The 57,671-nt window shown below is 71.0% G+C and carries 47 protein-coding genes and 1 pseudogene (1 of these 48 running past the window's edge); 31 read left to right on the top strand and 17 right to left on the bottom strand.

Annotated features, from left to right (window positions below):
- The 8 genes and pseudogenes from ACFYY6_RS31650 to ACFYY6_RS31615 form a co-directional block, all read left to right on the top strand.
- Positions 1–902: the 3' portion of a VgrG-related protein gene (locus ACFYY6_RS31650; protein WP_351520015.1), read on the top strand. 865 nt of this gene lie to the left of the window's left edge; only the last 902 of its 1,767 coding nucleotides appear in the window; the start codon falls outside the window, past its left edge; the stop codon is at positions 900–902.
- Positions 903–962: 60 nt separating this feature from the next.
- A complete protein-coding gene (locus ACFYY6_RS31645; RefSeq protein ID WP_073784144.1) occupies positions 963–1,280 on the top strand; it encodes a PAAR domain-containing protein in 318 nt (105 codons plus the stop codon).
- On the top strand, positions 1,277–1,699 hold the full coding sequence (locus tag ACFYY6_RS31640; RefSeq protein ID WP_073784142.1) for a GPW/gp25 family protein: 423 nt from the start codon (positions 1,277–1,279) through the stop codon (positions 1,697–1,699). The genes ACFYY6_RS31645 and ACFYY6_RS31640 overlap by 4 nt, the downstream gene beginning before the upstream one ends.
- Complete coding sequence (locus ACFYY6_RS31635; protein WP_389196837.1) at positions 1,699–3,660, top strand: putative baseplate assembly protein; 1,962 nt, start codon at positions 1,699–1,701, stop codon at positions 3,658–3,660. Before ACFYY6_RS31640 ends, ACFYY6_RS31635 begins: the two co-directional genes overlap by 1 nt.
- A complete protein-coding gene (locus tag ACFYY6_RS31630; RefSeq protein ID WP_389196835.1) occupies positions 3,657–4,220 on the top strand; it encodes a phage tail protein in 564 nt (187 codons plus the stop codon). Before ACFYY6_RS31635 ends, ACFYY6_RS31630 begins: the two co-directional genes overlap by 4 nt.
- Before the next feature lie 3 nt (positions 4,221–4,223).
- Positions 4,224–4,289, top strand: a pseudogene (locus ACFYY6_RS31625) (zinc ribbon domain-containing protein); the annotation flags it as partial.
- 327 nt (positions 4,290–4,616) lie between these two features.
- Complete coding sequence (locus ACFYY6_RS31620) at positions 4,617–5,390, top strand: NADase-type glycan-binding domain-containing protein (RefSeq protein WP_351520072.1); 774 nt, start codon at positions 4,617–4,619, stop codon at positions 5,388–5,390.
- Between the two features lie 351 nt (positions 5,391–5,741).
- A complete protein-coding gene (locus ACFYY6_RS31615; protein ID WP_351520020.1) occupies positions 5,742–5,903 on the top strand; it encodes a hypothetical protein in 162 nt (53 codons plus the stop codon).
- A gap of 74 nt (positions 5,904–5,977) precedes the next feature.
- Here the strand turns inward: ACFYY6_RS31615 and ACFYY6_RS31610 are convergent, their stop codons facing one another.
- On the bottom strand, positions 5,978–7,108 hold the full coding sequence (locus ACFYY6_RS31610; protein WP_351520022.1) for a CapA family protein: 1,131 nt from the start codon (positions 7,106–7,108) through the stop codon (positions 5,978–5,980).
- Positions 7,109–7,566: 458 nt separating this feature from the next.
- Here ACFYY6_RS31610 and ACFYY6_RS31605 point away from each other — a divergent pair, with 458 nt between their 5' ends.
- Genes ACFYY6_RS31605 through ACFYY6_RS31570 form a run of 8 tightly spaced genes read left to right on the top strand, consistent with a single transcriptional unit; the run spans position 7,567 to position 14,221 of the window.
- Positions 7,567–8,466 (top strand): LysR substrate-binding domain-containing protein, encoded by a 900-nt coding sequence (locus tag ACFYY6_RS31605; RefSeq protein ID WP_389196833.1) that lies wholly within the window; start codon positions 7,567–7,569, stop codon positions 8,464–8,466.
- Positions 8,463–9,566 (top strand): enolase C-terminal domain-like protein, encoded by a 1,104-nt coding sequence (locus ACFYY6_RS31600; RefSeq protein WP_351520025.1) that lies wholly within the window; start codon positions 8,463–8,465, stop codon positions 9,564–9,566. The genes ACFYY6_RS31605 and ACFYY6_RS31600 overlap by 4 nt, the downstream gene beginning before the upstream one ends.
- A 25-nt stretch (positions 9,567–9,591) precedes the next feature.
- The gene (gene catA, locus ACFYY6_RS31595) at positions 9,592–10,446 is read left to right on the top strand and encodes a catechol 1,2-dioxygenase (RefSeq protein ID WP_351520027.1); all 855 of its coding nucleotides are present in this window, start codon (positions 9,592–9,594) and stop codon (positions 10,444–10,446) included.
- A gap of 6 nt (positions 10,447–10,452) precedes the next feature.
- Complete coding sequence (catC, locus tag ACFYY6_RS31590) at positions 10,453–10,749, top strand: muconolactone Delta-isomerase (protein ID WP_351520028.1); 297 nt, start codon at positions 10,453–10,455, stop codon at positions 10,747–10,749.
- Positions 10,749–11,504, top strand: coding sequence for a CoA transferase subunit A (locus tag ACFYY6_RS31585; RefSeq protein ID WP_351520030.1), 756 nt, complete (start codon positions 10,749–10,751; stop codon positions 11,502–11,504). Before catC ends, ACFYY6_RS31585 begins: the two co-directional genes overlap by 1 nt.
- Entirely contained in the window at positions 11,504–12,151 is a 648-nt protein-coding gene (locus ACFYY6_RS31580) for a CoA transferase subunit B (RefSeq protein WP_351520031.1), read from the top strand. The genes ACFYY6_RS31585 and ACFYY6_RS31580 overlap by 1 nt, the downstream gene beginning before the upstream one ends.
- Complete coding sequence (locus ACFYY6_RS31575; protein WP_351520033.1) at positions 12,148–13,350, top strand: thiolase family protein; 1,203 nt, start codon at positions 12,148–12,150, stop codon at positions 13,348–13,350. Before ACFYY6_RS31580 ends, ACFYY6_RS31575 begins: the two co-directional genes overlap by 4 nt.
- Before the next feature lie 25 nt (positions 13,351–13,375).
- Positions 13,376–14,221, top strand: a complete 846-nt coding sequence (locus tag ACFYY6_RS31570) for an alpha/beta fold hydrolase (RefSeq protein WP_351630600.1) — start codon at positions 13,376–13,378, stop codon at positions 14,219–14,221.
- A gap of 34 nt (positions 14,222–14,255) precedes the next feature.
- On the opposite strand, the gene ACFYY6_RS31565 is transcribed toward ACFYY6_RS31570, so the two are convergent.
- On the bottom strand, positions 14,256–14,810 hold the full coding sequence (locus ACFYY6_RS31565) for an isochorismatase family cysteine hydrolase (RefSeq protein ID WP_351520034.1): 555 nt from the start codon (positions 14,808–14,810) through the stop codon (positions 14,256–14,258).
- Positions 14,811–15,192: 382 nt separating this feature from the next.
- Entirely contained in the window at positions 15,193–17,556 is a 2,364-nt protein-coding gene (locus ACFYY6_RS31560; protein WP_351630526.1) for a LuxR C-terminal-related transcriptional regulator, read from the bottom strand.
- Positions 17,557–18,105: 549 nt separating this feature from the next.
- On the opposite strand from ACFYY6_RS31560, the gene ACFYY6_RS31555 reads away from it, so the two are divergent.
- The 4 genes from ACFYY6_RS31555 to ACFYY6_RS31540 are packed head-to-tail and all read left to right on the top strand — an operon-like array spanning position 18,106 to position 21,298.
- Positions 18,106–18,678: a flavin reductase family protein gene (locus ACFYY6_RS31555; protein WP_351520038.1), complete on the top strand. Its 573-nt coding sequence runs from the start codon at positions 18,106–18,108 to the stop codon at positions 18,676–18,678.
- 49 nt (positions 18,679–18,727) lie between these two features.
- Complete coding sequence (locus tag ACFYY6_RS31550; RefSeq protein WP_351630522.1) at positions 18,728–20,302, top strand: 4-hydroxyphenylacetate 3-hydroxylase N-terminal domain-containing protein; 1,575 nt, start codon at positions 18,728–18,730, stop codon at positions 20,300–20,302.
- Positions 20,299–20,577, top strand: coding sequence for a hypothetical protein (locus ACFYY6_RS31545; RefSeq protein ID WP_351630597.1), 279 nt, complete (start codon positions 20,299–20,301; stop codon positions 20,575–20,577). Before ACFYY6_RS31550 ends, ACFYY6_RS31545 begins: the two co-directional genes overlap by 4 nt.
- Before the next feature lie 16 nt (positions 20,578–20,593).
- Positions 20,594–21,298: an FAD synthetase family protein gene (locus tag ACFYY6_RS31540; RefSeq protein WP_351520041.1), complete on the top strand. Its 705-nt coding sequence runs from the start codon at positions 20,594–20,596 to the stop codon at positions 21,296–21,298.
- A 270-nt stretch (positions 21,299–21,568) separates the two neighbouring features.
- Here ACFYY6_RS31540 and ACFYY6_RS31535 read toward each other — a convergent pair whose 3' ends face one another.
- Positions 21,569–22,402, bottom strand: coding sequence for a cytochrome c oxidase assembly protein (locus ACFYY6_RS31535; protein WP_351520042.1), 834 nt, complete (start codon positions 22,400–22,402; stop codon positions 21,569–21,571).
- Entirely contained in the window at positions 22,402–22,953 is a 552-nt protein-coding gene (locus ACFYY6_RS31530) for a DUF2243 domain-containing protein (protein WP_351520077.1), read from the bottom strand. The genes ACFYY6_RS31535 and ACFYY6_RS31530 overlap by 1 nt, the downstream gene beginning before the upstream one ends.
- A 522-nt stretch (positions 22,954–23,475) precedes the next feature.
- On the opposite strand from ACFYY6_RS31530, the gene ACFYY6_RS31525 reads away from it, so the two are divergent.
- The 4 genes from ACFYY6_RS31525 to ACFYY6_RS31510 all read left to right on the top strand — a co-directional run bounded on the left by ACFYY6_RS31525 (position 23,476) and on the right by ACFYY6_RS31510 (position 26,642).
- The gene (locus ACFYY6_RS31525) at positions 23,476–23,655 is read left to right on the top strand and encodes a CsbD family protein (RefSeq protein ID WP_386609088.1); all 180 of its coding nucleotides are present in this window, start codon (positions 23,476–23,478) and stop codon (positions 23,653–23,655) included.
- Between the two features lie 303 nt (positions 23,656–23,958).
- Positions 23,959–24,576 carry a histone protein gene (locus ACFYY6_RS31520; RefSeq protein WP_389196830.1) on the top strand — a complete coding sequence of 206 codons (618 nt, stop codon included), beginning with the start codon at positions 23,959–23,961 and terminating at the stop codon, positions 24,574–24,576.
- 6 nt (positions 24,577–24,582) lie between these two features.
- Positions 24,583–25,581 (top strand): SRPBCC family protein, encoded by a 999-nt coding sequence (locus tag ACFYY6_RS31515; protein ID WP_351630514.1) that lies wholly within the window; start codon positions 24,583–24,585, stop codon positions 25,579–25,581.
- Positions 25,582–25,805: 224 nt separating this feature from the next.
- Positions 25,806–26,642, top strand: a complete 837-nt coding sequence (locus tag ACFYY6_RS31510; RefSeq protein ID WP_351630509.1) for a Rieske (2Fe-2S) protein — start codon at positions 25,806–25,808, stop codon at positions 26,640–26,642.
- Positions 26,643–26,709: 67 nt separating this feature from the next.
- Here ACFYY6_RS31510 and ACFYY6_RS31505 read toward each other — a convergent pair whose 3' ends face one another.
- The 8 genes from ACFYY6_RS31505 to ACFYY6_RS31470 all read right to left on the bottom strand — a co-directional run bounded on the left by ACFYY6_RS31505 (position 26,710) and on the right by ACFYY6_RS31470 (position 30,636).
- Entirely contained in the window at positions 26,710–27,114 is a 405-nt protein-coding gene (locus ACFYY6_RS31505) for a gas vesicle protein K (RefSeq protein ID WP_351520049.1), read from the bottom strand.
- Positions 27,111–27,338 (bottom strand): gas vesicle protein, encoded by a 228-nt coding sequence (locus ACFYY6_RS31500; protein WP_351520079.1) that lies wholly within the window; start codon positions 27,336–27,338, stop codon positions 27,111–27,113. Before ACFYY6_RS31500 ends, ACFYY6_RS31505 begins: the two co-directional genes overlap by 4 nt.
- Positions 27,339–27,343: 5 nt before the next feature.
- Positions 27,344–28,156: a GvpL/GvpF family gas vesicle protein gene (locus ACFYY6_RS31495; RefSeq protein WP_351520051.1), complete on the bottom strand. Its 813-nt coding sequence runs from the start codon at positions 28,154–28,156 to the stop codon at positions 27,344–27,346.
- Positions 28,153–28,665, bottom strand: a complete 513-nt coding sequence (locus ACFYY6_RS31490) for a gas vesicle protein (protein ID WP_351520053.1) — start codon at positions 28,663–28,665, stop codon at positions 28,153–28,155. The genes ACFYY6_RS31495 and ACFYY6_RS31490 overlap by 4 nt, the downstream gene beginning before the upstream one ends.
- Positions 28,666–28,750: 85 nt before the next feature.
- A complete protein-coding gene (locus ACFYY6_RS31485) occupies positions 28,751–29,002 on the bottom strand; it encodes a gas vesicle protein GvpG (RefSeq protein ID WP_389196828.1) in 252 nt (83 codons plus the stop codon).
- Between the two features lie 8 nt (positions 29,003–29,010).
- Positions 29,011–29,724: a GvpL/GvpF family gas vesicle protein gene (locus tag ACFYY6_RS31480; RefSeq protein ID WP_351520057.1), complete on the bottom strand. Its 714-nt coding sequence runs from the start codon at positions 29,722–29,724 to the stop codon at positions 29,011–29,013.
- A gap of 3 nt (positions 29,725–29,727) precedes the next feature.
- Positions 29,728–30,168: a gas vesicle structural protein GvpA gene (locus ACFYY6_RS31475; RefSeq protein WP_351520058.1), complete on the bottom strand. Its 441-nt coding sequence runs from the start codon at positions 30,166–30,168 to the stop codon at positions 29,728–29,730.
- Positions 30,169–30,252: 84 nt separating this feature from the next.
- The gene (locus ACFYY6_RS31470) at positions 30,253–30,636 is read right to left on the bottom strand and encodes a gas vesicle protein (protein WP_351520060.1); all 384 of its coding nucleotides are present in this window, start codon (positions 30,634–30,636) and stop codon (positions 30,253–30,255) included.
- Between the two features lie 243 nt (positions 30,637–30,879).
- On the opposite strand from ACFYY6_RS31470, the gene ACFYY6_RS31465 reads away from it, so the two are divergent.
- The 3 genes from ACFYY6_RS31465 (at position 30,880) to ACFYY6_RS31455 (ending at position 33,784) form a co-directional block, all read left to right on the top strand.
- A complete protein-coding gene (locus ACFYY6_RS31465) occupies positions 30,880–31,101 on the top strand; it encodes a DUF6480 family protein (protein ID WP_351520061.1) in 222 nt (73 codons plus the stop codon).
- Between the two features lie 644 nt (positions 31,102–31,745).
- Positions 31,746–33,398 carry a cytochrome c oxidase subunit I gene (gene ctaD, locus ACFYY6_RS31460; RefSeq protein ID WP_351630592.1) on the top strand — a complete coding sequence of 551 codons (1,653 nt, stop codon included), beginning with the start codon at positions 31,746–31,748 and terminating at the stop codon, positions 33,396–33,398.
- Between the two features lie 26 nt (positions 33,399–33,424).
- Entirely contained in the window at positions 33,425–33,784 is a 360-nt protein-coding gene (locus tag ACFYY6_RS31455; protein WP_388652411.1) for a cytochrome c oxidase subunit 4, read from the top strand.
- Positions 33,785–33,867: 83 nt separating this feature from the next.
- Here ACFYY6_RS31455 and ACFYY6_RS31450 read toward each other — a convergent pair whose 3' ends face one another.
- Positions 33,868–35,391 (bottom strand): ubiquinol-cytochrome c reductase cytochrome b subunit, encoded by a 1,524-nt coding sequence (locus tag ACFYY6_RS31450; RefSeq protein ID WP_351630589.1) that lies wholly within the window; start codon positions 35,389–35,391, stop codon positions 33,868–33,870.
- 759 nt (positions 35,392–36,150) lie between these two features.
- Between ACFYY6_RS31450 and ACFYY6_RS31445 the strand changes: the two genes are divergently transcribed.
- Positions 36,151–37,284 (top strand): site-2 protease family protein, encoded by a 1,134-nt coding sequence (locus tag ACFYY6_RS31445; RefSeq protein ID WP_351520065.1) that lies wholly within the window; start codon positions 36,151–36,153, stop codon positions 37,282–37,284.
- A gap of 352 nt (positions 37,285–37,636) precedes the next feature.
- A complete protein-coding gene (locus ACFYY6_RS31440) occupies positions 37,637–38,566 on the top strand; it encodes a glyoxalase (protein ID WP_351630498.1) in 930 nt (309 codons plus the stop codon).
- Positions 38,567–38,733: 167 nt separating this feature from the next.
- Here the strand turns inward: ACFYY6_RS31440 and ACFYY6_RS31435 are convergent, their stop codons facing one another.
- Positions 38,734–40,146 carry an aminopeptidase P family protein gene (locus ACFYY6_RS31435; protein WP_351520067.1) on the bottom strand — a complete coding sequence of 471 codons (1,413 nt, stop codon included), beginning with the start codon at positions 40,144–40,146 and terminating at the stop codon, positions 38,734–38,736.
- A gap of 236 nt (positions 40,147–40,382) precedes the next feature.
- On the opposite strand from ACFYY6_RS31435, the gene ACFYY6_RS31430 reads away from it, so the two are divergent.
- Together ACFYY6_RS31430 and ACFYY6_RS31425 are read left to right on the top strand one after the other, a co-directional pair.
- Complete coding sequence (locus tag ACFYY6_RS31430; protein WP_389196826.1) at positions 40,383–41,366, top strand: LuxR family transcriptional regulator; 984 nt, start codon at positions 40,383–40,385, stop codon at positions 41,364–41,366.
- Positions 41,367–41,517: 151 nt separating this feature from the next.
- Positions 41,518–42,027: a GNAT family N-acetyltransferase gene (locus tag ACFYY6_RS31425; RefSeq protein ID WP_386609083.1), complete on the top strand. Its 510-nt coding sequence runs from the start codon at positions 41,518–41,520 to the stop codon at positions 42,025–42,027.
- 190 nt (positions 42,028–42,217) lie between these two features.
- Here ACFYY6_RS31425 and ACFYY6_RS31420 read toward each other — a convergent pair whose 3' ends face one another.
- Together ACFYY6_RS31420 and ACFYY6_RS31415 are read right to left on the bottom strand one after the other, a co-directional pair.
- Complete coding sequence (locus ACFYY6_RS31420) at positions 42,218–55,009, bottom strand: amino acid adenylation domain-containing protein (protein ID WP_389196824.1); 12,792 nt, start codon at positions 55,007–55,009, stop codon at positions 42,218–42,220.
- 169 nt (positions 55,010–55,178) lie between these two features.
- Positions 55,179–57,671 (bottom strand): condensation domain-containing protein (locus tag ACFYY6_RS31415; RefSeq protein ID WP_389196822.1); only part of this gene is annotated, 2,493 nt, incomplete at its 5' end.

Here is a 57,671-nt window from a genome sequence, read left to right as displayed (position 1 = left end):
CCGTCGCCGGTTCCCTGGCCTCCTCGGTGAGCTCCGGTTTCGGGGAGATCGAAGCGGTCGCCGAGGGGAACCCCCATCTGCGGGCCGGTGAGCCGGTGGCGCTCGGCAACGTCGGGCCCGCGTTCTCCGGCCGCTACACGGCGACCGCCGCGCACCACGTCCTGGAGCCGAACGGCGGCTACCGCACGACCGTGCTGGTGAGCGCCGCTCCCGACCGCTCCCTGGCGGGACTGGCCGGTGGCGCGAACGCGCCCGCGCGCGGTCCGCGCATACCGGGCCTCGCGATCGGCGTGGTCACCGACATCCGCGAGGGCAGGGGCGAACGGGGCTGGGTCCGGCTGAAGTTCCCCTGGCTCGACGACACCTACGTGTCCGACTGGGTCCGTACGGTGCAGTGGGGCGGCCAGGGCGGCGGCGGTGTGTTCAGTCCCGAGGTCAACGACGAGGTGCTGGTCGGATTCGAGCAGGGCCTGCTGGACAGCCCCTATGTGCTGGGCGGCCTCTACAACGGGGTCGACAAGCCGTCGCCCCACGATGTGCCGCTGGTCGATCCGACCAGCGGCAAGGTCAACCGCCGTTCGCTGGTGTCCCGTTCCGGGCACCGGCTGGAACTTCTGGACAGCCCGCGCGGACCGTCCGGTGTCCGGCTGGCCAGCGGTGACAAGCGGCTCGACGTCACGCTGGACGAGCGGCGGAACGAGATCGCGCTGAAGGTGTTCGCCCCGGGCGGCACCCGGGTGCTGAGCTCCGTGACCCTTTCCGCGTCCGGCATCACGCTCGACGCCGGCACGGGTGAGGTGAACGTGAAGGGGAGCTCGGTGACCGTCAACGGCAGGACGGGGGTCACCGTCGACGGCGGCCTGCTCGCCGTCCTCAAGGCCAAGCTCATCCGGATCAACTGACGTCCCGACGAGGCCCGTTACTGCGGCCGAAGTCCTTTCGCAGCAAGGAGAACAGCGACCATGCCCCCTGCAGCCCGGACGGGCGACTCCACCGTTCACGGCGGCCTCATCGGCACCCCGCCACCGGGTGCCGCGGCCGTGGCCACCGTGCTGATCGGCGGCAGACCGGCGGCTGTCGTCGGCAGCCTGCACGTGTGCGTGGTCCCCCCGCATGCCGCGCTCGGGCCCGGGAACGTCATCATGCCCAACCCCGCCTCCGCACTCACCGGTCAGGTGCTGATCGGCGGGCTGCCGGCCGCCCGCATGCGGGACACCACCAGTTGCGGCGCGCAGATCGTCAGCGGCGCGTTCAACGTGCTGATCGGAGGTCCGGTGTGAGCGGCGGTTTCATCGGGCGCGGCTGGGGCTTCCCGTTGCGGGTCGGTCCCACGGGCGGCATCGGCATGGTCGAGCGGGACCAGGAGATCGAGGAGGCGATCGGGCTGATCCTCGGCACGGCGCCGGGCGAGCGGCCGATGCGGCCGGAGTTCGGCTGCGGCATCCACGACTACGTCTTCGCCCCCGGCGACGGCGCCACCGCGGGCCGCATCGCGCGCGAGGTCCGCACGTCGCTGGAGCGCTGGGAGCCACGTATCGAGGTGACCGACGTGGTGATCGCGTTCGACGCCGTCGAGGAGGGCACCTTGTACATCGACGTGCACTACACCGTGCGTGCCACGAACGACCTGCGCAACCTCGTCTTCCCCTTCTACACCATCCCCTCCTCCGAGGGCTCCGAGGAAGCGGGGGTGCGCTGATGGCCCTGCCCTCGCCCAACCTGGACGACCGGCGCTTCCAGCAACTCGTCGACGAGGCCAAGCGGTACGTCCAGCAGCGCACCCCCGAGTGGACCGACCACAACGTGTCGGACCCCGGGGTCACGCTCATCGAGACGTTCGCGTACATGGTCGACCAGTTGCTGTACCGGCTGAACCGGGTGCCGGACAAGAACTACTCGGCCTTTCTCGACCTGCTCGGCGTCACGCTGTTCCCGCCGACGGCGGCGCGGGCGGAGGTCGACTTCTGGCTGTCGGCCCCGCAACCGGAGACCGTGCTGCTCCCGGCGGGCACCGAGGTCGCCACCTCACGCGGCGAGGCCGAGGAGGCGGTGGTGTTCTCCCTCCCCGACGACCTTCCCATCGTGCCGAGTTCGCTGGTCCGGCTGGTCACCGCGCCGGTGTCGGGCGAGCAGACCGACCGCACCGCACCACTCGGTGCGGGCCAGGACGTCCCGTGCTTCCAGACCCGGCCGGAGCCGGGCGACGCCGTGCTGTTCGGGCTGCCGACCGCGGTTCCCCGGTGCATCGTCGCCGTACGCCTGGACAGCCGCGTGGAGGGCGTGGGCGTCGACCCGCGCCAGCCGCCGCTGGTGTGGGAGGCGTGGGACGGTGCCCGCTGGGTGACGTGCCGGACCGGCACCGACAGCACCGGCGGGCTGAACAGGCCCGGCGAGGTCACCGTGTTCGTCCCGGCCGGGCACACCACGTCGGTGGCCGCGGGGACCCGGGCGGGGTGGCTGCGCTGCCGGGTCACCGCGCCGGAGCCGGGCCAGCCGTTCTACTCCGAGTCGCCGACGATCCGGGAGGCCGAGGTGTTCACCGTCGGCGGCACCGCGGACGTGGAGCACGCGGAGACCGTCCTGGACGTTCCGCTCGGCGTCTCCGAGGGCGTCGCCGGGCAGCGGTTCTCCGTGAGCAGAGCCCCGCTGCTGCTGGACGGGGAGCCACCGGTGGTCCAGGTGTCCTCCGCGGAGGGCTGGCAGGTGTGGACCGCCGTGGAGCACTTCGGTGCCTCCCGGCCGGACGACCGTCACGTGCGGATCGACGCCGTCACCGGCGAGTTCGCGTTCCCGCCCGAGGTGCGCGAGCCCGACGGGACGATGCGCGCCTGCGGCGCCGTGCCCGAGAAGGGCGCACAGCTGCGGGTCCCCCGCTACCGGACGGGCGGTGGTGCGGCCGGGAACGTCGCCCGGGGCGCCATCAATGTGCTGCGCAGCTCGGTGCCGTACGTGGCGAGCGTGAACAATCGCGAGGCGGCCCGGGGCGGGGTCGACGGCGAGACGGTGGAGAACGCGAAGGTCCGGGCGCCCAACATCCTCCGGGTGCAGGAGCGGGCGGTCACGGCCGCGGATCACGAGATCATCGCCCGCGAGGCCGCTCCCTCGCTGCGCAGGGTCCGGTGCCTGCCCGCCGCCGCGGGCGAGGGCGGCGCGGTGCGGGTCCTGGTGGTCCCCGACGCGGTCCCCGACGAGGGCGGAAACCTGCGGTTCGAGCAGCTGATCCCGTCGGATTCGGTGCTCTCGGCGGTCGCGGCGCGGCTCGACGAACGGCGGCTGATCGGGACCCGGCTGGTGGTGGAGCCGCCCGCGTACCAGGGCGTCACCGTGGTCGCCAGGCTGGTGGCCTCCGGTGGGGATGTGGACCGGGTCCGCACGGAGGCGCTCGCGGCACTGTTCCGCCGCATCGACCCCCTGCGGGGCGGGGCGGACGGCGCGGGGTGGCCGTTCGGCAGGCCGGTGCAGTACGGCGAGGTCTTCGCGGTGCTCCAGAACGTTCCGGGAGTGGGCCTGGTCGAGGAGGTGCGGCTGTTCCCGGCGGACCCGATCACCGGCCGGCGCGGGGCGGCGCAGGAGCGGATCGACGTCGCCGCGGGTGCCCTGGTCTTCTCGCACCAGCACCAGGTCGTGGTCGCCGCGGGCGGGAACGGTGAGGGCTCATGACCAGGGCCGCGGTACCGGGGCTCGCCAGCCGCTACCCGATCGGCGGGATGCTGCCCGCGCTGTACGCGGACGACGACCTGGCCCAGCGGTTCACCGCGGGCCTGGACACCGTGCTGGCCCCCGTCCTGTCCACCCTGGACAACCTTCCCGCCTACTTCGATCCGGCTCTCGCCCCGGCCGACTTCCTGCCCTGGCTGGCGTCGTGGGTGGGCGCCGATCTCGATCCGGAACTGCCGCCGGAGCTGCGGCGGGCCGTCGTCGCCCGGGCCGTCGAGCTGCACCGGTGGCGTGGCACCCGCCGGGGCCTGATCGAACAGCTCCGGCTCTGCTTCGGCGTCCACGCCGACATCCGTGACGGCGGAGGCGTCGGATGGTCGTCGGAGCCGGGAACCGCGTTGCCCCCGGCGCCGACCGGCGAACTGCTGGTGCGGGTCTGGGCGCCGCACGGGGGCCAGGTGGACGCGAACCGTGTCCTGGACGTCGTCGCGGCGTCGTGCCCCGTACACCTCACGTGCCGGGTGGAGATCCTGCCGGGCCCGCCAGAAGAGACAGGAGACTGACCGATGCGCTCGTGTCCGGCGTGCGGTGCGGCCAACCGCGAGGGCGACGAATTCTGCGGGAACTGCGGTTCCTATCTGGGCTGGTCCTCCCAGTCACCGCGGAACCCTCCCGCCGCGGAACCCGTCGACCCGGCCGAACCCGCCGCCCGGGAGGAGCCGACGGCCGGGTCGACGGTCCGGCCCCCGGCCTCTCCCGGGACCGGTGTCGCCCCGGACCCCGCGGCCGGGGCGCCGGCCTCCCCGCGCCCGGAACCACCGGTGGAACCGACGCGGTCGCGCGCGCCGGAGTCCGCCGTACCGCCCCCGGCGGTGCCCGCAGCGGCCCCAAAACCGCCCCGGCGGCCGGCGCGGCCGACCCCTGTCCCGCCGGAACCATCGGCGGAGGAGGACGCGCCCGTGGTCGCGGTACGGCCGGCCGAGCCGATCGCCCGGCGCCCCGTCGTCAGGCCCGTGGCAGCGGAGGAGGACCCCGAGGGGCCGCCGTGCCCGGCGTGCGGCACCCCGAACCTTCCGGGACGCCGGTTCTGCCGACGCTGCGCAGCGCCGCTGGACGCCCGCGAGCAGCCGAAGCCACTGCCGTGGTGGCGCACGGTGTGGCCGTTCCGCCGCCGCGTGCGGGGCGGATCGGGCCGGGCGCTGCGGCGGACCCTGCTGGTGCTGGCGGTCGTCGGGGTGCTGTTCGCGGGCTTCCTGCTCCTGCCGGCCGGGCGCTACCTCTTCGAGGACGTGCGGGACAAGCTCGGCGGGACGGCGGAGATCAGCCCGGCGAAGGCCACCGCGAGCTCCCACGCTCCCGGTCATCCGGCGACCGCGGCCATCGACGGGGTGACCAACACGTATTGGGGGGCGCCCGCGCTCGGCTCGTCCTTGACCTGTGTCTTCGACAAGCCGTTCCGACTGGTCGGCGTCGTGGTGCACACCGGTGTGTCGAAGGAACCCCAGGAGTTCCGGCAGGGGGGCAGGCCCACTCGGGCCGATCTGATCGTCACCACGACGGACGGCGAGGTCCATGAGAAGGCGGTGACGCTCGCCGACAAACCGGGCCCGCAGACCGTGCGGACCGGCATCAGCGACGTCGTCTCCGTCCGGCTCGTGCTGCGGGCCGCATCCGGTCAGGGCGAGGGGCGGCCCATCGCGGTCGGGGAGGTCGAATTCTTCAAGCGGACGTGAGGCCGGGCACGGCGCGGAGCCGACCGGAGCGGCGCCGGCGCCGCCGTCGTGGTGCCCACTCGAAGGGCCTCGGCGGCGCGTGCTCGTTCGGCGAGGTGGTGGTGCGGCGCTCCAGGACGGGGCCGTGCGGGGTGAGTCGGAGCGGGTGCTGACTGGCTTCATGGTCCGCCCAACCGATGAACGCCGCACGGTGTCGAACAGGTTCCGGACCAGATAGCCGAGGTAACCAATTCCAGGCAGCGCTGCACCGGGCCTCGGAAGGCTGTTCTGGAGCGCCCCGAGCTGCTCCACCAGAACGTCCTGGTCGGCCCGGACATCATTCCCGGCCTCGTCGAACGGCTCCTGGCCGAAGTGGCCCGGATCAGTACGGTGGATCCGCAGGCGGGAGGGGCACTGCGCGGCAGGAGCGCGAAGGACCTGGCACTCTTCCTGCTCAAGGACGTGGTCCGGCCGCAGGCCATGGTGCCGAACTCCGTGCGCATCGACGAGCAGGACAGCGAGTACGCGAGGTGACCACGGGCCCGCTCCCGTCGCTGCGCGACGGGGCGGGCGCCGGGGGTGGTTCTTCGGGTCGCAGCACATCCGTGTCATGTGCGCGGCGCGGCGCGCGGGGTCCGCAGTGTGAGTGTGCCGTCGGGCCCGCCGTCGACGCGTGTGCCGAACGCCCGGCTGTGCCTGTCCAGGACGGCGCGCAGCCACTCGGTGTCCTCCGGCGAGGCGGGTTCGAGACGCATTCTGCGCGCCCGCAGGGGCACCATCCGCACATCGACCAGTCGGCCGGTGTCCGCCTCCACCGACGCCAGGTACAGCATCCGCAGGTCGTCCCGGTAGCTCTCGTAGCCGCCGATGCCCTCGTAGTCGTCGACGAGGTCGCCGCAGCCGTACAGGACGAGCCCGTCCTTGTACACCTCCAGCGGTCGGGGGTGGTGCGAGGAATGGCCGTGCACGACGTCCACGCCCGCGTCGAGGAGTGCGTGGGCGAAGCGGACCTCGGAGCGGGAGACGCCGTAGCCCCAGTTGGGGCCCCAGTGGACCGAGGCGACTGTGATGTCCCCCGGTCGCCGGACCTGCCGCAGACGATCGGCGAACGCGGCCGCGGCGGACACCGAGGGCTCCGCGACGACGTCGACGCCGGCCCGCTGCCCGGTGGCGGCCCACTCCACGGGGATCCCGCTGGACGGCATCCCGAAGGAGAAGACCAGCACCCGCCCGCCGGCGCGCAGGGGCACGATCGCCGGCCGTCCCGCTCGCACCGCGTCCCGGCCCGCGCCCGCCGTCCGCAGCCCCGCCTCCGCCAGGGCGTCGAGCGTCTCATCAAGACCGCGCGGGCCGAAGTCGAGCACATGGTTGTTGGCCAGCGCGCAGACATCCGGGTGGGCCGCGGCCAGGCAGGGCAGGTTGGCCGGGCTCATCCGGTAGTGGACGTCCTTGCCGGGCGCGAAGTCCCCGTCGCCGGTGACGGCGGTCTCCAGATTGACCACCCGCACGTCGGGGGCCGCGCGGTCCAGGACCGCCAGCGCCTCGCCCCACGGCCGACGGAAGTCGACCGGCCGGGGAATCGGCCCGTTCGCCGCCTCGGCCAGCTCGACGTAGATCCGGGCGTCGTGGACGTACGGCTCCCGCAACGCCGGATCACCGGGGTGCGGAAGGATCTGATCGACGCCCCGGCCGAGCATCACGTCCCCGCCGAGGAACAGGGTGACCACGCCCTCGTGCATCCTCCCAATCTAACGACCTGGGGAGCGATAGGGAGTGGATCAGGGAGCGTCCTCATGCGGCTTCGATTGCAAGGCGGAGGAGGGAGTCGACGCGGGGCGTCGGCGACTGACGACAACGCCGGAGGCGGAGGTCCCGGACGCTGCGACGCCGCTGACAATCGTGGGCGAGGTCGTAAGGCCGTCGCGGACGGTGCACGAGGGATCCGCACGACGGGGGTGCCGCGCGAGCGCCCCGGTGCGGCCCGGTTCACCGCCCTTCGCCGCCTCGCGCCGGGCGGCACCGAGCGCGCCGCCCCATGACGAACGGGGCGGGCGCCTCTCTCCGCCCCGGACCACCCCAGGGGCTATTGATATTCCGTGCGTCTCAATAGCCTGTAATCAGGTATTTGTGTCGTATGGGAGTCACTCCTACGCTGAGGCGTATTCGAGGGCCCCGGCAACAAGAAAGGGGCTGCCCGATGGAGCTCAGGCACCTCCGTTATTTCGTGGCCGTCGCCGAGACACGTCATTTCGGCAAAGCCGCGGAACAGCTGCACATGGCCCAGCCTCCGCTCTCCCAGGCGATCCGCCGCCTGGAGGGGGAACTGGGAGTGGAACTGCTGCGCCGGACGACCCGGCAGGTCTCCCTGACAGGAGCCGGCGAGGTCTTCCGTACCGACGCGGAGCGCATCCTCAAGGCCGTCGACGAGGCGGTCGCACGGGTGGGGCGCTTCGCCTCGGGGGCGGAGGGGGTGTTGCGGATCGGCCTGACCGGCTCCGCTTCGTACCGACAACTGCCCGCTCTCGCACGGCTGGTGAAGCGCGAGATGCCTCAAGTGATATTGGAGGTGCACACCGAGATGCTCACGCCCGCTCAGGAGGCCGGGCTGATCGAGCGCCGCCTCGACATCGGCGTCCTCAGGCCACCGGTCCGCCAGGAGGGCATCACCCATCGCTCCCTGGCCGCCGAGGCCCTGGTCGTCGCCGTTCCCGAACGCCACCCGCTGGCCGGGGCGGATACCGTCCGGGTCGAACAGCTCCGGCACGAGGACTTCGTCATGTACGGCGCCACGCTCGGCTCCGTCGTCGACGACGCCGTCGTCCGCAGCTGCCTGGCCACCGGGTTCTACCCGCACCGCGCCTACGAGGTCACCGAGACCTCGGCCGCACTGGCGCTGGTCGCCGCCGGGCTCGGCATCGCCGTCCTGCCCGACTCGATCCGCTCCGCACCCCGCGAGGGCGTGCTGTGCAAGGACATCGAGGACGCCCTCTCCATCCCCCTGTCCCTGGCCTGGCGCGAGGACGACGAATCCCCTCTGCTGCGCAACCTCCTCGAGGTGCTGGAGCAGAACGACATGTTTCTCGAAGGACCGGCATGAAGATCGTCCAGGTGGAGGCAATCCCCTTCGCCATTCCCTACGCGAAGCCGCTGAGGTTCGCGAGCGGCGAGGTGCACACCGCCGACCACGTCCTGGTCCGTGTGCACACCGACGAGGGGCTGGTCGGCACCGCCGAGGCACCACCACGGCCGTACACCTACGGCGAGACGCAGGAATCGATCATCGCGGTGATCGAGAAGATCTTCACGCCGCAGATCCTCGGGCTGACGGCACTGGAACGGGAGGCGGTGCACGAGCGCCTCGACCGGACCGTCGGCAACCCGACCGCCAAGGCCGCCATCGACATGGCGCTGTGGGACATCCTCGGCCGTGCCGCCGGCCTGCCGGTCTCCGGACTGCTCGGCGGCTACACCGACCGCATGCGGGTCAGCCACATGGTCGGCTTCGCACCGGCCCGGCAGATGATCGCCGAGGCCGAACGCATCCGGTCGACCCACGGCATCACCACGTTCAAGGTGAAGGTCGGGCGCCGCCCGTACCGCGACGACGTCGCCGCCGTCCGCGCCCTGCGCGAGGCGCTCGGCCCGGACGTCGAGCTCTACATCGACGGCAACCGCGGCTGGACGGTGTCCGAGTCGGCCCGCGCCCTGCACGAGATGGCCGACCTCGGGCTGACCTTCGCGGAGGAACTCTGCCCCGCCGACGACGTGCTGGGCCGCCGCTGGCTGGTCGCACAGAGCCCGGTGCTCTTCATCGCCGACGAGAGCGCCACCCGCACCGGCGAGGTGACCCGCGAACTCCTCGGCGGCTCCGCCACCGCCATCAGCATCAAGACCGCCCGCACCGGCTTCACCGCCTCCCAACGCGTCCTGCACGAGTGCGAGGGACTGGGAGTCGAGGTGGTGATGGGCAACCAGGTCGACAGCCAGATCGGCACGTTGTGCTCGGTCGCCTTCGGCGCCGCCCACCGCTCCGGCTCACGCCACGCCGGCGAACTGTCCAACTTCCTCGACATGACGGACGACCTCCTCACCGAGCCGCTGACCATCGAGGACGGCACCCTGCGCGTGCGCGAGGGCGCCGGCCTCGGCATCGACATCGACCCCGACAAGCTGGCGCGCTACCGCCAGGACCGCTGACCCACTCTCAGAAGACGGGACGATCATGACCGACATCATCACCGAGCAGGCGACCGCCGCCGCCTCCGGAGCCGCCGCCACCGAGCAGTTCCGCAACAAGCAGCGCCAGGAAGCGGCCGCCGCCGACACCGGCCGCGTCGACGCCCTGGTCACCGAACTCCTGACCTCCGCCCACGACATCATCCGCCGCCACGGGTTGACCTACGCCGAGTACGACGCCCTCAAGGCGTGGCTCATCCGGGTCGGCGAGGACGGCGAGTGGCCGCTCTTCCTGGACGTGTGGGTCGAGCACGTCGTCGAGGAGGTCGCCAACGAGAACCGCGAGGGGACCAAGGGCACCATCGAGGGCCCCTACTACGTGCCCGACGCGCCCGCGCTGCCCGCCGAGGCGGCCCTGCCGATGCGGGAGGACGAGGCGGGGACCGCGCTGCTCTTCCAGGGCCAGGTCACCGGCGTGGACGGAACCCCGCTGCCGGCGGCCAAGGTGGAGATCTGGCAGGCGGACGACGAGGGCTACTACTCCCAGTTCGCGCCGAACCTGCCCGAGTGGAACCTGCGGGGAACCGTGATCGCCGACGAGACGGGCCACTTCAAGATCCACACGATTCAGCCCGCGCCGTACCAGATCCCCACCGACGGCGCCTGCGGCAGCCTCATCCAGGCGGCGGGCTGGCACCCCTGGCGCCCGGCCCACCTGCACCTCAAGGTCTCCGCGCCCGGCCACCGGCTCATCACCACCCAGCTCTACTTCCGAGGCGGCGAGTACGTCACCGACGACATCGCCTCCGCCGTCAAGCCCGAACTGATCCTCGACCCCACCCCGGTCGCCGACGGCACGGGTCACGAGGTCACCTACGACTTCGCTCTCGACAAGGCGTGATCGACCGTGCTCTTCGCCGTACGCATGGACGTCGACATCCCGCGTGACCTCGACCCCGAGGTCCGCGGGGACCTGGTGGCACGCGAGAAGGCGTACTGCCGGGAACTGCAGAAGTCGGGGGAATGGATGCACATCTGGCGCTGTGTCGGGCAATACGCCAACATCAGTGTCTTCGATGTAGCCGACAACGAGGCGCTGCACCGCATCCTGTGGGGCCTGCCCCTCTTCCCCTACATGACGATCGAGGTCACACCCCTGGCCCAGCACCCGTCCGACCTGGCCGCGGACGAGGTCGTGGCGTGATGGACAAGGTGGTCGCCGGCGCCGTGGAAGCGACGGCCGATGTGCCGGACGGCGCGTCCCTCGCCGTCGGGGGGTTCGGGCTGAGCGGTGTGCCGAACGTACTGATCCAGGCGCTGTACGAGCGGGGCGTCAGTGGTCTGAGCGTGGTCTCCAACAACTGCGGGGCGATGGATTCCGGCCTCGCGGTACTGCTGGCAGCCGGCCGGATCGCCCGGGTGACGGGCTCCTACATCGGCGCCAACAAGGAGTTCGCGCGCCAGTACCTGGCCGGGGAACTGGAGGTGGAGCTGATCCCGCAGGGCACCCTCGCCGAGCGCCTGCGCGCCGGGGGCACCGGGATCCCCGCCTTCTACACCCCGGCCGGGGTGGGCACCCAGGTCGCCGACGGGGGGCTGCCCTGGCGCTACGACGGCTCCGGCGGGGTGGCACTGGCCTCGCCCCCGAAGGAGGTGCGCGAGTTCGACGGCGCGGAGTACGTGCTGGAGCGCGGCATCCGCACCGACTACGCCCTGGTCCGCGCGGCCCGGGGCGACCGGCACGGCAACCTCGTGTTCAACAAGTCGTCCCGCAACTTCAACCCGCTCGCCGCCATGGCCGGCAGGGTCACCATCGCCGAGGTGGAAGAACTGGTGGAGCCCGGTGACATCGAGCCGGGCGCGGTTCACCTGCCGGGCATCTTCGTGCAGCGGGTGGTGGCGCTCACCCCGCAGCAGGCCGCGGACAAGAGGATCGAGCAGCGGACGGTGAGCAACTGATGGCCTGGACGCGTCAGGAAATGGCCGCCCGTGCGGCACGTGAGCTGGAGGACGGGCAGTACGTCAACCTCGGCATCGGCTTGCCCACCCTCATTCCCAACCACCTGCCGCCGGGAGTCGAGGTCGTCCTCGAATCGGAGAACGGAATCCTGGGCACCGGCCCCTACCCCACCGAGGACCAGGTCGATCCGGACCTGATCAACGCCGGAAAGGAGACGGTGACCGTACTGCCGGGCGCGTCCTTCTTCGACTCCGCCCTGTCCTTCGGCATGATCCGCGGCGGGCACATCGATGTCGCCGTACTGGGCGCCATGCAGGTCTCCGAGAAGGGGGACCTGGCCAACTGGGCCGTTCCGGGCAGGTTGGTGACCGGAATCGGCGGTGCCATGGACCTCGTCCACGGGGCCCGGCGGGTCGTCGTGGTGATGACCCACACCGCGAAGGACGGCTCGGCGAAGATCGTGCCCGAGTGCGCGCTGCCGCTGACCGGCAAGGCGTGTGTGAACCGGATCATCACCGATCTGGGTGTCCTCGACGTCACCGACGACGGCCTGGTCCTGGTGGAAACCGCACCCGGCATCACCACCGCGGAGATCAGCGACCGGACGGACGCCGAGCTCCGCATCCCCGAAGGAACTCCGTCATGAGAGACGTCTACCTCGTCGACGCGGTACGCACCCCGATCGGCCGCTACAACGGCGCCCTCGCCGACGTACGCCCGGACGACCTGGCCGCCCACACGATCCGCGAACTCCTCGCCCGAACGAGCGAGCTGGACCCGACCCGCATCGAGGACGTCTACTTCGGCAATGCCAACGGGGCGGGCGAGGAGAACCGCAACGTCGCCCGCATGGCCGTCCTGCTGGCGGGTCTGCCCACCACCGTGCCCGGGGTGACGGTCAACCGGCTGTGCGCCTCCGGCCTCGAAGCAGTCGTCCAGGCCGCCCGTGCCGTCGCCGTCGGCGACGCCTCCATCGTCGTGGCCGGCGGCGTGGAGTCGATGACCCGCGCGCCGTATGTGCTGCCCAAGAGCGACAGGCCCTTTCCGGCCGGCCACGCCGAGCTGTACTCCACCACCCTCGGCTGGCGCATGGTCAACCCCGCGATGAACCCGGAGTGGACCATCCCGCTGGGCGAGTCCGCCGAGCTCATCGCCGAGAAACACCGGATCAGCCGCGAGCAACAGGACGAGTTCGCCCTGCACAGCCACGGGAAGGCCGCCAGGGCCCAGGCCGAGGGACGCTTCGACGCCGAACTCGCACCGGTGGCCCTCCCGCGGCCCAAGGGCGGGGCGATCGCCTTCACCGCCGACGAGTCCGTCCGCCCGGACACCTCACTGGAGGCGATGGCGAAGCTGAAGCCGTCCTTCCGTACCGAGAACGGCACGGTGACCGCGGGCAACGCCTCCCCGCTCAACGACGGCGCCGCCGCGGTGCTTCTCACCGACGAGGAAGGTCTGCGGGCCACCGGCCGGGAGCCGCTCGCCCGCATCCGTACCACCGGGGTGTCCGCCGTCGACCCGCAGTACTTCGGACTCGCGCCTGTCGAAGCGGTGAACCGGGCACTCGCCAGGGCCGGCCGGTCCTTCGCCGACCTGGACGTACTCGAACTGAACGAGGCGTTCGCCGCGCAAGTCCTCGGCTGCCTCGCCGAATGGCCCGAGTTCGACCCTGCCGTCCTCAACCCCCAGGGCGGGGCGATCGCTCTCGGCCACCCGCTGGGAGCGTCCGGCGCCCGTCTCGCCGGCACCGTCGCCCACCAACTCGCCCGCAAGGGCAGCGGGATCGGTGTGGCCACCCTCTGCATCGGCGTGGGCCAGGGACTGGCCCTCGTCCTCGAACGCTGACCCCGCCCAAGGAGGCACGGTGTCCATGCCCCATCTGCTGCACCACCACCTGGTCGGCGCGGCCGACGCACCACCCCTGATCCTCGGCCCGTCCCTGGGCACCTCCAAGGCGATCTGGGAACCCCAACTGCCCTCCTTGACCCGCCGTTTCCGGGTGCTGCGTTTCGACCTGCCCGGACACGGCGGCTCACCCACCGCGCTGCTGCGCGATCCCGCACCGGGTCGTACCACGGTCGACGATCTGGCGTCCCTGGTGCTCAACCTCGCGGACCACCATGGCTGGGCCGGCTTTCACTACGCGGGCATCTCCCTGGGCGGAGCCATCGGGACCCATCTCGCGGCCTTCCACCCGCAGCGGGTCGCCTCCCTGGCCGCCGTCTGCTCCTCCGCGCGCTTCGGGGCGCCCGAGACCTGGCGCCGGCGGGCGGAACTCGTCCGGCAGGAGGGCACCGCCCCTCTTCTTCCGACCATCCCGGACCGCTGGTTCGCCACCGCGGACAGCGCAGGCACCCCTTTCGGCCGCAGGCTGCTCGACAACCTCGCCGAAGCCGACCCGGCGGGGTACGCGGCCTGCTGCGACGCCCTCGCCACGTCGGATCTGCGCCCCGCCCTGGGGCGGATCACCGCGCCCACCCTCGTGGTCGGCGGTTCGCACGACACGGCCACTCCCCCGGACCACGCCGAGGAACTCGCCGAGGGCATCCCGCGGGCCGCCCTGAAGATCATCGACTGCGGGCACCTGGCCGTCGAGGCCCCCCGAGCACTGCAGACCGCTCTCGCCGCTCACCTGTCCGCGAGCCTCGTCGGGGGCGGGACGCGGACATCACGGTCCGGCCAGGCCGCCGGAAACCAGGACTCTCTCAGCAGCTGATCCGAGTCTGCCGTGATCACCGTGCGAGTCGGGATCAATTCTCTTCCCCACGCCAACCGGCGCAGGGCATGACCTCGAACCCCCGGCTGGGGAAGACGGCATCCATGAAGAAGTCGTGCATCGCCGCATCGCCGTCGGCGCAACCGTCACGCAGCACGGTCACCTCGTAGCCACGGTCCGCCGCGTCGTAGCACGTCGCGGCCACCATCGCGCTGGTCGCGACTCCGGCGATCGCGACGGTGCCGACACCGTTCGCGCGGAGCACCAGGTCGAGATCCGTGCCGGCGAACGCGCTGGCGCGGCGCTTCATCACGACGACGTCCTCGTCGGCGACCGGCAGAGCGATCTCCGTTCCGGCCGATCCCTCATGAAAGGCGTCCCCGGCTTCGTAGAACGTCCTGAAGAGTGCGTTGTCCGGCGGCAGGTCCGTCCCGTTGCCCCGGAAGGCGAAGTGCACGAACACAACGAGGGCACCGGCCGCGCGGGCGCGCGGCAGCAGTTCGGTGAGCGGCGGCACGACACGCCTGGCGAACGGGTAGCTGCTCGTGATGCCCTGCTGAATGTCGCCGATGATCAGTGCGGTGGTCACGACAGACTCCCGTCCAGTCCTTCTGTCCAACGCCCTGTGGTCGGCGAGACAGCCATTCGGGTGGTCATGGTAATGGCGATGACCAACCGTGCGTGGGTGAAGCCGCCATTCACCGTCACGGTGGTCCCGGTGAGGCGGGGGCCGACGAATCCGCGTCGGCACCCCGCGCCCGGTCCGGGACTCGGGCGTGTCTCGGGGGAACCTCTTCAGGTGTCGACCGCGAGTTCCAGCAGTATTTCCAGGGGCTGGTAACCGGAGCGTCGGTAGAGGGGGTCGCCGCGCTCGGACGGCCGGACGATCAGGGTGTCGAAGCCGGCACTACGGCAGTGCCGTGTTCGTCGCGGCGGTGGCGGGCTCGATGGGGCCGACGTGCTCCCCCACGTCAGTGCGCTGGAGCCCGATGGGGACGGGCCTCGCCACCGGATTCGTCCAGCGACGCGGTCCAGGAGGCGACTTGGGTGCGGGAGGTGAAGCCCAGCTTGCCCAGGATGCGCTCGACGTGGCCGTCCACGGTGCGGTGCGAGATCACCAGGTTCTCGGCGATGGCACGATTGCTCAGTCCCGTGGCGATCAGACGCGCCACCTCCAGTTCCCGGTCCGTGAGGGGGCAGCTCCGGGCGACACGCGTCGCGGCCGTGGGCTTGACGGCTGCGGCGATCTCCAGTGCGAGTTCGATCGCCTCGGCCTTGGTCAGATGGGCCAGCCGCCGGGTGACCTTCTCCACCCGTTCCGTGCCCAGCGTTTCGACGACCTGTCGGGCCATACGGCGGGATTCCGCGGTGATGTGGGGTCCGAACGCGTCGATGGAGGTACCGAGCCGCTGCCACACCGCTCCGGCGGCGGCTCCCAGCATGGCCGCGTTGTCCGCGTGCCGATTGGACATGGCGATCCAGGACATCAGCTCCAGTACCAGGGCCGTGCAGACGCCGTCCGTGAAGTCGCGCTGGATCTCCAGGGCCGCCGTCGCGGCCTGCTTGGCCGCGGGCATGTCGCCCGCGCGCCAGTGCTGCAGGCCGCTGATCCACAGGGCGTAGGCGTGATTCCAGCGTTCTCCGTGCCGGGCGCTCACGGCGAGCACCTCCCGGCAGGTCTCCAGGGCGTTGCCCGCGGGCTCCTGGAAGTTCCGTGCCATGGCCAGCTGGAACTGCGCGGTGAGCACCGCGCCGGTGTTGCCGAGCGCGCGGTGGCCCTCCACGGCCCGGTGGTACAGGCCGATCGCCGTGGGCAGACTGCCGCTGAAGAGATGGTGGAGGGCCCGCCAGTTCGCGGCGTGCGCGGCCAGCTCGGGATCGTCCAGTACCTCCGCCACGTGCTCCAGTTCCGTCAGACGGACGGCGGCGGCCTCACGGTCGCCCTGCAGAAGCGTCGCCCAGGCCGCCACCCACAGCACCGAGCCCCGCTCGACGGTGTCACCGTCGAGCACGCCGAGGATGCGGTCCAGCCATCGTCTTCCCTCGCTGAGCGAGCCGCCGGCGATCCAGTGGTAGCACAGGAAGGACGCGAGCCGGCCGCCCGCGGGTCGCTCGTCGGGCGTGGTGAGGGACCATTCCAGAGCCGCGAGCAGGTTGGCGTGGTCGCGCCGCATGGTGGCGAGCATCTCGTGCTGCCCGGGCCCGCACCAGCGCTCCACCATGGAGCGGGCCCGGCGCAGGTAGTGATCGCGCATCCGGCGACGCAGCACCGGCGGTTCCCCGAGCCCGTCGAGCCGCTCGGCGCCGTATTCGCGCACGGTCATCAGCTGTCGGTAGCGGACCTGTTCACCCGTGTGCTCGGCTATCACGATCGACTTGGCGACGAGCCGGTCGAGGACGTCGACGATGCGCTCGGAGGCGAGGTCGCCGAAGGCGCAGACCTCCTCGACCGCCTTCAGATCGCATCCGCCCGGGAAGACCGACATCCGTGCCCACAGCAGGCGTTCGTCGGCGGAGCACAGTTCGTGACTCCAGTCGATCAGCGCGCGCAGGGTCTGCTGTCGCGGGCGTGCCACCCGGCTGCCGCCGGTGAGCAGTTCGAATCGGCGGTCCAGGCGCTCGACGACCTGACCGACGGACAATGTGCGCAGCCGGATGGCGGCGAGTTCGATGGCGAGTGGCATCCCGTCGAGCCGTTCGCACAGCTGTTGGACAGCGGGGCGGTTGGTATCGGTGACGGCGAAGTCGGGGGCGACGCTCCGCGCCCGGTCGACCAGCAGCTGAACGGCTTCGCTGTGATCGACGCTCGCGGCGTCGTGCAACTGCTCGGCCGTGGGCACCGACAGGGGCGGGATCACCGTGACCAGCTCGCCCGCGATGCCGAGCGGTTCGCGGCTGGTGGCAAGGATGCGCAGGCCCGGTGCCGCTTCGAGGAGTTCGGCCAGCAGCTCGGCGGTGGCGGTCAGCACGTGCTCGCAGTTGTCCACGACCAGCAGCACCTGCTGGGCTCCCAGATGATCGACCAGTTGCTGGGTCGCGGACCGGTTCGACTGGTCCAGGACGGTGAGAGCCGAGGTGAACGCGGAGGCCACCTCCCGGACGTCGTCGAGGCTGGCCAGCTGGACGACCTGAGTACCGTCCCGGAACGCTCTGCGGACCCGGTCCGCGACCACCAGGGCGAGCCGTGTCTTGCCGATGCCGCCGGGGCCCGTGAGCGTGACCAACCGGGAGGTCGACAGGCTCCTGCGTACGTCGGCGATCTCCTGCCGACGCCCCACAAAGCTGGTGAGGCCGCCGGAGCCGACCAGACAACCGCGTCCACTGTCGTCGTACATGGTCCTCGATGTCCTCGCCTCGCCCGTTCCGCTTCCGCCGACGCTATGCCGAAGGACACGTCGTGCCAAGAACTCGCACACGAAGAGAGAGTCGTTTTCCCCGGTCAGCGCCTTGATCCATAGGCCCATGCCCGGAGCCCATATCGTCGGCGACTCAATCCGATCACAGGTTCGACGTGCGGGGTACCCACGTGGGTGGAGGGGGTACCCAAGGGGGTCATCTCACCCGAGACCACGGCCGCGCCCGTGTCCAGAGTTCTGTCACCACGACGCGGGCCGGTGCTGTGGCGGGCACGGTATCGGTCCGCGTGCCACACCTCCGACAGTCAGGAGCGGGGCAATGTCACCCACGAGGACGAGCCGCCCGGTGAAGGCACCCGAAAGAGCGTCCGGCGCGATGATCGTCGGCACGGGCTTCGCCGGACTCCACTCGGTGCACACGACACCCGACGGGACGGCCCCGTCGGGGCCCGGCCGGGGCCGGACATCCGGCAGTGGATGCCGGACGGGCGAGCACCTCGCGTCCGCAGGCTCTCCGGGGCGGGCCACATGAACCAGCGCCACCTCAGGAACGCCTTCGGCCGCTTCGCCACCGGTGTCACGGTCGTCACCTGCGCCACCTCCGACGGCGGACGCCACGGCGCCACGGTCAACGCGTTCACGGCCGTCTCCCTGGAACCGGCCCTGTGCCAGGTGACCCTCACCCGCCAGTCCAAGGCGTGCCTCTATCTGAAGGACGCGCCCTTCGCGGTCAACATTCTGGCGGCCGACCAGACCGACACCGCCTGGCACTTCGCCGGCCGGCCGGTGGAGCCGGAACCGCAGTGGTCCGACGGGCCGCTGGGCCCCGTGCTCACGGGAGCGGCCGCCACGATCTCGTGCCGCCCCTGGCGCACCTACGACGGCGGGGACCACCTGATCGTCATCGGCGAGGTGGTCGAGGCCGACATCACCGACCTGGAGCCGCTGCTGTTCCACGCCGGAACCTTCCGCCACCTGGGCCGGCAGGACGCGGGCGTCCACTGGGGCGCCTGCCTGGACAGCCCCGAGAGCGGATGGTTCACCGGTGCCCCCGCCTTCACCGCGATGCACGCGGGGCGCGTCACGCACCACGCCTCGTAATCCCCGCTCACGCACCTTTCACCCACCTTCGAGATCAGCTAGGACGGACATGACTCAGGAAGACACCCGCTCTCCGGCCGCCCCGCCCGCGGAGGGCGTGCGCAAGACCCGCCCGCTGACGGGCGACGAGTACATCGAGTCCATTCGTGACGGACGGGAGGTGTGGGTCTACGGCGAGAAGGTCAAGGATGTCACCGAGCACCCCGCCTTCCGCAACTCGGTGCGCATGACCGCGCGGCTGTACGACGCGCTGCACGACCCGGACAAGCAGTCGGTGCTCACGGTGCCGACCGACACCGGCAGCGACGGTTTCACCCACCCGTTCTTCCGTACGCCGCGCAGCCGCGAGGACCTGCTCGCCGATCGCGACGCGATCGCCGAGTGGGCGCGGATGACCTACGGCTGGATGGGCCGCAGCCCAGACTACAAGGCGGCCTTCCTCGGCACCCTCGGCGCCAACAGCGACTTCTACCAGCCCTTCGGAGACAACGCCCGGCGCTGGTACACCGAGTCCCAGGAGAAGGTCCTCTACTGGAACCACGCCATCATCAACCCGCCGGTCGACCGCGACCGCAACCCCGACGAGGTCAAGGACATCTTCGTCCACGTCGACGAGGAGCGGGACGACGGCCTGGTCATCAGCGGCGCCAAGGTGGTGGCCACCGGCTCGGCCATCACCCACTACAACTTCATCGCCCACTACGGCCTGCCGATCAAGAAGAAGGAGTTCGCGCTGGTCTGCACCGTCCCGATGGGCACGCCCGGCATGAAGCTGATCAGCCGGCACTCCTACGCGATGAACGCCGACGTGATGGGCAGCCCCTTCGACTACCCGCTGTCGAGCCGCTTCGACGAGAACGACACCATCTTCATCCTCGACAAGGTGAAGATCCCCTGGGAGAACGTCTTCATCTACGGCGACGCCGAAAAGGCGAGCACGTTCTTCCCCGGCTCGGGCTTCCTGCACCGCTTCACCTTCCACGGCTGCACGCGCCTCGCCGTAAAGCTCGACTTCATCGCCGGACTCCTGATGAAGGGCGTGGAGGTCACCGGCACCAAGGACTTCCGCGGCATCCAGACCCGCGTGGGCGAGGTCATCGCCTGGCGCAACCTGTTCTGGGGGCTGACCGACGCCATGGCGAACAACCCGGACTCGTGGAAGGACGACGCCCTCCTGCCCAAGCTCGACTACGGCCTGGCCTACCGCTGGTTCATGACCCTCGGCTATCCGCGGATCAAGGAAATCATCATGCAGGACCTGGGCAGCGGGCTGATCTACCTCAACTCCAACGCCAAGGACTTCTCCGTCCCGGAGATCCGCCCCTACCTGGACAAGTACGTGCGCGGGTCCAACGGCTACGACTCCGTCGAGCGGGTCAAGCTGATGAAGCTGATCTGGGACTCCATCGGCAGCGAGTTCGGCGGCCGGCACGAGCTGTACGAGCGCAACTACTCGGGCAACCACGAGCAGGTGCGCGCGGAGATGCTCTTCACCGCCCAGGCTTCCGGGGCCGCCGACGCCATGAAGGGCTTCGCGGAGCAGTGCATGGCCGAGTACGACCTGAACGGCTGGACCGTGCCGGACCTGATCAACCCGGATGACGTGAGCATCCACCGCCGCTGATCACTTCGCCGGGGCGGTCCGGTGCCGCCCCGGCCCACCCCACGGGACGCATGATCGCCGCGGCGGGATGGCATCCCTGGCGCCCCGCTCATCTGCATGTGAGGGTCCGGGCCGAGGGGCACCGGCAGCTCACGACGCAGCTGTACTTCGCAGGCGGCGCGTGGGTGGACGACGACGTCGCCCGGGCGACCAAGCCCGAACTGATCCTGCGCCCCGTGGCGGACGGGGAAGGCGGCCTCGTGCAGCGGTACGACTTCGTCCTCGAACGGGCCTGAGACCAAGGATGCGGATGTGACAGCGCAATCTTCCCCGAACTGCCCGGAGTTCGCACCGGCAGTCCGCGCCTCGGGCGCTGTGTGGACGGACCCGCACGACGTTCCCTCCGACTGGCGGGGCTGTGCCGTGACCATGGGAGTCTTCGACGGATTCCACCGCGGCCATGCCGCACTGGTCCGGCGGGTGCGCGAGCGGGCGGCTCGCCACGGGCTGCCGTCGGTGCTGCTGACCTTCGACCCGCACCCCCTCACGGTGACCTGTCCGGAGCGCGCGCCCAGGCACCTGACGTCCCTCGAAGAACGCGTCCGCCTCGCCCACGGTCTCGGCGTCGACGTCGTGCTCGTGCTGCCGTTCACCACGGCGCTGGCCGACATGGCGGCCGACGAGTTCGCCGACCGGTTCCTCGGCCGCACACTCGGGGCCCGTGCCGTGGTGGTGGGCGAGAACTTCCGCTTCGGCCGGGGAGGCCGCGGCGACACCGCCCTGCTCGGCCGCGCGGGAAGGCGGCTCGGTTTCACCGTGGACGCCGTGCCACTCGTCGCCCGCGACGGCCGTACCTGCTCCTCCACGCTGATACGCAGCCGCCTGGCGGCCGGTGACCTCAAGGGTGTCGAAGAGCTGCTGGGGCGCCCGTGGCGCACGGCATTCTCCGTGCCGCCCGCGCCGTCCGGCGGCCTCGCGTCACGCGTGCCGGTGATCGACGACGTCGCGAAGCGATGAGGGCTGTCCCGTAATCCCTGGTGGCTCGGCGCGCGGCGTCGGATGCGGTGCATCGCAAGGCGGAGGGGCGCCCGCGCACTGGATGTATGCGGGCGTTCCGACAACGCGGCGAGGCGCCGTGGTGTCCTTCTCCGGATACTTGTCGTGCTGCCCGTTGGAGAGACGCGCTACAGCGGCGGTACCGCCGCTTCGCCACCGCCTGGTCCTCGGGGCCCCGGCCGCGCGGTCCGGTTCGCCCAACCTTCCCCCATCGCCGTGACATGTCGACTTTCAGACAGGTGTCGGGGCGGCTCCGGTCCCGGCGACGCGTGGCGGTGCCGTACGCCGGCGGTCGGGTCGCCACGTGGTCACCAAGGCGGCGGCCAGGAGCAGTTCGGCGCCGTCACCGCCGTAGTACATGATCTCCGCGCCCCCTCGGACCTGGTCGATCGGCGCGTGGATGTGGACCCGGAAGCCGCCGTACATGAGTTGCGAGACCACCGCGTGCATCGCGACGGCCACCCCGAGGCAGACCAGACGTGCGCGCACGCCCGGTCGCGACGGGGCCGGGTCGGGACCGGCGATGGCGTGGGTGAACAGGCATCCGGACAGGAAGAAGTGTGCGTGCAGCAGCCAGTGCGCCGCCGGTACGCCCGCGATCGCGTTGTACAAGGGGGTGAAGTAGAGCGGGACGAGGCTGCCGACGGAGAGTGTGAGGGCCACCTCCGGTCGGGCGACGAACCGGGCCGGCGTGCTGCGCAGCAGGCCGGTCAGCCGACGGGCCCGGGGCGCGGACAGGGTGCGCAGCAGAAGGGTGACGGGCGCTGCCAGGACGAGTGCGAGCGGTGAGTACATGCCGATGAGCAGATGCTGGATCATGTGCGCGCGGAAGTCGTCGTGGGCCAGGGCCGCCACCGGCGGCAGCAGAGCCGCCCCGAGCAGAACGGCCCCGGTCAGCAAGCTCGCCGTTCGCCACGGGCTCCAGCCCAGGACCGGGTTGCGGCGGCGGGCCCGGTGTGCCAGCAGCAGGTACGCGCCGACGGCCGCCGACAGGGCGAGGACGGGCAGCAGCGTCTCAAGGGTCCCGTTGCCCAGGTGCTGGTGCACGGACACGTCGTGTCCCATCAGGCGTACCGCCCTTCCTCAGGGCGGGCGGGCGCGGTCGGGTCGAAGAGCCGGCCGCTGCGCTGCAGCAGGTAGCCGGCAGCGATCAGCACAGCGCCCAGGAGCAGGAAGCCGATGTCCCACCAGACCTGGCCGCCTCCGGAGCGAACGTGGTGGATGCCCAGGACATGGTGGTCCAGGACGCCCTCGACGAGGTTGAACAGGCCCCAGCCGACGAGCATCCAGCCCCAGAGCACCCGCGACCGCCACACCCGTAGCCGGTCGCGGGTGACGCGCGCGTACAGGATGGCCAGTCCGATCAGTACGGCGAGCCAGCACACGGTGTGGAAGACGCCGTCCCACACCGTGTTCATCTCCAGGCCGGAGACCGTGTTCGGGTCGTAGTACTTGATTCCGATACGGTCGTGGTCGGTGCTGCTGAGCATGTGGTGCCACTGCAGGACCTGATGCAGCAGAATGCCGTCGGCGAACCCGCCCATCCCCACCCCGAGCACGATGCCGGGCAACCTGAGACACCCCGACACCGAACCGTCCCGCGCCTCACCCGTCATCGTGGCCACCGTCGGCCTCCCTTCCCGCACCCGGATCCGGAGTTCTCTTCGAAGGAGCTTCCCTCTTCGCGGTGCCCGCCCATGCCTGTCTGCTCCATCCGGCCCAATCACCGCCGAGATCACCCCCTTGGAGCCGGGCGGCAACGGCTCGTGGCCGTCCCTCGGACGGCCACCGTCCGCAGCTCGTTCAGGGCGTGAATCGACCGCACGGCGCCGATGCCGTGGGCGACGCCGAGGGCGCGTCCACCGCACCGTGCCGCACGGCTCGGCGGACCGCGCCCTCGAACTCGGCTGCCCGATGCCGCACGAGAAGGCCCCCGGTCGCGGGAGCAAGCCCTCAGCCGAGGAACCGTGCGGCCGTCCGCAGATCCGAGAGCAGCCGACTCGACCGGCCGGTAACGCGGCCCCAGTGGCACCACCGCATCGGTCCGCATTCAGCGAATCGCTTCCACACCGCGCCGATGCCTCGGACAGGAACTACGTTTGAAGGAGAGCCCTGAACAGCCCATCGGAGGAGTCGCAATGGCTCACGGAAGCGGCAAGGACAAGATCAAGGGCAAGGCGAAGGAAACCCTGGGCAAGTTGACGGGAGACCGCCGCAAGGAAGCCGAGGGAAAGGCCGAGCAGGCCAAGGGCAAGATCAAGAAGAAGATGAGTGGCGGCCGTGACCGCACCCCGCCTCACGTACCGCCCTCTCGGTAGCCGTCGATCACCCTTCCGCCACACGACCGGAGAAGGTCGGCGGGGCGGAAATCGCCTGACGGCCCGCACGCCCCTGCGGGAAGTGCGGGCCGTTCGCTCCGCGCGTTCTCCCGCTTCTCCGGGCCCATTTCCAGGGGTACCCGCGAAGGCCCGGCCGACTGCGCACGCGAAACAACGGAAGCAGCGGAACAGAGCCGGAGGATTCCTTTCTCTCACGGCTCCGCTCGACACCCGTGAGAACTCGGCACCCAAGAGAACTCGACGTCTGTGAGAGCTCGACGTCGATGAGAGGGTGAACAACCCATGACCGATATCAACAGACTGTTGCTCGCCGCGGCGGTGGCAGGCGGTTACGTTCTGGGGCGGACCAAGAAGGGGCGGCTCGCCCTCACGGTGGCGTCCTATGCGGCCGGCCGTCATTACGGGGTCGAGCCACGGAAGATCGTCACCAAGGGCGTGAAAAGGCTCGGAGAGATTCCCCAGGTCGCGGACCTGGGCGATCAATTGCGGGGCGAACTGGTGACGGTCGGTCGCGAAGCGGTATCAGCGGCCGCCGATCGTCGCCTCTCCGCGTTCGCCGACGCTCTTCACGAGCGGACTCTTCGCCTGGAGGGCTCCGGTGAGGAGGAGGTCCGGGACGGGGAGGACCTCGATCGGGGCGACGAGGAAGAGGAGGAGGAGCACGCAGACGAGGGCCGCGCGAGAGGACCGCGCGCCCGCGGCACCTCGGGAGAGAAGCCCGGTGACCGCGCGGACAGAGGCAACGGCACGAGGAAGACGGGCGACCGCAAGCAGGCGGCCGGGGGGACGGCGCCTTCCAAGAAACCCTCGACCCGGCAGAAGACCACCGAAAGGGCTGTTCCCAGGAAGAAGACTCCTTCCTCGGAGAAAACGCCGTCACACGCCGGGCGCCGGAGGTGACCAGTCATGGCACAGCGGCTCAAGGAGACCGAGGTTTCAGGGTTCGACCGGTTCCGCGACGAACTGGGAGACTATGTGTCGGCTCGCGTCGGAGACCTGGCGGAGCGGGCGAGCGACAAGCTGTTCGACGTGACGGACCAGCTCGTCGATGTCACGCGCAACGGCGGTTCGCTCTCCCGGATAGGTGCGAGCCTCCTCGGCGGCCGCTCCCCCGTCAAAGCGGTGCTCTCCGGAACGGCGAAGAGTGTCAAGGACTCGCTCCTGGACAAGACGGGGAGCCTCCTCGGCGGCAAGGGAAAGGCGCCGGGAGACACAAAGGTCACCAACATCGTCGAGGTGATCGATGTGGGAGTCCCCCTGCGCACGGCCTACGACCACTGGACGCACTACGAGAAGTTCAGCGGGTTCACCAAGGGTGTGCGCAACGTCTCGCTGTCCGACGAGACGACGAGCGACTGGAAGGCCAAGGTCGGCCCTTCGACCCGTGGCTGGAAGGCGACTGTCCAGGAGCAGGTTCCCGACGAGCGCATCGTCTGGAGCTCCGAGGGCGCCAAGGGGACGACACGGGGCGCCGTGAGCTTCCACGAACTGGCTCCCGGCCTGACCCGCATCGTGCTGGTCGTCGAGTACTACGCATCGGGGCTGTTCGAGAAGACGGGCAATCTCTGGCGCGCACAGGGCCGGAGACTGCGGCTGGACCTCAAGCACTTCCAGCGCCACGTCACCCTCACCGACGAGGAGCCCGAGGGGTGGCGCGGTGAGATCCGTGACGGCGAAGTGGTACGAACCCACGAGCAGGCCGTCGAGGACGAGGAGGCCCGGCAGGACCGCGAGTCGGACGAGGCGGAGGAGGAGGAAGAGAGCGAAGGAGACGAGGAGGAAGAGGGGCCGGAGGCGGACGACGCGTGGGAGGAGGACGAGGAAGAACCCGCGGACGAGGACCGGCGTGAGGACGATGAGGACGAGGACGCCGAGGGCGGGCGTGAGGACGACGAGCCGGACTGACCGACGTCTTCCCCTCCCTCGCACTCCGCCCTGTGCCGCGCCCGGCGGGGTGGAACGGGGACACCGGACGTTTGAGGCACACGGCCGCATGGCAAACGCCTGCCATGCGGCCTTCGGCGAGAAAGACGGAATGCACGGACCCGGACGCGCGTGGTGACGCGACGAGAGGCGCTGTCGCGCGCGCCGAGCGTCTTCTCCTGGACCGCCTCGACGCGCTGAGCCGCATGGAGAAGCTCGACGTGCTGTCGTCCCCGATGCGGTGGGTGGTGCGCCGCCTCCCCCTCGGCCGCTCCCGTGACGCTCTACGGGGTCTGCCGATCGGCCATCCGCTGCACCCGGCACTCGTGCAGGTCCCGGTGGGGGCATGGCTGTCGGCAGCGGTGCTGGACTGCGTACCCGGCAGTCGGCGCGGTGCACGCGTGCTGGTCGGCGTGGGAGTCCTCGGGGCCGCTCCCGCCGCGCTGGCCGGATGGGTGGACTGGGCGGAGCAGCCCCCCGAGCACATGCGCACCGGGTTGGTCCACGCGGCGTCCGTCACCACCGCCGTCGCGCTGTACGCCGGCTCCTGGGCGCATCGTCGCCGTGACGGCCGCACGGTTCTGGCCAAGGCACTGGGGTTCACCGGGCTGTGCGCCGTCGGCGTCGGCGGACTGCTGGGTGGCCATCTCGCCTATCGGCAGGCGGTCGGCGCCAACAAGGCCGAGTCCGTTCCACGTCTGCTGGAGGCGGGCTGGCATCCCGTCGGCGCCGTTGCGGACTTCCCGGCGGGTGTGGCGGTCCGTAGGCAGGTGGGCGAGGTGGCCCTTCTCGTGTTCCGCTGCGAGGACGGGCGGCTCCGTGTCCTCGGGGAGCGTTGCAGTCATCAGTCGGGCCCCCTCTCCGAGGGAAGGATCGCCGACGGCTGCGTGGAATGCCCCTGGCACGGCAGTGTCTTCCGGCTGTCGGACGGCGCCAACGTGCGCGGGCCGGCCACCGCTCCGCAACCGGCCTTCCAGGTGCGTGTGGACGGTGACGGCATCGTGCGCGTACGGCTGCCCGGAGCGGGTCGAAGCGCTCCGTGAGCCGCGACTCGTCCGCTGTGGCCCGCTGTGCCGGCCGCGTTCGGTGACCACAGGAGGCCGAACGCTCTCATTCCCGGGGAGGCAGCAGAGTGCCGAGCGGGCCGAGGTCCAGGTTGAGGTCGCTCATGGTGAGGCCGTACCGGCCGCAGAGTTCGGTCATGCGGTCGTGCAGGATCATCAGTGTCGCTCCCAGGCGCTCCTCCTGCTCCGCCGTCAGGTCCCCCGCCTCGACCCTGTGCAGCGCCTGCCGTTCCATGAGCTGCCGCAGCAACTCGACGACGGTGAGGACGAGTTTCATCAGGTCGCGTTCGACCGTGTCGGGGTCCGCGTTCACCCTGCGGGCCGGCCGCCGAGCACCTCGCGGGACGTGCGGGACGTCCTCCTCCCTCGTGGGCAGGGACCGCAGCGCGCGGTCGGCGGCTTCGGTGATCTCGCGGAGACGGCTCTGCGGCAGGTGCTGCTCGCCTGTCATCGTCGCCTCCCCGGGCGTGCAGAGGTCCCCCACGGGGCGGGGTTCCGCTCGCTGATGGAGACGATCAGCGAGCGCAGGGAGACACGCACGAGGTCGATGTCGGCGATCGACAGCACTATGTCGCCGGTGAGGACGGCCCCACCGCTGAGCAACCGGTCCAGCAGGTCGATCAGCGCCACCTGCCGGTCGGGAAGCGGCTCCTCGGACGGCACCGGCGGCCCCATGGCCGTCACCGCGCCACCCCCTCCCCGCCCTGCGGCAGGTCGGGAGTCGCGAACGAGTACGGGGCCCAGGGCCCCGTGATCTCGACACGCACGCCCTCGAACCCTTCTGCCGCCGACGCCACATGGGCCCGGAATTCGTCGGTGTACCTCGACGGGACGAGATAGGCGTCGTTGGCGACGTTCTGTCCCGCCCCGGGTGCGAGAACGCCCTCCTGCGGGCGGTGTCTGACCCTGCCGACCGAGTAGGACCGGGCGGCCGACTCGATTCGTTCGACCACGTGTCCGGCGTGGCGATAGGCGTCGTCCCGGGCGCTGCGCTGGGCCCGGCGACGGCTCAGGTAGGCCCGTCCGGGGCCCAGGCCCTCATCGGCGGACGGTTCATCCCGGCCATCCGCCGTCGGCTCGTCGACGAAGACCTTGACGCCCCATTCGGCTCGGAAGGCCAGGGCCTCGAGCCGGGAACCGAACGCGTCGCAGCGGTCCGCGAGCACGGACCGCACCCGCTCGTCGTCGCGGTACAGGGTCACCAGCCGCAACGGCAGGACGGTGGTGTGTTCCGCCAGCGCCTCTACCACCCGGTGGTGCGCCCTGGCGGTGGACTCCAGCCAGTCCAGGTCCTCCAGACGGAGCCGCAGCGCGTCCTCCTCGAACTCGCTTTCCGGTACGAGGCTGACGGCCATCACCAAGCCGTCGCAGTGTTCCGAGCGCACCAGGTGGACCGGCGCCCCGGAGACCCCGAAGAGACCGGCCAGCGTCCGCTCCAGCCCTCCGTCGTCGCGTGCGACCGCGTACGCGTAGCTGATGGCGTCGGCGGTCATGGCTCGTCCCGTTCATCGGTCCGGTGCGGTCGTTCCCGCTTCCGCTTCGTTTCCCGTTCCGGCTTCCGCTCCCGTTCCCGTTCCGGTTCCTGTTCCCGTTCCTGGTGAGGGGCGCCGCGGCTGATCTCCGCGGTGGATTCCCCCTCTCGGCCGGTCAGCGGTTCGGCACCTCGGCGCAGCGCCTCGATCTCGGCGCGCAGACGTTCGTTCTCGTCGGTGAGCGAGCGGTATCCGTCGTGAGCGCGGGAGGAGAGCGACGGGTCGTGCTCCCACCAGTCGATTCCCATCTCCTTGGCCTTGTCCACCGACGCGACCAGCAGACGGAGCTTGATGGTGAGCAGTTCGATGTCAAGGAGGTTGATCCGTATGTCGCCCGCGATGACGATTCCCTTGTCCAGGACCCGCTCCAGTATGTCCGCGAGGTTGGCCGACGTGCCCTGGCCGTAGGGTCCGTAGGGTGCGGACCGGGACGGCACGTCTCCCAGCCTCCTGGCGACGGGTTCGGTCACAGCCACTGCACCTCGTTTCCCTGTTGTCCCGGCGCGTCGGCGACACACCGGGGGCGCGCGGCCCCACGAGGAGACCGTTGCCTGTTCAGGCGGTGTTCCCCCGGCCACGGGCCCTGATCTCGTCCAACCGGTCCAGGAGTTCGTCCTCGCGCCGGTCGAACGTCTCCTCGTCGATCTCGCCCGCCAGGAGCCGGCGTTCGAGAGCGGCGAGTTCCCGTTCGACCGGCCGGGGGTCGTAGTACTCGTTCTCCGCCGCCTCCACGACGCGCTCGATCACCCACGCCGCCCCGCGCACGGGGGCCAGGGGCAGGGTTGCCAGTTGGGTGAGCAGTCCCATCCCGCCTCCTAGACGAAGCTGTACGGGGCCAGCGGTCCGCGCAGCCGCAGGTCGTAGTCCGATCCGAGTCCTTTCGCGAGTTCCTGTTCGGCGGCGAGGAAGGACTTCTCCTTCTCCCGCTCCACCAGGAAGGACGCGTTGAGGAAGTCGTCCCCCGCCGACTGTGACGCGTGCTCCTCCCGGGCGAAACCGCGCAGAGAATCGACGATCGTCTCGGCCGTGCGCCCCTGTCGGTCCCGCACCTCACCGGCCACCAACTCACCGAGTCTCAACGGAAGTTGCGGATCGTCACGACCGTCTCTGATCTCGTCGTTCAGCCTGCGCGCCTCCTCGGAGTCACGCAGGATCTGCCGCAGCAGTGCGCTCTGGTCCTGGCCGGCCTTCAGGTTGTACTCGACACACCCTTCCAGTGCCTGCAGACGCTCGAGGAACCACTCGGTGCGCTGCTCCAGCACTGCGCGTACCGCATCGTCGTCCGTCGTGACGAAGCCGAACTGCAGGGGAAGTATGGTGCCGTCGCGCATCAGACGCTCCTGCACCGCGTGATGTGCGGCGAGGTCCCGGCGTTTGGGCCGCAGCCCCTCCGGGGCGTCGCTGACGACGGCGGACAGCTTCTCCGAGCCCACGGTGCGCAGGGTCGTCGGCGGGTCGCCCACGCCGGGCAGGCCGTCCAGCCGCTGCGGATGCGTTCTGTCGACGACGGTGTACACGTACACGGCCATGGCTCACTCCCTCCGGCGCCGGGCAGCGGGCCGACGCCTCGGCCGCTCCCGTTCCTCCTCAGCCTCCGCGGTCTCCTCGTCGTCCCGGCCTCCCTTGAGAGCGTCGCTCAGGACTTCGGCCGCGCCGCTCAGTGCGCCCTTGGCCTTGCCGCGGGAGCCGCCCTCGGTCACCTCTCCGACCACGTCGGTGAGTTGCGCGGGCGCCTTGCGCCCCTCCTCCAGGTCGAGGCGGTTGCACGCCTCCGCGAAGCGCAGGTACGTGTCCACGCTGGCCACGACGACACGGGCGTCGACCTTCAGGATCTCGATGCCCACCAGTGAGACCCGCGCGAAGACGTCGATGACCAGGCCGCGATCGAGTATCAGATCGAGGATGTCGTAGAGATTGGCGGAGCCTCCGCCGCCCGTGGCGACGGTTCCCGCGCCTTGCGGCACCACAGTCATGGGTGCCTCCCTTCAGGAAAAGCCTCCCGGCGCCGAACGCGGCCGCGCCCCTCCTTCTCGGGTGTGCCGACGGCGTCCGGTGTGTCAACCGCCCCGGTCCACCTGCCCCCGCGTGTAGCGGCGGGTGCGTTCGTACGCCACTAGTTCGCCTTCCTCGTCCAGCAGGACCCGGTAGCTCGCCATGACGCTGGTGGTGCCGGGAACGCGTTCCAGTTCCAGCACCTCTATGTCGGCCTGCCAGCCCTCATCGGTCGGCCTGAGGGCTGACACCGATTCCGGTGCTCGCCCCAGCAACTCCCGCAGCTGGTCGGCCGCGCGTCGCATGGCCTGCGGCGCGGTCACGGCGTGTGTCGCACGTCCGGCTCCATTCGTCCGGTCGTCGCCCTGCCGGTCACCGGCCTTTTCGGCGGCCTTCCTGCCCGACGGTCGCTTGAGGCGCTGCGTCTCGTCTTCTTCGGCTGCGGCCATGTTCACTCTCCGAAGGCGGAGATAACCTACCGTTCTCACCACAATGCGGCGCTATTTCATGATATAGGGCTTTCCGTCGTCACCCTCAGCCGTGACCTCTCTCGCACAAAGAGGCACGGACCCCGACGGCACGACAGAGACCCGCAGCGTCCGGGCGACAGGGCGCCGGACACCGACCCGATGAAGAGCGGACCTCACCACGAGGAGATGGTGCGATTGATACCAAATGGGTAGATACAGAGTATGACCATTGGGAATCCGGATCCTGATCCGCGCCACACGACCGGCCTGGAGCCCGGCGGCGGCGTCCCACCCGGTGAGACGCCCCCCGCCGAAGGCAGTACCTCCGAGGCAGGGCCGCGCAACGAACCCCCCGAGGGATGGGCGGCGGGGCCACTGATCGCCATTCTTGTCATCGTCGTATTCGTGGCGGCCTTCTTCCTCGTCTATGCCGTGTTGGTATGACCAGCGACCTCGACGTGTTTGCGTAACGGGGCCGCCGCGCGCACCCGCGGCGGGCGGAGTGCGCCCACCGCGCCGGCCGGATCCCCGTACGTAGAAACCGCTTTCTGACATCGGCCCCATGGCCGATGGGACGGCCACCGAAACGCATCGCTCCGGCAGGGGCGTACGGCGTTCTCCGTCGACCTGAACCGCTCACCCTTTCGGCGGCGAATCCTCGGCAGGGGGGTTTCGTTCATATCGGTGGAGAGCCGCTGCCCGCTTCGGCTCCCCGTGACGGTGTCCGGAACTCGGGGTGCCGGACACCGTCACGGCTCCGCCCGGGCCCCGACGTGACCGAAGCGGAGCCCCGTCGACCGCCCTCCGCCCGGGAGGACGGCCCACCCCCTCCCCAGCGGCACTCCGCCGTGGCCTCACCGCCATCTCACCGGCGTCCCGTGCCGCCGAGCGCGGACGCCCACCGGTACCCGCGGCGGGTCATCGGCTCACGGGAAGATGTCCGGCCGTCAGAAGGAGACCACCCAGCTTGCGCGGCGGCGGGCCCCGTCACCGCCGCCGCGCGGAACCACGGAGGCACCATGTCACAGCTGGAACACCTGCAGCGGACACCGCCGGAGAAGGCTGTGACCGACAACCCCCGTGTACGCATGGGCTGCCGGATCCGGGAGATCGTGACGACCACCGATCACAAGACGATCGGCAACATGTACCTCGTCACCTCGTTCGCCTTCTTCCTGCTCGCCGGGGCTCTGGCGATGGTCATGCGCGCCGAGCTGGCACGGCCGGGGCTCCAGATCCTGAATCCGACGCAGTACAACCAGTTGTTCACCGTGCACGGCACGGTCATGATGCTGCTGTTCGCGACGCCCACGTTCGCCGGGTTCGCGAACGCCGTCATGCCGCTGCAGATCGGTTCGCCCGACGTGGCGTTTCCGCGGCTCAATGCGCTGACCTACTGGCTCTTCCTCTTCGGAGGGCTGATGGTCGTCGGCGGTCTCGTCGTCCCCGGCGGTGCCGCCTCCTTCGGCTGGTTCGCCTACGCCCCGCTGAACAGCGCCATCCGCACGCCCGGGGCCGGCGGTGACCTCTGGGCCATGGGGCTGGTCCTGAGCGGCATTAGCACCACGCTGGGGTCCGTCAACTTCATCGCCACGATCATCTGCCTGCGCGCCCCGGGAATGACGTTGTTCCGGATGCCGATCTTCACCTGGAACATCCTCTTCACCTCGATCCTGGTCCTGCTGGCGTTCCCGGTGCTGACGGCGGCCCTGCTGGCACTGATGGCCGACCGCAAGTTCGGGGCGCACGTCTACGATCCCGCCAACGGCGGCGCACTGCTCTGGCAGCACCTGTTCTGGTTCTTCGGACATCCGGAGGTCTACATCGTCGCTTTGCCGTTCTTCGGCGTCGTGACCGAGATCCTTCCCGTGTTCAGCCGCAAACCCGTCTTCGGTTACGTCGGGATGGTGGGGGCCACCATCGCCATCACCATGCTCTCGGCCTCCGTCTGGGCTCACCACATGTTCGCCACGGGGGCCGTGCTGTTGCCCTTCTTCTCGCTCATGTCGTTCCTGATCGCGGTGCCGACCGGCGTGAAGTTCTTCAACTGGATCGGCACGATGTGGCACGGAAGCCTGTCGTTCGAGACACCGATGCTCTGGGCCCTCGGCTTTCTCACCACGTTTCTCCTGGGCGGACTGAGCGGTGTCCTCGTCGCGTCGCCGCCACTGGACTTCCATGTCACCGACAGCTATTTCGTCGTGGCCCACCTCCACTACGTGCTGTTCGGCACCATCGTCTTCGCCATGTTCGGCGGCTTCTACTTCTGGTGGCCCAAGATGACCGGCAGGATGCTCGACGAACGGCTCGGCCGGATCCACTTCTGGACGCTGTTCATCGGATTCCAGACCACCTTCCTCGTACAGCACTGGCTCGGCGAGATGGGGATGCCCCGCCGGTACGCGGACTACCTCACGAACGACGGCTTCACCGTGCTCAACACCGTCTCCTCGGTAGGCGCCTTCCTGCTCGGGATCTCCACACTCCCCTTCCTCCACAACGTCTGGAAGACGGCCCGGCACGCTCCGGCGGTGACGGTGAACGACCCCTGGGGATTCGGCCGTTCACTGGAATGGGCCACCTCCTGTCCCCCGCCGCGGCACAACTTCGAGTCACTGCCGCGGATCCGCTCCGACTCCCCCGCGTTCGATCTCCATCATCCGGAGGCACTCGCGCCGAAGGCACCGCGGCCGGGCGGAAACACGCCCACACCAGACACGACCGGAGGGCGGGGGGCATGAGGCCGGAGGCACGACTCTTCGCCGTTGTGGCACTGTTCTTCCTGTTCACCGGCACCGCCTACATCTGGTTCGCGCGCGAACCGGCCGGCGCCGCGGCGCTCACCGTCTCCTTCCTCATGTCGTCGCTCGTCAGCTTCTTCTGCTGGGCGAACCACCGCAGGAGAGGCGCGAGACCCGAGGACCGTCCGGACTCGGACATCCAGGAGCGTTCCGGCTTCGTGGACTTCTTCCCGCCGCACAGCGCCTATCCGGTGACCGTCGCCGTGGGCATGGTGCTGATGGCCCTGGGCGTGGTCTATGCGCTCTTCCTGTTCCTCATCGGCCTCGGCGTCACCCTGTGCGGGGTCTTCGGCATGACGTTCCAGTTCGCCGACCGGAAGGACTGAGACCGCTCAGGAGCGGCGGCGCGTGCCGACGCCGGACCCGGCATACGGACGCGCCGCCGTCGCATGACCGGGGCGACCGTCCCTCACTGCTTCTCAGACTCGCCGACCGGGTCTCGGAGCCTCTCCTCGATCTGCGCGCGCTGTTCCTCGGTCGTCGGCATGTCGACCCGGTCGCCGTAGTACCAATTGCTCAGCCGGAAGCGGACACGAGCCCGGCGCGAGGCCCTCCCGCCGGGTGCGGCCAGCGGCGGGGGAACATCCCTCACCAGTGCCCGGTAGCGCCGCTTGCTGTCGAGCGGCCGATGGCCGCCGCTGATCGCGCCGTAGACGTTCTGCTCCACACGCCCCGTCTCCAGTCCCTTTTCCACCAGCTGACGTTCGCGTGCCTGCAACGCGAGACACACGCGCTTGGTGACGAGGTAGGCGATCAGCGGCCCCACGACCAGCACGACCCTGAGGATCCATGTCAGTGTCTCGATGGAGACGTCGAAGACGAACGCCGTCACGTCGTTGCTGCCCGCGGCCAGCAGCACCGCGTAGAAGACGATGGCCGCCACGCCCAGGCCCGTGCGCGTGGCACGGTCCCGGGGGCGGTCGCACAAGTGGTGCTCGCCCACGTCACCGGTGATCCACTTCTCGAAGAAGGGGTACAGGTAGAGAACCAGGAAGAACAGCCCCGGCAGCAGCACCGCCGGAATCAGTACGTTCCACATCAGCGTGTGTCCCGCCACCACGTTCTCCCAGGCGGGCATGAGCCGCAGCGCGCCCTCCAGGAACCCGACGTACCAGTCCGGCTGCGACCCGGTGGAGACCTGATCCGCCCGGTAGGGGCCGTAGCTCCACACCGGATTGATCTGGGCGGTGGCGCCGAGCCACGCGATGACAGCGGCGACCATCATGCTCAGCCCCGCCGACTTGGCGGTGAAGTGCGGGAACATCGGCTGTCCCACCGCGTTGCGGTTGGTCCTCCCCGGTGCCGACCACTGAGTGTGTTTCAGGTACACGACCATTCCCAGGTGGAGGATCACCAGGCCGATGAGAAGACCGGGGACGAACAGGACGTGGACGATGTAGAGGCGCGGGAGGATCGACTGACCCGGGAACGTTCCGCCCCACAGGAAATGACTCAGATACGTGCCGACGACGGGCAGGGAGCCCACGATGGTGTCCGCGGTGCGCAGTCCGGTTCCGGACAGCAGGTCGTCCGGCAGGGAGTAGCCGCAGAAGCCCTCCAGGAGGGCGAGGAGGAACAGCGTCACGCCCACCATCCAGTTGCCCTCCCGGGGCCGGCGGAACGCACCGGTGAAGAACACCCGGAGCAGGTGCGCTCCCAGCGCCGCGACGAAGATCAGGGCGGCCCAGTGGTGCATCTGCCGGACCAGTAGCCCGCCCCGCACGTCGAAACTGAGGTGCAGCGTCGTGGCGTACGCCTGAGAGACCCTCAGGCCGTGCAGCGGACTGTAGGAACCCAGGTACGTCCCCTGCTTCATGCTGGGATCGAAGAAGAGCGTCAGAAAGGTGCCCGTGACCACCAGGACGATCAGGCTGTACAGGGCGAGTTCGCCCAGGAGGAAGGACCAGTGGTCGGGGAACGCCTTGCGCATCATCCCCCGGGCGGCCTCCGAGACGGGCGCGCGCCGGTCGGCCGCGACATAGCCCGCCTCGGCGATCCGGCGCGTCTTCTCCTTGAGCGCGCGCCTGCGTCCGGGGAACAGAAGCACCGGTCGACTCCCTCCTCGGCTTGCGGTGGCACACCCGGGAAGCGCGCCCGCGGCGCACAGTGCGCCCCTGTGCACTATGCGGACTGTCCTGCGCGCACTCCCGCATTACGCAGATCAGGGGCACGGCACTCGCACGGTGCCGCCGGACGGGGGACATCGGTCTTCGGGCACGTCCGGCCGGGCCCGGCACACGTACGGACCGGTCCGGGGTGTTTCTCCCGGGGTACGGCGCACAGCCTCCGAAGCTCCCCCGACCGGTGGGCGACGGCACTGCGTCGCGGAAGAGGCGGAAGTGGGACCATGGGGCATGTGGGACGTCCCACTCGAATGGGGCGACCGGGCGAGAGAAGGGCTTTCATCATGTCCGACTCCGAGTTCTACCGCCGTGACCGGCCCGATGACGCCAGTCTTCCCAAGGACCGCCGGCAGTGTGGCTCGTCCTGATCATCATCGTGCCGGCGGTCGCCGTCGTCGTTCCGCTGATCTGAACCGGGCCCGACGGTCTGAAACCGGGCCCGACGGGACCGGAACCTGTCCGGCGAAAGTCCGCTGGGAGCCGGCGCCCTCTTCGGCCCGTCGGCCGTGGGCGGAGACCTGTCGTACGTCGAGCGGCGCTGGAGAAAACGCCGGGCAAGGAGGGACGCCGTGCGGGCCACCTTGACGCTGGGGCGGATCGCGGGGGTCCGGGTCGGGGTCCACTGGAGCGTACTGTTCATCTTCGTCATCATCGCGTTCGGCCTCGCACAGGGCCGGTTCCCCCACACGTATCCGGGCCATGCCCCGGTGGTGTACTGGGCGGCGGGCCTCGGGGCCGCCCTGGTCTTCCTGGCCTCACTGCTGGCGCACGAACTCGCGCACGCCGTGGTGGCCCGGCACAACGGGGTGGCCGTCGACGACATCGTGCTGTGGCTGCTGGGCGGGGTGGCCCGGCTCAAGTCGGAGGCGTCGAACCCGGCCGCGGAACTGCGCATCGCGGGTGTCGGTCCGCTGGTCAGCCTCCTGCTGGGCGGACTCTTCGTCCTGGGCGACTGGCTGCTCACCCTGGTGTCGGCGCCCGGGCTCCTGATCGAGGTGGTGGCCTGGCTCGCGGGCATCAACCTGCTGCTCGCCGTCTTCAACGCCCTTCCCGCCGCCCCGCTCGACGGCGGACGGCTGTTGCGCGCCTTCTTGTGGTGGCGTACGGGAGACCGGCTGCGGGCGACCGCCGGGGCCAGCGCGGCGGGACGCGTCCTCGGCTGGCTGCTCGTCGTGCTGGGGCTGGTGGCGTTCATGAGGGGCGGCGGGTTCGGAGGACTCTGGCTGGCCCTGATCGGCTGGTTCCTCATCGCTGCCGCCACCGCCGAGGGGAGGCAGGCCCAGCTGCGCGGTCTGCTCGCAGGAGTGCCGGTGCGTGACGTCATGACGAGGGATCCGGTCACCGCGCCCGTGGGCCTGACGGTGGCGGACCTGCTGGCCGACCCGCGATACCGGTACCGGCACTCCGCGTTCCCCGTGACCGGCGAGCACGGAGAGGCGGTCGGGCTCGTGACCCTGAACTCCGCCAGGCAGGTGCCGCCCGGGCAGGGCGGGACGGTGACGGTCGGCGAGGTGATGATGCCGCTGTCACGGACCGCCGTCGCGGGTCCGGACACCGCGCTCGCGGACCTGCTGCCCCGCATGGAACCCGGCGCCGAGCACCGCGTCCTGGTCGTGGACGAGGACGAACTCGTCGGGATCCTGTCGCTGTCCGACGTCAGCCGTACGGTGAACTGGCTCATGAAGTCCGCGCCGCGGCGGTGAGAGCGGCTCGCGGAGCCTGCGGCGCCCCGGCACTCGCCGTCCCGGCTCCGCACGACGGGCCCAGGGGTCGGACACGCGCATCGAGGCCGGGCGTCGGGCGGCGGGCGTCGGGGTCGGAGATCACCCCGGGGAAGCGCTGGTGTCCACCGAGGGGCGGGCGGCGGCGACGGCCCGGCGTTCGCGGCGTGATCGGCTCTCCGAGCTCTCCGAGGTGCAGCCACGCGCGGACCCTTTTACTCTGCGTAGGCGCGCGGTCCCGGTACGCGGTCACAGAGATTCGACGGAAGGCCCCGGCAGAGACTGCCCGGGCCGAGAACATCCCGACAGTCGTTCCCGACTCGGAGGAGCCCTCATGAGGAAACGCGTTCTCGCCTGCCTTCTGCCCCTGGCGGCCGTATCCGGCCTGCTGGCCACCCACACGGCCCCCACTTCGGCGGACGCCCCGGAGCAGGCCCCTGCCCAGGACAGCACCCGAATAGCGGTCGGCCCTCAGTACGACACGACGCACGTGTACGTCGAACCGGGCAAGGTGCCCGCCTTCACCGCCAGTTGGAAGGCCACCTTCGGCGGGACGAACACCGCCGTCTCGGTCACCGACGTCACCCCCACCCCCAGCCGGACGAAGTCCGAACTCATCTTCTCGCCCGTCGGCACCCTGTCCGCCTTCGACTTCCAGACGCCCGTCCCGTACCCGTTCGGAGCAGAGCGCACCGGATGGCTCGTGACGAGCATGGACGCCGGCATCCGGCACGCGCGCGCCAGCGGGGCCGACGTCATCGTCTCCCCCTTCCGCGACCCCCTCGGTCAGGACGCGGTCATCCAGTTCCCGGGCGGGGTCAACACGCAGATCTACTGGCACACCAAGGCTCCGGCGTACAAGCCGCTGGAGACGGTCCCGGAGAACCGGGTGTACGTGTCGCCCGACGCCGTGAGCGCGTTCCTGCGCTCCTATCTGAGGTTCACCGGCGGCTCGATCGTCTCCGACACCCCGAGGGCGGACGCGGGTGAGATCGGGCTGACCGGGAAGACGTACCGCAGGATCCGCCTCACCTCGCCGTTCGGGAAGACCGTCGTCGCGGTCTCCGACGGACATCTGCCCTACCCGTTCGGGCGGGAGGTGACCGGATACCAGGTGGCGCACCTCGCAACGACGCTGGCCAAGGCCAGGGCCGCCGGTGCCACGGTGTTGTGGGGGCCCCGCCTCTCGGCGGGCCGCACCAGTGCCGTCGTGAAGTTCCCCGGCGGATACACCGCCGAGATCCATGACGGCGCGTCGCGCTGACCCCGCGCCCGGCGGCCACCGGGCCGCCGGGCGGCGGCGAGTACTTCGCGGAGCCGCCCCGGCATCCGACCGTTCAGCCGATCGGGCCGTTCAGACGCTCGGGCGGCACAGCAGGGCGTCGGGCCCGCCTCCGTGAGATCCCGGCGCCGGGCCCGTCCTCGTCGGCCTCAGCCCGCGAACCGGGCCATCCACTCCTCGACCTCGTCCGCGGACCGGGGCAGGCCCGCCGACAGGTTCTCGTGACCATCGTCGGTGACGACCAGGTCGTCCTCGATCCGGACGCCGATGCCGCGCCACTCCTCGGGCACGGTGAGGTCGTCCGGCTGGAAGTACAAGCCGGGTTCGACGGTGAGCACCATGCCCGGCTCCAGTACGCCGTCGACGTACTCCTCGTTCCGGGCCTGCGCGCAGTCGTGGACGTCCAGGCCGAGCATGTGGCCGGTGCCCGCCAGCGTGAAACGGCGCTGGAGGCCGAGCTCGTACGCGCGGTCCGCCGGACCTTCGATGAAGCCCCACTCGACCAGCCGTGCCGTCAGATGGCGCTGGGCCGCCTCGTGGAAGTCCCGGTACGCGGCGCCCGGCTTGACTGCCGCGATGCCGGCTTCCTGGGCCTCGTACACCGCGTCGTAGACCTTGCGCTGCAAGGGGGTGAAGGTGCCGTTGACCGGCAGGGTGCGCGTGACGTCGGCGGTGTAGAGGGTGTGCGTCTCGACACCGGCGTCGAGCAGGAGCAGGTCTCCCGGGCGCACCGGGCCGTCGTTGTCCGTCCAGTGCATGATCGTGGCGTGCTCGCCCGCGGCGCAGATCGTGCCGTAGCCGACGGCGTTGCCCTCCAGACGCGCGCGGCGGAAGAACGTGCCCTCGATCCACCGCTCGGACGACGCGATCGCCCGGGAGAGCTCACCGACGACATCGGTGAATCCGCGGACCGTGGAGTCGACGGCCTTGCGGAGCTCGGTGATCTCCCAGTCGTCCTTGACGAGGCGGAGATCGCCGAGCGCCTCTTCGAGTTCGGCGTCGCGCTCCTCCTCCGTGGCGACGGCGGCCTCCAGGGACGGGGCGATGCCCCGGACGATCCGGGTCGGCACACCGGGGGCGGCGGCCAGGTCGTCGGCCGCCGTGCGAATGTCCCGGCAGGGCAGACCGAGCACCTGCTCCGACTCGGCGAGGGTGCGGCGCCGACCCATCCACAGCTCCGCCGAGGCGCCGGTCCAGAACTCGTTGTCGTCCCTGCTGTCCCGCGGCAGTCGGTAGCAGCGGGCGTCGTGGCCGCCGTCCGCCCGGGGTTCGAGGACGAGAGCGCTGTCCCGGGTCCGGTCACCGGTCATGTGGACGTAGCCGGAGTACGGCCGGAACGGGTAGACGTCGTCGTTCGAACGGATCTTGAGGTGTCCGGAGGGGATCACGAGCCGTTCGCCCGGAAAGCGCGCGGAGAGCGCGGCGCGGCGGCGGGCCGCGTACGGGGCCTGCTCGTCGAGGCCGAGGTCGTGCCGCTCGGTGTCCGCCCACCCCGTCCGCATCAGCGCGGACAGTTCCTCGGAGATCCCTGAGTACAGACCGTTCTTCCGGCGTTTCGCCACGGCATACACCCTTCTTCTGGACGGGTTCGGTCGCTCAGCGGCGAGGGCGGGAGCGTCCGCGCGGACCGGGTGTCCACGCGGACGGACCCGACCCGGGTGCGGTCGGGGTGCCCTCGCCACCGCCGGTCGTCGGCGGCTCCCGGGACGGTATCCCGTGCCGGGCGCGCCTGGTACCGGAAAGTGACACTGGCACGGATCGGCCACGGCCCAGGCCGGAGGCGTCGATAATGCGACGCATGACGAACGCGAGACTCGGCGAGGCCCTTCGGCTCCTGGGCATCGATCACGCGGCGGGCCGGGTCTATCTGGCGCTGCTCGAACTGGCCCCCGCCCCGCTCGACGCGATCGCGGCCGCCGTCGGTCTGGACGGTCCGGAACTGACCGCTGCTTACGGCGCGTTGGTCGACGCCGGTCTGGCCAGTGCCGCGGAGGAGGGCGGGGACGTGGTGGCCCCGGTTCCGCCGACCGTCGGTCTGGAGGTCCTCGCCCGGCACCGCGTGGCCGAGGTGGAGGAGTCGCGCCTCGCCGTCGGGGGCGCTTTCGAGTCGTTCCGGCGGCAGCGGCTCGCCGCGTACAACGACCATCTCGTCGAGGTCGTCACCGGCGAGGCGATCGGCCCGAGGATGCGTCGCGCCTGGATGAGCGCCCGCGACCAGATCCGGCAGTTCGAGTCCCCGCCGTACTTCCCTCTGACGGGCGCCACGGAGGACGCGCTGGCGACGCTCGCCCGGGGTGTGACGCAGCGTGTCGTGTACTCGCGGGAGTCCCTGGAGCACCCCGGTCATCTGAAGGATGCCGTCGAGCCGTGCGTCAAGGCGGGCGAGCAGGCCAGGGTGCTGCCGTCGGTGCCGGTGAAGCTTCTCGTCATCGACGAGGCGTACGCCCTCGTGTCGTTGTCGAGCAAGGAGGCCGACGTCCACAACACGATGCTGGTCGTGCAGCCGTGCGGCCTGCTCTCCGCTCTCATCGCGCTGTTCGAGCAGTGCTGGCAGAACGCGCTGCCCCTGCACGGCCGCACCACGCGCCCCGGCGGCCTGTCCCCCGCCGACCGCCGCCTGCTGTGGCTTCTCGCGGGCGGCGCGGGCGACGAGGTCATCGCCCGCGAGCTGGGGATCAGCCGCCGCACGCTCTTCCGCCGCTTGCAGATCCTGATGGCCAGGCTGGGTGCCGTGAACCGCTTCCAGCTGGCCCTGCAGGCACAGCGCAGCGGATGGCTGTGACGGGATGCCGCGAGCGGCCCGGCGCGTCGGCCGTACCGCCGGCGGGCGAAGCACTGCCCGGCGTCGTGCGCGCCGAAGCGGCCCCCCGGGAACGCCGGTGACCGGCTTTCCCGGAGCATGGGACCATCCGTGTGAGACCGAGGAGGAACCCGTGCAGTTGCGCAACGTCGCTCCGAACGATGTCGATGCCTACATCCGGATGCAGTGCGATCCCGAGATGATGGCCGATCTCGGCGGACCTCTGCCGCGCGAGGGCATCGCGGACAAGGTCCGCCGGGATGTCCGGAAGGCGGCGGACGACCTCGCGTGGATCAAGATGATCATTCCCGATCCGACCGAACCCGACATGGTGGCGGGCACGGTGAACCTCTGGTCCCACGACACCGACGACGGACCGGTCTCCGAGATCGGGTGGATGGTGCTGCCCGAGTTCCAGAGGCGGGGACTGGGCAAACGTGCCGTCCGCGCCCTCCTGGAACAGGCCCGGGATCAGGACCGCTGGGGCCTCGTGCACGCCTTCCCGGCGACGGGGAACGCGGCGTCGAACGGCATCTGTCGCTCCGTCGGTTTCCGGTTCCTCTCGGAAACCGACAGGACGTTCGCGGGCCGTGTCCTCAGGACCAACCACTGGGTCATGGATCCGCGGGCGCTGCCGGCCTGACGGGAAGGGCAGCGAGGCCCCGTCCGGCGCACGGGAAGGCACGAGGGGCACGAGGAGTACGGCGGAGCCCGGTCGGCCGGCCGCACGTCCCCGCACGCGAGGGGGCGGGACACTCGCCGCTCCGCACACAGCGGGGCGGGGCGCCCGCCGCCCCGGCCCCGCCTCCGGTGGTCACCGGCTGTCGGTCATGTCACCTTCCCCTGGCGAGTTCTTCCAGCGCCCGCGCGTAGGCATCCGCCAGACCGTCGATGGTGCTCCGCTCGTACTGTGCCGAGGAGTACGACCAGCTGACGGTCAGCCGGCCGTCCTGCACCAGCGCGCCGACGTCGATCAGATGCGGCCTGGCTTCGCCGAGGTCGAAGTCGCGGCCGACCACGTCCAGTTCGCGGCGGATCAGGCCGCCCGCTCCGCCGTCGCCGCTCGCGCCGCCGTCGCCGCCCGCCATGTCGAACCGGCCCAGGTAGTTGAAGCTGATCTGCGGATGGGGCGCGTCCGGGAGCAGGCCCTCGCCGAGCCAGCGCAGGGCGCCGTGCCCGACGCCGTGGTGCGGTACGGCCCGCAGCCGGCGCTTGACCGCCCGGACGGTCTCCGCCCAGCCGGCCCCGGCCGGGGTGTGCAGCGCCACCGGGTGCAGGGCCGTGAACCAGCCGACCGTGCCCGACAGGTCGATGTCCTCGAAGAGGTCCTCCCGGCCGTGGCTCTCCAGCGCGACGACCTGGTCGTCGCGGCCGGTCCAGTCCGACAGGACCCGGCCGAGCCCGGCCAGGAGCAGGTCGTCGATCCGGGTGCGGTAGCGGCCGGGCGCGGCGTGCAGCAACGCGTGGGTCCGCTCGGCGCTCAGGGTGACCGCCACCGCGTCCAGCTCCGCCCCGGTGTTGGGGGCGTCCGGGCGGTCGACCGGCAGGGTGCCGGCGGCCGCGCGCACCGCGTCGGCGGCGGCCCGCCAGTGCTCCAGCTCCGCGTCGAACCCGCCCTCCGCGACGTGCCGTTCCAGTCGGCGCGTCCACTGCCGCACCGACGAGGTCCGGGGCCGTACCTCGACCGGTTCACCGGTCACCGCCTGCGCGTAGCCGGCCTCCAGGTCGTCGAGCAGGATCCGCCAGGACACGCCGTCGACGACCAGGTGGTGCGCGGTGAGCGTCAGCCAGGGCGCGCGACCGGGGCCCCGGTCGGCGTACAGGACCCGCAGCAGCGGGCCGTCGCCCAGCCGGAACCCGGTCTGCGCCGCCCGGACGACGGTGTCCCAACGGGCTAGCGCCTCGTCCGCCGTGCCGGACAGGTCGTGCACGGTGAACAGGGCGTCCGGGTCGGTGTCCTCGACGGCCGCGACGTGTCCGGTCCACCGGCCGTCCGGGCCGGTGGGCGCGTAGGTGGAGCGCAGCGCCCCGTGCCGGGCCACCAGGGCCGCCACGGCCGCCCTCAGTGCCGACGGGTCGGTGCCGGGGGCGAGTTCGAAGGAGTTCGTCATGCCGAAGTGGGCCGGGGCGAGGGGGTGCGTCGCGAAGAACCAGCGCGCGATCGGGGTGAGCGGCAGTTCGCCGGTCTCGGTGTCCTCGGCGGTGACCGCCGGGGATGCCGTGTCGCGGGCCGCGTCGGCCTCCGCCGCCAGAACCGCGACGGTCTGGCCCACGAACACGTCCCGCGAGGACAGTTCGAGACCGGCGCGGCGGGCCCGGGAAACGACCTGGATGCTGAGGATGGAGTCACCGCCCAGGTCGAAGAAGGTGTCGTGCACGCCGACCTCGTCGACCTTCAGCACGTCCGCCCAGATGGCGCAGAGCGTCCGCTCGGTCTCCGTGCGCGGGCCGACGCGCTCCGCGACCGACCCGGTGTCCGAGGGTGCGGGCAGCGCCTTGCGGTCCGTCTTGCCACTCGCGTTCACCGGCAGCGCCGGCAGAGTCACGTAGGCCGACGGCACCATGTAGTCGGGCAGTGTCCGGGCCAGATGGGACCGCAGTTCCTCGGGCGGGCACGGTGTCGCGCCCTCGGCGGGGACCGTGTACGCCACGATCCGCCTGGCGCCCGGCCGGTCCTCCCGTACGACGGCCGCGCCCTGTTCGACCGCGGGATGGGCGACGAGCGCGGCCTCGATCTCGCCGAGCTCGATCCGCAGGCCGCGGACCTTCACCTGGTCGTCGGCGCGGCCGACGAACTCCAGCCGCCCGTCGGCCCGCCAGCGCACCACGTCGCCGGTCCGGTAGAGCCGCGCGGCGCCCTTCGGGTCGGCCGGGTCGGGAACGAAACGGGTGGCGGTCAGGCCCGGGCGGCCCAGGTAGCCGCGGGCCACGCCCGCGCCCGTCACGTACAGCTCCCCGGGTACGCCGACCGGGACGGGGCGCAGCCGTCCGTCGAGCACCGACACCTTCGTGCCGGAGACCGGGCCGCCGATCGGGGGCACGGTCGCCGCGGTCGCGGGGGCGGGCGGCAGCGTCCCGCTGAGGGTGGCGACGACCGTGGTCTCGGTCGGGCCGTACGCGTTCAGCATCCGGCGGCCGTCGGCCCAGCGGGCGACGAGGTCCGCGGTGACGGCCTCGCCGCCCGACAGCAGCGTCCGCAGGCCCGGCGCGCGGCCGGCCGGGATGCTGCCGAGGACGGTCGGCGGTATGAAGGCGTGCGTGACGCGTTCCCGCTCCAGGACGTCGGCGAGGTCCTCCCCGGCGAGCGGGCCGCTGGGCAGCGGAGCGCCGTCCGTGTCCCGGGCGCCGGGGTCGGTGGGCAGGACGAGGGTGCCGCCGCCGCTGAACGCCATCAGCAGTTCGAGCACGGACGCGTCGAAGCCCGACGACGCGAGCTGGAGGAACCGCCCGCCGTTCCCGGACGCCCGGTGCGCGGCGGCGTGCGCGTCCGGGTCCCGGACGGTCCGGGCCTCGGTGTCTTCCCCGTCCAGGTCGCGGACGGTGCGGGCGAGGGAGGCCAGACCGGTGTGCGGGACCACCACGCCCTTCGGACGGCCCGTCGAGCCGGAGGTGTAGATGACGTACGCCGCGGCCGACGCGGGTACCGGCACGCGCACGGGCCGCGCGGCCGCCCCGGCGTCGGCCCGGACGAGCGCCGGGTCGTCGACCGTGAGGACGACGGGCGCGGCGCCCCCGGGCCGGGCGGGCGCGGCGCCGAGCGCGTCGGCGCCGGTCCGGTCGGTCACCAGCACGGTCGCGCCGCAGTCGGAGAGCACGTAGTCCAGCCGCTCGGCCGGCCAGCCCGGGTCGACCGGGACGTACACGCCGCCGGCCCGCAGTACCGCGATCACCGTGACCACCCATTCGGGCGAGCGGGGCAGCATCACCGCGACCCGTGATTCGAGCCGGACGCCGCGGGCGCGCAGCAGCCCCGCCATCCGGTCCGCCCGCTCGTCCAGTTCGCGGTACGAGACCTCCTCGCCGCCCCACGCCAGCGCGGGCGCGTCCGCGTGCACGGCGGCCCGTCCGGCGAACCATTCGCCGAACGCGACCGGAGCGGAACCGTCGCGGCCGGTGCCCCAGTGCGCGGCGCGGCGTGCCTCGTACGGGGACAGCGGGGCCACGTCGGCGAGGGTCGCCGCCTCCCCGGAGGTCAGCTCCCGCACCATGCGGGCCAGGTGCTCGGCGAGCCGCCGCGCGGTGACGGGGTCGAACAGCAGCGGGTCGTAGGCCAGGTCCATGCTCAGTCCGCCGGTGTCGCCCCTGCCGCCGCCCGCGATCAGCGTGAGCGGGTAGTTGGTGGCCTCGACGGCTTCCACCTCCCGCAGGCCCACCCCGTGCCGGGCGGCGGCGTCGGCGTCCACCGGATAGTTCTCGAACACCACCAGGGTCTCGAACAGCGCGGTGCCGGAAGGGACTTCGGTCTCGATGTCGCTCAGCGCCACGTACTCGTGCCGGCGGGCCTCGACGGCCCGTTCCTGGATCCCGCTCAGCCAGGGCACGACGGGGTGGTCCATGGAGACGTCCACCCGCACCGGGAGGGTGTTGATGAACAGGCCCAGGATGCTGTCGGAGCCGGGAAGTTCGGCGGGCCGCCCGGAGACCGTCGCTCCGAACACGACGTCCCGCGCTCCGCTGTGGTGCGCGAGGAGCAGCGACCAGGCGCCCTGCACGACAGCGTTCGGTGTCAGCCGGTGGCGTCGCGCGAACACCCGCGCCCGCTCCGCCTCGGCCGCCGACAGCACAACCGGCACCCGTTCGGTCGAGCGTCCCCGGCGTTCCCGGGAGGCCGGACGGTCGCAGGGCAGGGACACGGGCTCGGCGAAACCGGCCAGCCGTTCCCGCCAGTAGGCGCGCCCCTCGGTGTGGTCGCGTGCCCCCAGCCACTCCAGGTAGTCCCGGAACGCCCCCCGCGCCGGAGCCGGTCGCGCGGTGTCCGCGCCGGTCAGTGCCGCGTACTCGGCGATCACGTCCGACAGGAGCGCGGCGCTGCTCCACCCGTCCAGAAGCAGATGGTGGAAGGTCCAGAGGACCTGTACGGCCCCGCCGGGCAACGTGGCCAGGGTGAGCCGGGCCGGTGGCGCCGTGCCAAGGTCGACGCCTCGTTCGCGGTCCGCCGCGAGCAGGGCCGTGACCCGCGCGGCGCGGTCCTCCTCGTCGGCGCAGCCGGACCAGTCGCGGAACGCGACCGGCAGCGGCGCCTCGCGGTGCACGACCTGTACCGGCCGCTCGGTCTCCTGCCACGCCACCGACACCCGCAGTGCGTCCGTCCGGTCCGCCACCCGCCGCCAGGCACGGGCCAGCACAGCGGCGTCGGTCACGCCGTCGAGGACACAGGCGAACTGCTCCAGGTACGCGGCAAAGTCCGGTGCGGCGAGGGTGTGGAACAGCATTCCCGCCTGGAGCGGCGTCAGCGGCAGCACGTCGGTCACGTTCCGCCCGCCGCCGACGACCCGGTCCACCTCGTCCTGCGTCAGTGCGATGAGCGGGAAGTCGGCGGGCGAGCACCGGCCCGCCGTGGGCTGTGCGCAGTGCGCGACGAAGTCGGCGAGCGCGGCCGTGAAGGCGTCGGCCAGCCTCCGCACGGTCTCCTCCCGGTGCAGCCCCGGCGAGTACGTCCAGGAGAAGACGAGCCGGCCGTCCTGGACACCGCCGACGACCTCCAGGAGATGGCTGCGCCGCTCGCGACCGCCGCGGTCGCCTCCCGCGTCGGGCAGTTCGGCGCGGTAGAGCCCGCCGTCCGGGGCCTGCGCCGGGGAATCCGTGTCGGGGTGCGTGGAGGGCGACGATCCGGGACGTGGGGCGGCCGGGGAGGCGGAGCGCGGGGTGGAGGGGGCCCCGGGCCCCGGGGCGGCCGTCACGTCGAACTGACCGTGGTAGTTGAAGCTGACCTCCGGCCGCTCCGGAAGGGCGCCCGCGCCGAGGAAGTGGAGTGCTCCGTAGCCGACGCCCCGGTCGGGCACGGCGCGCAGCCCCTCCTTGACGGCGACGATCGTGTCCGGCCAGGCGTCGCCCGCGGGCAGCGGGAGCGCGACCGGGTACAGGGACGTGAACCAGCCGACCGTACGGGTCAGGTCGACGTCGTCGAACAGTTCCTCGCGCCCGTGCCCCTCCAGGTCCACCGCCACCCGGTCCTGCCCGGTCCAGCCGCGCAGGGTACGGGCGAGGGCCGCGAGCAGCACCTCGTCCACGCGCGTGCGGTACACCTGGGGCACCCGGTGCAGCAGTGCCGCCGTTTCGTCGGCGCCCAGCTCGCACAGCACGGTCCGCTCGGCGGCCACGGTGTCGTCGCCGCCGGGCGTGTCCAGCGGCAGCGCCGTCGGCGCCCTGTCGAGCGCGGACGCCCAGTAGCCGCGCTGGTCGTCGAAGCCGCCGTCGCGGAGGTGCGCGGCGAGGCGGTCGGCCCACTGGCGCACCGAAGTGGTCTTCGCGCCGAGATCGGGCGACTCGCCGGAGAGTGCCTGCCGGTACGCCGTCTCGATGTCGTCCAGCAGAATCCGCCAGGACACCCCGTCGACGACCAGGTGGTGGGCGGTGAACTGCACCCGGGGCCGCCGCCCGGCTCCCCGCGCGACGAGGACCCGGAGCAGCGGGGCCCGGTCGAGGCGGATGCGGGAGGCGGCCGAGGAGGCCAGCACGGTCCAGGCGGCCTCGGGGTCGGGGGCGGCGGAGAGGTCGTGCTCCTCCACGACACCGCCGAGGTCGGGCAGATCGGTGACGGACACGATGCGCGCGGTCGGTGAACCGGACGGGGTCTCGGCGAAGACCGTGCGGAGCGCGTCGTGGTGGCTCAGCACGGCCCGCACGGCCTCGCGGAACGCGGACACGTCCAGGCCCTCGGTCAGCTCGAACGCCATCGACATGGCGAAGTGCGCCGGGTCCTCGGTGTGCGTGGCGAAGAACCACTCCCGGATGGGCGTCGGGGCGACCTCGCCCGTCACCTCCCCCTGGTCGGCCGACAGGGCCGGTCCGGCGCCCTCGCCGTCCCGACCCGCGGCGTCCCCGGACGCGGTGAGGCCCACGAGCCCTGCGAGGGCGGCGACGGTCTGCCGGGCGAAGACGTCGCGGGACGACAGGCCGAGACCGGCCCGACGGGCCCGGGCGACGAGCTGGATGCTCAGGATGGAGTCGCCGCCCAGGTCGAAGAAGTTGTCGTGGACGCCGACCTGGTCGACGCCCAGCACGTCGGCCCAGATCGCGGCGAGGGTCTCCTCGACGGGCGTGCGCGGCGCGAGGTACGCGTCGGTCGCCTCGGCCGTGGGCGTCGGCAGGGCCTTGCGGTCGACCTTGCCGTTGGCGTTCAGCGGGATCGCGTCCAGCGTCGTGAACGCCGACGGCACCATGTAGTCCGGCAGCGTCGCGGCGGCGTGCTCCCGCAGGACCGCCGCGTCCACCCGTCCGCCCGGCGCGGGCACCACATGGGCGACGAGCCGGGCGGGCGCGCCCGGCCGGTCCGCGAGTGCGTCGACGACGACCTGTGCCACGGAGACATGGGCCGCGAGCACGTGCTCGATCTCCCTGGTCTCCACCCGGAACCCGCGCACCTTGACCTGGCCGTCGCCGGCCCGCCGCACGTATTCCAGCGTGCCGTCCGCGCGCCGCCGCACGATGTCGCCCGTGCGGTACAGCCGCTCGCCGCTCCCGCCCGGGTCAGCGACGAACGAAGCGGCCGTGAGATCGGGTCGGCCCAGGTAGCCGCGGGCGAGTCCGGTCCCGGAGACGTACAGCTCGCCGGGGACGCCGACCGGGACGGGCCGCAGCCAGGCGTCGAGGACGGTCACCCGCGTCCCGGTGACGGGGCCGCCGATGGGCGGTACGCCCGTCCCGATGACGAGTGGTGCGCTGATGGTGGCGCAGACGGTGGTCTCGGTCGGCCCGTAGGCGTTGAGCATCGTGCGCCCCGGCGCGCACCGGTCGGCCGTGTCGGCGGGGCACGCCTCGCCCGCGACGGTCAGGACCGGCGGCAGGTCCGCTGTGTCGAGCGCGGCGACCAGGGCGGGCGGCAGGGTGGCGTGGGTGACCCCGGTCGCGGCGACCACCGGACCGAGCCTGGCCCCCCAGTCGGCGTCCCGCCCTCCTGGTGTCTCGTCGACGACGAGGGCGGCGCCGGTCAGGAGCGCCATGGACAGCTCCCACCAGGAGGCATCGAAGCCCGGCGAGGCGAACTGCAGCACCCGCGCACCGGGACCGGCACCCAGCCGTTCCGCCTGTGTACGGGCCAGCGCCGCGATCCCCGCGTGCGTGACGGCAACGCCCTTGGGACGGCCCGTCGACCCCGAGGTGTAGATGACGTACGCCCCGGCGCCGACCGGCACATGGACGCCCGGGTCGCCCGGGGTCTGCGCGGCGAGCGCGCGCACGGTCTCGGGCGCGTCGAGCAGAAGCGCCCGGGGCGTACCGGAGGCGGGCAGCCTGCCGAGCAGTGCGGTGCGGGTGAGGAGCAGGTCGGCGCCGCTGTCCGTCAGGACATAGCCGATCCGGTCCTCGGGGTAGCCCGGGTCCACCGGAACGTACATGGCGCCCGCTTTGAGGACGCCCAGCACGGCGACGACCTGATCCACGGAGCGCGGCAGCAGGAGGGCGACCCTCGACTCCACGCCGACGCCTGCCTCCATCAGGTGCCGGGCGAGGCGGTTGGCCCGTCGGTCGAGCTCGCGGTAGGAGACGGGTCCCGCGTCGGGCGCGGTCGCGCTGATGAGCGCCGGGGCGTCGGGCGCCTCGGCGACGCGCAAGGCGAAGAGCGCGGGCGCGGAAATCGCGGGAACCGAGGTCTCGGGCGTGGAGGTCCCGTGCGTGAAGCGGGGTTCACGCGCCGTTTTCTGAGCGCCGGTTCCGTCGCCGACGGCTCCGTTGTCGGCGGTCCCGCAGTTGGCGTTTTCGCGGTTGGCGGTCGCGTTGTCGGCGGTTTCGTGGTCAATGGCAAGGGTGTGGAGGGGCGTGTCGGCCCGGGCGGCGAGCAGTCCCTCCGCCAGAGCAAGCCAGTGCGCCGTCATACGACCGATGGTGTCGGCGTCGTACAGATCGGTGTTGTACTCCACGCCCGCACGCAGCCGGCCCTCGTCCTCAAGAAAGCCGAAGGTCAGGTCGAACTGAGCTGTCTCCCGATCCAGTTCGACCGGCTCCACATGGAGGCCGGGCAGATCGAGGTCCGCGGTCGGGGTGTTCTGGAGACTCACCATCGCCTGCACGAGAGGGGTGCGGCTGGTGTCCCGGTCCGGGGCCAGCTCCTCGACGAGCCTGCTGAACGGCACGTCCTGGTGGGCGAAGGCTCCCAGCACCGTCTCGCGCACGGCCGCCAGGAACTCACCGAATCCGCGCGACTCGTCGACATCCGTCCGCAGGACCAGGGTGTTGACGAAGAAGCCGACCAGGTTCTCCCACTCGGCGCGCTCACGGCCCGACACCGCCGTGCCCAGCGCGATGTCACGCTGCCCGCTCCACCGCGAGAGAAGCAGTTGAGTGATCGCCGTCAGGCTCATGAAGAGGCTCGTGCCGTGCGCACGGCCGACCTCGCGCAACCGGCCGGCCAGGGCCTCGGGCACGTCGAAGGAGCACAACGCACCGGCGGTGGTCCGGACGGCCGGGCGGGGACGGTCGGTGGACAGGTCCAGGGGTTCGAGACCGGCTAGCCGCTGCCGCCAGTAGGCGAGACCGTCGTCCACCGATTCGCCACCGTCATCGGCCGCCGACCGCAGCGCGCGCTGGTGAACGGCGAAGTCCGGGTACTGGAAGGCAAGTTCGGGGAGATCCGCGGCCACACCCCGGGTGGCGGCGGCGTAGAGCGCGCTCAGCTCGCGGGTGATCACACCCATGGACCAGCCGTCGGTGACGATGTGGTGCATCGCGAGCACCAGCACATGCTCCTGCGGCCGATCGGCCCGGCGCGCCAGAAGCGCACGGAACAAGGGCCCGTTGCGCAGATCGAAGGGAGCGACCGCCTCCTGGGCGAGAAGGGCGTCCAGTTCGTCCTTTCCTGTGACGTCGACGACACGAAGGAGGTTTGAGGCGTCGGTGAGGGCGATCGCCGCCGTGGCCCGTTCGACCGTGGTGCTCGTGTCGTGCACCACCTGGACGCCGCGGCCGTCGACCTCGTCGAACGTCGTACGAAGTGCTTCGTGCCGGGCGACCAGGGCGGCGAGCGCGACACGCAGAGCGGACAGGTCGAGGGCGCCGGTGAGACGGAGGGCGTCGACCACGTTGTACTCGACGGTGGTGTGCGCGAACTGGTCGAGGAACCAGAGGCGTTCCTGTGCATAGGAGAGAGGAAACCGCCCGTCGGCCGGTCGCGGAGGGGGTGTGAAGACCGGTTCCGGTGCCGCCGCGGGAGTGAGGGAGGCGGCGAGCCGGCCGACGGTGGGGTGGTCGAACAGGGCGCGCGGCGAGAGCACGACGCCGAGGGCGTCGCGGGCGCGGGAGACGGCTTGGAGGCTGGCGATGGAGTCGCCACCGAGGCTGAAGAAGTTGTCGTGGACGCCGACCCGTTCGACACCGAGCACATCCGCCCAGACACCCGCGAGGATCTTCTCCGCATCGGTGCGCGGAGCGACATACTCCTCCCCCGCCTCTGCCTCCGGAGCGGGAAGCGCCCTGCGGTCCACCTTGCCGTTCACGTTCAACGGCAGCGCGTCCAGAACGACGAACGCCGACGGCACCATGTACTCCGGCAACGCACCCCCCGCATACTCACGCAGCACAGCAGCGTCGACGCCGCACCCGACGGCAGGCACCAGGTAGGCGACCAGTCGCTTCACCCCGGGGCGGTCCTCCCGGACCTGCACCGACACCCGCCCCACCGACACGTGCCGGGAAAGCACCGCCTCGATCTCGGCCAACTCGATCCGGAAACCCCGCACCTTCACCTGACCGTCACCACGACCCAAGAACTCCAGCCGACCATCCCCCCGCCACCGCACCACATCACCCGTGCGATACAACCGACCACCCACGCCGAACGGATCCGCGACAAACCGCTCCGACGTCAGATCCGACCTGCCGTCATAACCACGCGCAAGACCCGAACCACCCAGATACAACTCCCCCGGCACCCCCACACCCACCGGCCGCAACGCCCCGTCCAGCACATACGCGCGGGTGTTGTCCATCACCGACCCCAGAGGAATCGCGGATGCGTCCGTGTCCCCGGCCGTGACCGGCCCGCACACCGCGAACGTCGTCGACTCCGTCGGCCCATACACATGGACCAGCTCCGTGCCCGCGCAGTGCTCCAGCATCCGCGCCATCGCCACACCCGACGCCGCCTCACCACCCGTCCACACCTCACACAGACCCGCGAAACACCCCGGATCCTCCCCCGCCAGCACATCGAACAACGCCTTCGTCAAGAACACCGACCCCACCCCGGCCGCAACCGCCTCACGCACCACCGCAGCACTCAACTCCGCCTCCGCCACCACCACCGTGCCGCCGTTCAGCAACGGCACCCACACCTCATACGTCGCCGCATCGAACGAATGCGGCGAATGGAACAACACCGCCCCATGCCCACCCGAACCCCAACGACCATCCGCCGCCAACGCAACGATGTCCCCATGCGTGACCGCCACACCCTTCGGCACACCCGTCGACCCCGACGTGAACATCACATACGCCAACGACCCCGACCAAATCACCACAGGCAGGTCACCCGCACCGCTCGGCACCGCACCCACCGCCAAGGCCGGCACACCCCCGACCTCATCCACACCCCGGTCCGTGAGCACCAGCCGAGCACCGGCCTGCGCCAGCACCTGCCGCACCCGCTCCTCCGGATACGAAGCATGCAACGGCACATACACACCACCCGCCTTCAACACGGCCAGCATCGCCACAACCACATCCACCGACCGCTCCAACAGCAGCCCCACCCTGGACTCCGACGACACACCCCCCTCGACCAGGACAGCGGCAAGACGGTCGGACTCGGACTCCAGCTCCGCGTAGGACAGCATCGCCGTACCGCACCGCACCGCCACCGCACCCGGCGCCGCAGCGACCCGACGGGCAAACGCCTCGACCACCGACACACGACCGTCGAACTCCACCACCGCACCCCGACCGGCCACCAGAACCCGATCCCGCTCCCCCGCACCCAGCATCGGCACCTCCGCCAACGCCACACCCGAAGCAGCCACCAACCCCTCCGCGAGACCCAACCAATGCCCCGCCATCCGCTCCACCGTCACCGCATCGAACAAATCCGTGCTGTATTCGATTGCGCCGATCAACTCCTCGCCCTTTTCCTCGAATTCGAGCATGAAGTCGAAGGGCAGCGCGTCCCTGGTCACCCCCATCGGCTCCAGGCTCAGGCCGGGGAAGTCAGGAGCCGACTCGGTGGCGCTCTGCAATACCACCACGGCCTGGACCAGGGGCATACGGCTGGGGTCCCGCTCGGGGGCCACTGCCTCGACCACTCGGTCGAAGGGCACGTGCTGGTGGTCGAACGCCTCCAGCACCGTGTTTTTCACATCTGTGAGGAAGTCGCCGAACGTGGCAGTCGGGTCGATCCGCGACCGCAGCACGAGGGTGTTGACGAAGAACCCGACGAGATTCTCCAGTTCGGTGCGGTCCCGGCCCGAGGTAGCGGTGCCGAGCGCGATGTCGTCCTGGCCGCTGTAGCGCGACAGGAGCAGTTGCGTCACCGCCGTCAGTGTCACAAAGAGGCTCGCGCCCCGTTCCCGCCCCGTGGCGGCGAGGCGCCCTGCCAGCTCCGGTGCGACACGGAACGTGTGGACCGCGCCGGACGAGCTTCGCACGGCGGGGCGGGGCCGGTCGGTGGGCAGCTCCAGGGGTTCGAGACCGGCCAGCCGCTGACGCCAGTACGCGAGCCCCTTCTCCTCCCGCGCATCCGAACCGTCGACCCTGTCCCGCTGCCAGACGGCGAAGTCGGCGTACTGGATCGGCAGGGAGGGGAGTCCGGGCGTCTCACCGCGCACGACGGCCGCGTAGCACCGGCCGAGTTCGTCGGTGAGGATGTCCAGCGACCGGCCGTCGGTGACGATGTGGTGCATCGCGAGAAGCAGGGCGTGTTCGCCGGTGCCGAGTCGTACGAGGCAGACGCGTACGAGCGGGCCTTCGCGCAGGTCGAACGGGGTCAGCAGGCGCTCGCGCAGGAGATCGTCGACAACGGCGCCTGCGACATCGGGCTGCCCGCCCGGCCCGGATTCCCCGGTCTGCCCGATCCTTGCGTCCGGTCCGGCGTCTTCGATGTACTCGATCGGTACGGCGAGCCTGGAATGCACCACCTGGACGACCCTGCCGTCGACGGAATCGAAGGTGGTACGCAGCGACTCGTGGCGGGCAACGAGCATATCCACAGCCCGCTGAAGCGCGGCGACATTGAGGTCGCCTCGTACACGCAGGGCGAGACCGGAGTTGTACTCCGTGCCGCCGGGCCTGAACTCCTCCAGGAACCAAAGGCGTTGCTGCGCGAATGATGCCGGAAGCTCCGCCCCCTCCCCGCGTTCGACGGGAGATATCGCGTCGGGGTCGACCGCCGCCACGGCACCCGCCATGCGTGCCCTGAGCAACTCCTGCATGTGGGCGGGCAGGGCGCTGATCCGGTTCTCCCGGGACGGTTGCGTGCTCATCTCGCGTCTCCTTGTGACACCAAGAAAAGGGCGGGGCGGAAGGGCTGAGGGGATGGAGGTGGGGGGCCGGACGGAGGCCGGCGCCACGCCGGGGACAGGGCGGGGCGGCCGACCTCCGGCCGGGGCGGCCCGACCGGAGCGAGCCGAGGCGGTACGAGGGCCCGGGACGTCAGCCTCGGGCCACGCTCCGCAGAGCCGCGACGAACTCCTCGGCCAGGGCCGCGACCGTCTCCTGGTGGTGCACGGCTGCCGAGTAGTACCAGGTGACGACGAACCTGCCGTCGTCCACGGCGGCGACCACGTCGATCAGATGGTTCCGCTCCTGCTGGGGTCCGTGTTCCTGGCCGTCGACCGCGATGGACCGGTCGAGGAGACCCGCACCGCCGGTGGCCGTGTCGAACTGTCCCAGGTAGTTGAAGCTGATCAGCGGATCGACGGCGGGGACGAGACCGGGTGTGTCCGCGAGGTGGCGGAGCGCGCCGTAGCCGACGCCCCGGTCCGGGACGGCTCGCAGCTGGCGCTTGACCGAGCGCATGGTCCCCGGCCAGTCGTCCCCTGCGGGGAGTTCGAGCGCCACGGGGTACATCGCCGTGAACCAGCCGACGGTACGCGTCAGGTCGATGTCGTCGAACAGTTCCTCGCGACCATGGCCTTCCAGGTTCACGGCGACCTTGTCCCGCCCGGTCCAGCCCCGCAAGGTGCGGGCGAGGGCGGCGAGGAGCACGTCGTTGATCTGGGTCCGGAACCGGCCGGGGACCTGGTGCAGCAGCGCATGCGTGTCATCCGTATCGAGGTACGCCATGACCGCCGCCTGGTCGGCGACCTTGTTCCCGCCCAGCGGCATGTCGCGCGGCAGGCCGATCTCGGCGGCCTCGGCCACCGAGCTCCAGTACGCCGCCTGGTCGTCGAAGCCTCCCTCGCGGACGTACGCGCCGAGCCGGTCCGCCCAGTCGCGCACGGACGAGGTCCGCGGCCCGAGGTCGGGGGCGCGGCCGGCGATCGCGTGCTCGTACGCGGTGGCCAGGTCGCCGAGCAGGATGCGCCAGGAGACGCCGTCGATCACCAGATGGTGCGCGGTGATCAGCAGGCGGGCCGGTGCGTCCTCGTCGGTGGCCGTGCCGACGACCGTGCGGATCAGGGGGCCGACAGCGAGGTCGAGCCCGGCCTGTGCGTCGACGACCAGTGCATGCCAGGCCGCCTCGGCTCCGTCGGCAGGGAGTGTGTGGACGGTGAAGACGGCATCGAGGTCGGCGTCGGGTGTGATCCGGCCGGTCCAGATGCCTTCCGCGTCCTGGACGAACGTGGAGCGCAGGGCGTCGTGCTGAGTGACCAACGCCCCGATTGCGGCACGGAGCGCTGCGAGGTCGACGTCGTGCGGCAGCTCGAACGCCAGGGACATGTTGAAGTGGCCGGGAGCCACCGGGTGGGTCTCGAAGAACCACTCCCGGACGGGGGTCGACGCCACCGTTCCACTGACCGGTCCCTGTTGGCCCGCGTTCTCGCAGGGGTCCAATGCCCCGTGCGGTCCGGCCTCGTCGATACGAGCGGCGAGGGTGGAGATGGTGGGGTGCTGGAAGACGTCCCGGGAGGAGAGTGACAGACCGGCACGGCGGGCCCTTGAGACGACCTGGAGGCTGATGATCGAGTCGCCGCCGAGGTCGAAGAAGTTGTCGTGGACACCGACTTGCTCCAGCCCGAGGACCTCCGCCCAGACGGATGCCAGGACCTGTTCCGTCCCGGTGCGCGGAGCGACATAGGCCTCCTCGTCCCCGGTGAACTCCGGAGCGGGCAGGGCCTTGCGGTCCAGCTTGCCGTTCGCGTTCAACGGCAACTCGTCCAGAACCACGAACACGGCCGGCACCATGTACTCGGGGAGCGCAGCCGCCACGTGCTCACGCACCCCGGCGATGTCCAGCTCCGAACCATCGGCCACCACATACGCGGCCAGACGCTTCACCCCCGGCCGGTCCTCACGAGCAACAACCACGGCCTGGCTCACATTCTCGTGCGCGACCAGGACGCTCTCGATCTCACCCAGCTCGATCCGGAAACCACGCACCTTCACCTGATCATCGCCACGACCCGCATACTCAAGCATCCCGTCCGCATGCCAACGCACCACGTCACCCGTGCGGTACAGCCGGCCGCCCTCACGGAACGGATCGGCGACAAAGCGTTCCGCAGTCAGACCAGGACGCTCGTGATAGCCCCGCGCCAGACCACCCGCGAGATACAACTCACCCCACACACCCACAGGAACAGGACGGAGGAAGGAGTCGAGCACATACGTGCCCTTGCCCGCCACACTCCTGCCGATCGGCACCATCGCACCCAACTGATCGCCCTCGGCCTCCGAGAACCAGCCGGTCGCATAGACCGTCGCCTCGGTCGGACCATACAGATTCGCGACCGCCGCACCCGGCATCACCTGACCGATCCGCTCCCGCAGACCCGACGGGAACGCCTCACCCGCCAGCACCACCAGACCTGCACGGACCTGCGCGTCCTGCTCCAGCACCGCCGCGAACGCCGACGGCACCGCCGACACCAACGAACCCGACCACGACCCCCGCTCCGCAACAGCAAGAACATCCCGCACCACCTCCAACGTCCCACCCGCAGCCAACGTCCCGAACAACTCGAACACCGACACATCGAAATT

Source organism: Streptomyces sp. NPDC001750, from assembly GCF_042892615.1.
Lineage (GTDB): Bacteria > Actinomycetota > Actinomycetes > Streptomycetales > Streptomycetaceae > Streptomyces.
The sequence above is the reverse complement of the archived record's forward strand: the minus strand, read 5'-3'. Positions and strand labels throughout refer to the sequence as shown.

Bases quoted from the DNA above. Each gene is read 5' to 3' on its own strand.
- ACFYY6_RS31495 (WP_351520051.1), bottom strand. From the start codon at position 28,156: ATGACCGCCGACGCCATCAGCTACGCGTACGCGGTCGCACGCGACGAC.
- ACFYY6_RS31610 (WP_351520022.1), bottom strand. From the start codon at position 7,108: ATGCACGAGGGCGTGGTCACCCTGTTCCTCGGCGGGGACGTGATGCTC.
- ACFYY6_RS31475 (WP_351520058.1), bottom strand. From the start codon at position 30,168: ATGACTGTGGTGCCGCAAGGCGCGGGAACCGTCGCCACGGGCGGCGGA.
- ACFYY6_RS31555 (WP_351520038.1), top strand. From the start codon at position 18,106: ATGAACCAGCGCCACCTCAGGAACGCCTTCGGCCGCTTCGCCACCGGT.
- ACFYY6_RS31560 (WP_351630526.1), bottom strand. From the start codon at position 17,556: ATGTACGACGACAGTGGACGCGGTTGTCTGGTCGGCTCCGGCGGCCTC.
- ACFYY6_RS31500 (WP_351520079.1), bottom strand. From the start codon at position 27,338: ATGGGGCCGCCGGTGCCGTCCGAGGAGCCGCTTCCCGACCGGCAGGTG.
- ACFYY6_RS31530 (WP_351520077.1), bottom strand. From the start codon at position 22,953: ATGACGGGTGAGGCGCGGGACGGTTCGGTGTCGGGGTGTCTCAGGTTG.
- ACFYY6_RS31515 (WP_351630514.1), top strand. From the start codon at position 24,583: ATGGCACAGCGGCTCAAGGAGACCGAGGTTTCAGGGTTCGACCGGTTC.
- ACFYY6_RS31505 (WP_351520049.1), bottom strand. From the start codon at position 27,114: ATGACAGGCGAGCAGCACCTGCCGCAGAGCCGTCTCCGCGAGATCACC.
- ACFYY6_RS31485 (WP_389196828.1), bottom strand. From the start codon at position 29,002: ATGGGACTGCTCACCCAACTGGCAACCCTGCCCCTGGCCCCCGTGCGC.
- ACFYY6_RS31585 (WP_351520030.1), top strand. From the start codon at position 10,749: ATGGACAAGGTGGTCGCCGGCGCCGTGGAAGCGACGGCCGATGTGCCG.
- ACFYY6_RS31635 (WP_389196837.1), top strand. From the start codon at position 1,699: ATGGCCCTGCCCTCGCCCAACCTGGACGACCGGCGCTTCCAGCAACTC.
- ACFYY6_RS31575 (WP_351520033.1), top strand. From the start codon at position 12,148: ATGAGAGACGTCTACCTCGTCGACGCGGTACGCACCCCGATCGGCCGC.
- ACFYY6_RS31525 (WP_386609088.1), top strand. From the start codon at position 23,476: ATGGCTCACGGAAGCGGCAAGGACAAGATCAAGGGCAAGGCGAAGGAA.
- ctaD (WP_351630592.1), top strand. From the start codon at position 31,746: ATGGGCTGCCGGATCCGGGAGATCGTGACGACCACCGATCACAAGACG.
- ACFYY6_RS31520 (WP_389196830.1), top strand. From the start codon at position 23,959: ATGACCGATATCAACAGACTGTTGCTCGCCGCGGCGGTGGCAGGCGGT.
- ACFYY6_RS31580 (WP_351520031.1), top strand. From the start codon at position 11,504: ATGGCCTGGACGCGTCAGGAAATGGCCGCCCGTGCGGCACGTGAGCTG.
- catA (WP_351520027.1), top strand. From the start codon at position 9,592: ATGACCGACATCATCACCGAGCAGGCGACCGCCGCCGCCTCCGGAGCC.
- ACFYY6_RS31420 (WP_389196824.1), bottom strand. From the start codon at position 55,009: ATGAGCACGCAACCGTCCCGGGAGAACCGGATCAGCGCCCTGCCCGCC.
- ACFYY6_RS31480 (WP_351520057.1), bottom strand. From the start codon at position 29,724: ATGGCCGTGTACGTGTACACCGTCGTCGACAGAACGCATCCGCAGCGG.
- ACFYY6_RS31605 (WP_389196833.1), top strand. From the start codon at position 7,567: ATGGAGCTCAGGCACCTCCGTTATTTCGTGGCCGTCGCCGAGACACGT.
- ACFYY6_RS31470 (WP_351520060.1), bottom strand. From the start codon at position 30,636: ATGGCCGCAGCCGAAGAAGACGAGACGCAGCGCCTCAAGCGACCGTCG.
- ACFYY6_RS31645 (WP_073784144.1), top strand. From the start codon at position 963: ATGCCCCCTGCAGCCCGGACGGGCGACTCCACCGTTCACGGCGGCCTC.
- ACFYY6_RS31550 (WP_351630522.1), top strand. From the start codon at position 18,728: ATGACTCAGGAAGACACCCGCTCTCCGGCCGCCCCGCCCGCGGAGGGC.
- ACFYY6_RS31440 (WP_351630498.1), top strand. From the start codon at position 37,637: ATGAGGAAACGCGTTCTCGCCTGCCTTCTGCCCCTGGCGGCCGTATCC.
- ACFYY6_RS31430 (WP_389196826.1), top strand. From the start codon at position 40,383: ATGACGAACGCGAGACTCGGCGAGGCCCTTCGGCTCCTGGGCATCGAT.
- ACFYY6_RS31450 (WP_351630589.1), bottom strand. From the start codon at position 35,391: ATGATGCGCAAGGCGTTCCCCGACCACTGGTCCTTCCTCCTGGGCGAA.
- ACFYY6_RS31465 (WP_351520061.1), top strand. From the start codon at position 30,880: ATGACCATTGGGAATCCGGATCCTGATCCGCGCCACACGACCGGCCTG.
- ACFYY6_RS31535 (WP_351520042.1), bottom strand. From the start codon at position 22,402: ATGGGACACGACGTGTCCGTGCACCAGCACCTGGGCAACGGGACCCTT.
- ACFYY6_RS31630 (WP_389196835.1), top strand. From the start codon at position 3,657: ATGACCAGGGCCGCGGTACCGGGGCTCGCCAGCCGCTACCCGATCGGC.
- ACFYY6_RS31600 (WP_351520025.1), top strand. From the start codon at position 8,463: ATGAAGATCGTCCAGGTGGAGGCAATCCCCTTCGCCATTCCCTACGCG.
- ACFYY6_RS31510 (WP_351630509.1), top strand. From the start codon at position 25,806: ATGGAGAAGCTCGACGTGCTGTCGTCCCCGATGCGGTGGGTGGTGCGC.
- ACFYY6_RS31570 (WP_351630600.1), top strand. From the start codon at position 13,376: ATGCCCCATCTGCTGCACCACCACCTGGTCGGCGCGGCCGACGCACCA.